Raw genomic sequence first — 56,368 nt, 5'->3', positions numbered from 1 at the left:
ACCGCGTGACACGCTCCACGGCTCCGACTCGCCGCCGCAGGGAAGGGCAGGAAAAGAAAGTGAAGAAGTTCAACATCCAGAAGTTCAACATCGCAGCCGCAGCCGTAGCAGCTCTGTCGGCCGCTGTGGTGGGTCTGGCGGCACCGGCCGCGGCAGCTCCGACGGGTTCGGACGCGCAGGCGACCATCGCTGCGCTGGAGCGCGAAGGTCATCGCGTGATCGTGCACCGGCTGTCGGACACCCCGCTCCGGGAGGCCAGCGTCGTCGGCGTCAACCGGGGGCCGGCGATCCGCGACACCGTGCGGGACTTCCGCAACGACCGCACCTACCAGAACACGATCACCGGCTACGTGTACTACGTCAACGTCCGCTGACCGGCGAGCGTGACGAAAGGGGCGTCCTTCGGGGCGCCCCTTTCTCAGAGGTCCAGATCCACCACGACCGGCGCGTGATCGCTCGGGGTCCCGACCCGGTTCTTGCCCGTCTTGCGCTCGTCGCGGGCGATCTCCGCGTGCGTGACGCGGGACGCGAAGGCCGGGGACCCCAAGATGAAGTCGATGCGCATGCCGCGGTTCTTCGGGAACCGCAACTGTGTGTAGTCCCAATAGGTGAACGTCCCCGGTCCGGGCGTGAAAGGTCTTACCACGTCGGTGAATCCGGCGTCGACGATCGCGTTGAACGCGTCCCGCTCCCGCGGGGTCACATGTGTGCTCTCCTGGAACAGCGAGATGTCCCACACGTCGTCATCGAACGGGGCGATGTTCCAGTCGCCGACGAGTGCGATCGGCGCGGTGGGGTCGGCCGACAGCCATGATGCGGCCGTGTCACGCAGCGCGGCAAGCCATTCCAACTTATAGGCGTAGTGCGGCGCATCCACCGTGCGCCCGTTCGGTACGTAGAGGCTCCACACCCGGACTCCGCCGCACGTGGCGCCCAACGCGCGCGCCTCGGCGGCCGCCTCCACCTCGGGCTTGTCACCCCATGTCGGCTGGCCGTCGAAACCGACCTCGACAGCGTCGATTCCCACCCGAGAGGCGATCGCGACCCCGTTCCACTGGCTGAACCCGCAGTGCACCACCTCGTAGCCCAGCGCCGCGAACGGCATTGTCGGGAACTGGTCGTCGGAACACTTCGTCTCCTGCATCGCCAGCACGTCGACGTCGGCGCGCTCGAGCCAGTCGGTGACGCGGTCGACGCGGGCACGGATCGAGTTGACGTTCCAGGTAGCCAGACGCATGGGCCCTACAGTAGGTCCTCGGCGCGCACGTACCGCGACCGGTGATGGACCACAAAGCCCATCTTCTCGTAAAGCGCACGGGCCCCGGTGTTTTCGTCGACCACCTGGACATAGCAACGTGTCGCACCGCGCTGATGCGCCCATGTCAGCAGGCCGTCGCAGAGCGTTCGTGCCAGCCCTTGTCGCCGTGCGCTCTCGTCCACCCGGACCGCGGACACGCCCGCCCACCTGGTGCCGTCGGGCGCCTCCGTCACCGCCACCCGGCCGACCGCCGCCCCGTCGAGCATGCCGAAGCCGACCTCGCCGTCGACCACCGCGGTCAGGACGTCGACGGGTACGTCGCGTTGATAGATGCCGAGCCACGCGTCGTCGGGGGTCTGCGAAACCGGGATTTCCCCGGACGGTGCGATATCGGCTGTCATGACCAGGTTCTCGGCGTCGGTCGGCGTTGTGTCGGGCAGCCGCAACAGCCGGTCCGGGGCCGAGATCAGCGCAGGCAGACCGCGGGCCCGGTACCAGTCGGCCACCTGCGCGATCTCCGAGAACGACGAATACTGCAGCGGCACCGCGGAATTGGCGCGCCGCGTGACACCGCGTCCGTGCCGCAGCAACCAGCCGCCCAGCCACTGGTGTTCGGTGCCCGGCCACCCCAGCGCCGCGGCGTGTTCCAGGTTGCGGATCTCCCCGGTGCGCACCGGCATCTCCGGGACCACGCGAACCGCCAGCACATCCTCGCGGACGACGTCGACGATGTCACCGCGGCGGGTCTTGATGCGGACCACGTCGCCGGCGTCGTCACTCGGGTCGACGATGTGGCCGACCACGTCGGTCATCGGCCGGTCGGTGTCGGTCGGCAGCCGATACCGCAGGCTGACCCGGGTCCCGACCTCGGGCAGCTCGATCACCGGTCAGTGCCCGAACGGATCGGGATCCTCACCGGGCATCCAGGTCAGCCCGGGGACACCCCAGCCGTTCGACTTGACGGCCTTCTTCGCCGCACGGGCGTTGCGGCCGATCAACCGGTCCAGGTACAGGAAGCCGTCGAGATGGCCGGTCTCGTGCTGCAGCATCCGCGCGAACAGATCGGTGCCCTCGAGGACGATCTCGTTCCCGTCGGCATCCAGCCCCGTCACCCGCGCCCAGTCGGCCCGGCCGGTCGGGAACGATTCGCCGGGCACCGACAGGCAGCCCTCGTCGTCGTCATCGGGGTCGGGCATGGTCTCGGGGATCTCCGAGGTCTCCAGCACCGGGTTGACGACGACGCCGCGGCGGCGGCTTGTCTTCTTGCGCGAGTCGGCGCAGTCGTAGACGAAGAGCCGCTTGTTCACCCCGATCTGGTTGGCGGCCAACCCGACTCCGTTGGCGGCGTCCATCGTGTCGTACATGTCCTGGATCAGGTCTGCGATCTCGGCGGGCAGCGAACCGTCCGGCCCGACGGGCACGGGTTCGGTCGGGGTGTGCAGGACGGGATCTCCGACGATGCAGATCGGTCTGACGGCCATGCCGGAAAGCTTAGGCGGCACCGCTCACGCGGCGCTTTCGGCTGCCGACTCGCGGCGTTTGTGACGATGCGCGTGACCCAACCGTGATTGAATACTCGCCGAAACCACATCTATGTCATTTCGATTTCCGGAAGGGTCCAAGTAGCGATATGGACGGCGCCATCGCGCGGGCTGAGCGTTCTGGGGACGACACCGAGCCCACCGACGGTCTGACCCGTCGCGAGCACGACATCTTGGCGTTCGAGCGCCAGTGGTGGAAGTACGCCGGGTCCAAGGAAGACGCCATCAAGGAGTTGTTCTCCATGTCGGCGACCCGCTACTACCAGGTGCTCAATGCCCTGGTGGACCGGCCCGAGGCGCTGGCCGCGGACCCGATGCTGGTGAAGCGGCTGCGCAGGCTGCGGGCCAGCAGGCAGAAGGCCCGGGCCGCGCGTCGACTCGGCTTCGACGTCACTTAGGTCACCGGGCCGGGCGCCGGCCCGCGATACAGTAGGCGCCGATGAACCAGCGAGAGTCTTCGGGACTGCCCCTACGTGCCATCGTCATGGTGTTGCTGTTCCTCGGCGTGGTGTTCCTGCTCGTCGGGTTCCAGGCGTTGAGCGGTTCCGACGACGACTCGTCGACGGCCGCGACCACCGTCACGACCACGACCACGACGACCCCGTCGGCGCCGCCCGAGCCGGCGCGCCCCGAGGTCCGCGTGTTCAACATCTCCGAGATCCCCGGCGCCGCGGAATCCACCGCCACGCGGCTGCGTGACGACAAGTGGGATGTCACCGAGGTCGGCAACCTTGTGGTGCCGGAAGTCACCGTCACCACGGTGTACTTCGGCGAGACCGAGGGTGAGCAGGAAGCCGCCGAAGAGGTCGGCCGACTGCTGCAGGCACCGGTCGCACCGAGGGTGCCGGAGCTCATAGAGCAGCCACCGGGCGTGGTCGTACTGGTCACCGGTTAGGCTCTTGCACATGCTCAGGTCCGTCGCTGCCGCCACGTTGTTTGCAGTGCCCGCGCTTGTGTTGAGTGCGTGCGCCCCTCCGGGAGAAGTGCCTTCGGATTCTCCGGGCACCACACCCCAGGTGTGGACCGGTTCGCCGTCGCCGTCCGCGGCGCCCGGCGAGCACGGATCCGGGCACGGAGGCGGCTCCGGTCAGACCGGTGGGGAAACCCTGACCGCCGAACTCAACCTGGCTGACGGCACCACGGTCGCCAACGCCGAAATCGTGTTCTCCGACGGTTACGCCACCGTGACCGTCGAGACCACCGGAAGCGGCCAGCTGGAACCGGGATTCCACGGCATGCACATCCACTCGGTGGGCAAGTGCGAGGCCAACTCGGTCGCCCCGACCGGCGGTGCTCCCGCGAACTTCAACTCCGCCGGTGGGCATTTCCAGGTGCCGGGCCACAGCGGCCACCCCGCCAGCGGCGACCTGTCATCGCTGCAGGTGCGTGAGGACGGTTCGGCCATGCTGGTGACGACGACGGATGCGTTCACCGCTGAGGATCTGCTCGACGGTGCGGGCACCGCGATCATCATCCACGAGAAGCCGGACAACTTCGCCAACATCCCGCCGGAGCGCTACCAGCAGGTCGACGGTGCGCCGCCGCCGGATCAGAACACCCTGGCGACCGGCGACGCCGGAGCGCGGGTGGCCTGCGGTGTCATCACCGGTTCCTGACGGAAACGCAAGCAGCCGTATCGATTTCAAAGGGTCGGTACGTCCGACCGTCGGCGTCGAATGGGAGTTCGCTCTCGTCGACGCCGAGACCAGGGACCTCAGCAACGAGGCCGCGTCCGTCATCGCCGAGATCGGCGAGAACCCGCATGTGCACAAGGAATTGCTGCGTAACACCGTCGAGGTGGTGACGGGCATCTGCGAGAACTCGGGTCAGGCGATGGAAGACCTCGCCTCGACCCTGCGCCCGGTGCGCGAGGTCGTGCGCCAGCGCGGCATGGAGTTGTTCTGCGCGGGTACCCATCCGTTCGCGGACTGGTCGGCGCAGAAGCTGACCGATGCGCCGCGCTACGCCGAGCTGATCAAGCGCACCCAGTGGTGGGGCAGGCAGATGACGATCTGGGGCGTGCATGTGCACGTCGGCGTCTCGTCGGCGCACAAGGTCATGCCGATCATCACGTCGCTGCTGCACCAGTACCCGCACCTGCTGGCGCTGTCGGCGTCCTCGCCGTTCTGGGACGGTGAGGACACCGGCTATGCGAGCAACCGCGCCATGATGTTCCAGCAGTTGCCGACGGCCGGATTGCCGTTCCACTTCCAGGAATGGCGGGAATGGGAACGCTTCGTCAGCGATCAGAAGAAGACCGGGATCATCGACCACATGAACGAGATCCGCTGGGACATCAGGCCGTCCCCGCATCTCGGTACCATCGAGGTCCGGATCTTCGACGGCGTCTCCAACCTGCACGAGCTCTCCGCGCTGGTCGCGCTGACCCACTGCCTGATCGTCGACCTGGACCGCCGGATCGAGGCCGGCGATTCGCTGCCGGTGATGCCGCCGTGGCATGTGCAGGAGAACAAGTGGCGCGCAGCACGTTACGGCCTCGACGCGATCATCATCCTCGACGCCGACAGCAACGAGCGGCTCGTCACCGATGACCTCGACGATCTGCTCGAGCGGCTGCAACCCGTCGCCAAGCGGCTGGGCTGCGTCGACGAGCTCGCCCGGGTGCCCGACATCTACCACAACGGGGCGTCGTACCAACGGCAGCGCCGCGTCGCCGAGGAACACGACGGCGACCTGCGCGCCGTCGTCGATGCTCTGGTGAGCGAGTTGGTGCTCTAGCGTGCCGACCCTGCCGATGTTCCCGCTCGAGGTGGCGACGCTGCCCGGTGAGGAACTTCCGCTGCGGATCTTCGAGCCGAGATACACCGCGCTGGTGCGGGCCTGCCTGGCCGGTGACGAGCCGGTGTTCGGCGTGGTGATGATCGCGGCGGGGCGCGAGGTCGGCGGCGGTGACACCCGCAGCGACGTCGGGGTGCTGGCCCGCATCGCCGAGTACGCAGAGACCGGCAGCGGCCGCTACCGGTTGAAATGTCAGCTGGGGGAGCGTATCCGGGTGCTCGAATGGCTGCCGGACGATCCGTATCCCCGGGCGGTGATCGACGTGTGGCCCGACCAGCCCGGGCCCGCCGTCGACGTCGACGCGATCCGCGACATCGAGGAACGGATCGTCGGATTGTTCGAGCGCATCGCCGCCGCCCGCGGCGCGCAGGTCAACGCCCGCGACATCATCCTCGGCGCCGACGCGTCCGGCGACGCCGCACAGTGGTTGTACGCGTTGACGAACCGGCTTCCGATGGGGCAGGCCGACCGGTACGCGATCCTGGCCGCACCGACCGTCGCCGACCGGGTGACGGCGTTGTCCGAGGCGGTCGACACCATCATCGCGATGGTCGAGTTCCAGCTCTCGGAGTGATCAGTCGGTCGTGAACTGTACGGCGGCAAGCCGTTGCATCGCTCGGCCGTCGGCGAGTTCCCCGCGGTCCTGCGGGTGCCGCCAGTAGTGGCGCACCATCCAGTACACCGCCGGACCACCGTCCCCGTAGCGATCGGCGTTCGACACCACGATGGGCTTGGCGTCCCGGACGGCCAGCACGATCGGATTCACGGCGCGATTGCCCGCGGTATCGGCGATGTCGGTGATCTGATCCCAGCGCGCCGAACGGGTTCCGAGGAACGTGGCGTGCTGGACTCCGGTCGCGGTCAGCCGCAGACGTCCGGGTTCGCGGGACCGGACCAGACCGATCAGCCCCAGCAGCGAGAGGCCCAGCAGTGCGGCCATCAGAAAACGGACGACCATGCCGCCGCCGAACAACATCCGGACCGACTCGCGGGCCGAGAAGATCAGGTAGAGCGATGAAGCCGGCACCGCGCCGGCGAGCGCGATGCCGTAGAGGACCGCGATCGCGGGATGGACCCGCAGGGTCGTCGCGGAGCCACCCGACTCGCGGTATCGGACAGCGGAGACGGTGAAGGTCACCGCCAATGCCGCCATCGCGCCCGCGCACGTCACCGCGAGACCCCCCGCGATCAGCGCCCCCAATGCCGAGCCGTGCGCCACCGACGTCGCGGCCTGCACCACGCAGTAGACCGTCCCGACGACGAACACCGCCACGCCCACCCACGTCCACGCGGTGAGGTTCGGGCGCCAGTGCGGCGGCGGTGGAGCGTTGTCTAGCTGCCGCACAGCACCTCCCCGACCTTGGTTCCCGCCTGCGTGAACAATCCGCCGATCACCAGCGCACCGGTGATGGCCCCTGCCGCGGTGGTGCCGGGAAGCGGTATCGGCGCACCGACCGCCGCACCCCCGGCACCGCCGAGAGCGTTGCCGGCAAATCCGAACGTGCCCGCGAACACCGAGACGCATTTGTCCTCGGGTGTCGCCGCCCGAAGGAAGTCGTACATCGCCGACATCGTGCCCAGCGCCGCCCCGCCGTACTTGGCGCCGGCGCCGAGCTTCTCCACGTTGTCCATCGACAGCATCGGGATCCGTCCGCCGTGCGCGATGTGCGCGTCGAGGCCGGTCATGACGTCGCCGATGCGGGCGGGAACAGTGGTCAGCAGCGGACTGTCGGGATCGAGCAGCACCCGGCGGCCATCCGGAAGGTTGAAGTGGCCGGTGACGACACCGTCGGGGGTGCGGTCGACGACGTACTGCGAGCCGTCGGCCCAGTTCATCGTCGTGTTCTCGTATCCGCCCGGGGTGCGGCTGGACGTCGTCCACGACATCAGTTGGCCGTTGGCGTCGAAATGCTCTTCCTTCACCATGTCGGGCACGCCGTGCGCGTAGTCGTACTCGTGCTCCGTCATCCGGATCTTGCTGCCGTCCTGCATGATCATCGTCTTCTCGAAGTGACCGTCGTCGTTGTAGCCGGACTGTGTTTCGCGCACCGTGGTGGCCATGGCCTCGGTGCGCACGGTGTCCTGCTGCAGCAGGCCGAGTGGATCCCGAGGGCTCGGGACGTCGTCGGCCGGCCGCCGGGCGTGCGGTGCCAGCATGCCGGGCAGGCCCTCGGCGGGTGGTGGCGTGAAACCGAAGGCCTCGGCGGCGGCCATGAGGTTGTCGGCCAGTGCGGCGTCGGCGTCACCGACGGCGACCAGAAGATCGTTCACGGCCGCCTGCTCGGTCACGACCAACTCCATCAGCTCGGCGATCTGTTCGCCCGACTGGGCGCCGGGGTCGATCAGCACCGCCCAACCCTCCGACACGTTCAGTGGGCCCGCGTCGATCTGATCCGCTCTGTCGAGCAGGGCGCGCCGTGCGGCCCCGAGAGTGTTCGCGCCTTCGATCAGCGCACCGGCGATCGACGAGAGGTGGTCGCGGAACTTCTCGGCCGATGTGTGCGCGCGACCCAGCATGTCGGTCGCGGCGTCGTGCGCGGTGCCCGCCCAACTCCGTGTCTCCGGCATCTGCCGCAGGTTCACGTCGATGCGCCCGACCGACAGTTCGACGGCGTCGCCGGCCGCCTCGACGGCGGGACCGGTGAAGGACAACGAGTCGGGATTCCACGATTCCAGGCGCGAACGAGAGGGAAGCACGGCGTCAGAAGATGCCCTCGAAGTTCTTCGCCAGATCGGCGTCGGTGACCTCGTAATCACCGGCGGACCCGCGCACCGCGGCACCGATCCTGCCGATGTTCGCCGCGAGCGCGGCCGCCTGCTCGCCGGCATGGATCCCGACCAGGCGCGCGGCCCACTGCGTCGTCGACCCGGGTAACCCGTCGGCCGCCGTCGCCACCTTCGCGCCGGCGTCACCCTCGGCGATCAGCGTCGAGGCGGTGTCCACCTGGCCCGCGAAGGCCCGCAGGATGTCCGGATCCACCGTCAACGTCATGGCATCCGACGTTACCGGTGCCAGGCGGCCCGCTACGCACCAAATTCAGGGCGCGGGTTTCAGTGCTTGCGACCGCCGACGAAGATCCCCGACGTGGCGTGGGTGGGATGGCGGTGGTAGCGCTGCAGCAGATCCGCGGAGGCGACCGAGCCCATCTCCCAGTGCCGCGCGCACAACCAGCAGTCGACGTCGGGATCGCTGTCCGCCTCGGTCTCGATCGCGATCCTGCTGCCGCGTGCGCTGTAGAGGTCGATGCGCTCCAGCAGCTCTTCGCGCGCCCGCGGGTCCAGCGCGGGCATCAGTCCCTCGATACCCCACGCGGTCGGCTCGTCGGGCGCGAACCCGGCGGCCGTCAGCGCCCTCGTCCAGTCGTCGCCGGGGCCCGCGGGCACCTGCACATGGCCGACGGACGGGGCCGCGCCGGCCTGTCGCAGCGTTTCCTGTTTGAACGCAAGCACTTCCGGCCGATCGACCTCGTAGATGACGGTGTCGGACAGCCAGGGCAGGCGCCACGCCCGGGTGTCGAAGCCGGCCTGCAGGATCACCACCTGGACCACGCCGGCCGAGCCGGAGGTGAGGTAGAAGTCGTCGAACCACTTGGTCCGGGCCGCGATGTGGTCGGCGACCGCCAGCGGCGCCGGATCGGGTTCGTGCGAACGCGACGCGTCGACCAGCAGCTGGACATAAGGATCCGTGAAAAGCGGTTGTTTCCTTGCTGTTTCGCGGACCCGCGCGATCGCGCTGGCAAGGGCGATCGCGTCACACCCGGAGTCAGGTACCCCCGGGCTGTCCAGAACCGTCATGACCGCCGGATTCCCGTTCGGCCGCGAAATCATGCATCTCGTCCTTGGTCAGCAAGTCGTCCCGGATGTTCTGCTCGCGGTACGCGAGCTGGCCCACCCGGTTCGCGATCACCGGTGCGGTGATGATCGTGAACAGACCGGTCAGGATCAGCATGCCGATGTCGACGTGGCCGCGCAGGCGCAGTGCCGCGCCGATGAGCACCAGCAGCAGACCGAGCACCTGCGGCTTGGTCGCCGCGTGCATCCGCGACAGGGTGTCGGGGAACCGCACCACGCCGATCGCGGCGGTGAGCGCCAGCGCCGACCCGAGCAGGATCAGCACACCCGCGATGACGTCGGAGATCATCGGGACGGCCCCTTGTCGGCAGGGTCGGCGACGTCCGGAACACGGAACCTCGCCACGCTGACCGATCCGATGAACGTGATCAGCGCCAGCGCCGTCAGGCTGTAGGTGACCGTGGTGTCCAGGCTGAACGCCGCCCAGGTGCCGATCGCGCACATCGTCACCGCGACCAGGGTGTCCAGCGCGACGAGCCGGTCCAGCGTCGTCGGCCCGAGCAGCATGCGGAACATGGTGGCCAGCGCCGCCAGCGACAGCATCGCGCCGGCCGCGATCCAGACGAAAGTCATGCGCGATCCGCCTTCGCTTCTCGCTGGAAAGTCATGCGCGATCCGCCTTCGCTTCTCGCTGGAAAGTCATGCGCGATCCGCCTTCGCTTCTCGCTGGAAAGTCATGCGCGATCCGCCTTCGCTTCTCGCTGGAAAGTCATGCGCGATCCGCCTTCGCTTCTCGCTGGAAAGTCATGCGCGATCCGCCTTCGCTTCTCGCTGGAAAGTCATGCGTCGGCCTCCTTCTCCGCAGGCCTCCAGTCGGCGTCGCGTTCGAACGACGCGACCAGCATCCGCTGCAGTTGCTCGACCTGGCTGTAGAACCGATTCACCGTGCGGTCCGATCCGACGTCGAGGACGTGCACGTACACCATCCTGCGGGTCTGGTCGATCTCCAGCACGATGTTGCCCGGCGTCAGGTTCATGATGTTGACCGCCAGCGCGAGCACCAGGTCGGACTTGACGTTGAGGTGTGCGCGCAGCACCGCGGTCAGCGGCGGTTTGCCCGGCTTGATCGCTAGATAGGCGACCTGCACAGAGGACACCACGAGCCAGTACGCCACGGTCGCGACCAGCCGCAGCGTCGACAGCGGGTGCATACGGCCTTCCACCGGGACCGGCGGCAGCGGGAGCAGCACCGTGATCACCAGGGCGACAGCCAGACCCGACAGCAGGTTGGCGGCAGAGATGTTGCCCCACAACAGAACCCAGACGAACACCAGCCAGCAGACGATCCAGACCCGCAGCGTGTTGTGCCTCACGGAGCACCTCCCAGGACCGCGCTGATGTACTGACCGCGGTCCATCACCTCGTCGGCCGCGCGGTCGCTGAACGCGAAGATCGGGCCCGCGAACACCGTGAGCAGCAACCCGACCACGATCAGCGCGCCGGTCGGGACCAGCATCCCGAGCGGCATCTTGCCGACATCGTCGCGCTCGATGAGTTCGATGTCCATGGTGTCGTCGGTGTTGTCCAGCAGCGCCGACGGGGCCGGCCCGGACAGGTGCCCTTCGGGCGCGTCCTTGCGCAGCCGCCAGAACGCCTTGGTCCACACCCGGGCCACCACGTATAGCGTCAGCAGGCTGGTGATGACGCCGCCGGCCACCAGGATCCAGGCCAGCACCGAGCCGGATTCCGCACCCGCCTCCAGCAGCGCGACCTTGCCGATGAAGCCGGAGAACGGCGGGATACCGCCGAGGTTCAGCGCCGGAATCACCCACAGGAAGGCCAGCAGCGGACTCGCCGCGGCCAGGCCGCCGAGCCGCTCCAGCGTCGATGCGCCCGCCTGCCGCTCGATCAGGCCGACCACCAGGAACAGGGTGGTCTGCACCAGGATGTGGTGCGCGACGTAGTAGATCGCCCCGGACATGCCGAGGTGGTTGGACAGCGCGATGCCGAACACCATGTACCCGATGTGGCTGACCAGGGTGAACGACAGCAGACGTTTGATGTCGCTCTGGGCGATCGCACCGAGGATGCCGATGATCATGGTCAGCACGCCGGCGACCATCAGCACCCCGTCCATCCCGCCGCCGGGGAACAGCAGCGAGTGCGCGCGGATGATGGCGTAGACGCCGACCTTGGTCAGCAGGCCGGCGAACACGGCGGTGACCGGAGCCGGTGCGGTCGGGTAGGAGTCGGGCAACCACGCCGACAGCGGGAACACCGCGGCTTTGATCCCGAACGCGACCAGCAGCACGGCGAACAACGCCATCCGCGTGCCCGACGGCACATCGTCGAGCCGCACCGCGATCTGCGCCAGGTTCAGCGTGCCGGTGGTCGCGTACACGAGCGCGATACCGAACAGGAACACCAGCGACGAGACCATCGACACCATCACGTACGAGATGCCCGCGCGCACCCGCTCCTTGCTGGCCCCGATCGTCAACAGCACGAAGCTCGCCGTCAGCAGCACCTCGAAGCCGACGAACAGGTTGAACAGGTCCCCGGCCAGGAAGGCCATGAACACGCCCGTCGACAGCACCAGGTAGGTGGGCAGGAATATCGACACCGGCTGACGGTCGTCGCCGTCGCGGATGCCCTGACCGATGGCGTAGAAGACCACCGCGAGCAGCACGATCGACGACACCACCAGCATCAGCGCCGACAGCCGGTCCACCACCAGCGTCACACCCAGCGGGCCCATCCCGGGTTCGGTCGCCCCCCAGCCGCCGACCTGCAAAGCGATCGTGCCGTCGCGGTCGGCCAGGTAGAGCAGCACACCCGACACCACGACGACGGTGGACAGCGCGAACACCACCAGGGAGCGCTGCAGCCGCGGGCGCCGGCCGGCGAACAACGTGATCGCCGCGCCGAGCAGCGGCACGAGCACCGGCAACGGCACCAGGACCGGCGCGAGATGGCTGCCGATCATCGGGAGCCCTCGTAACCGGGCAGCGCGTCGAGTTCGTCGGGCAGGTCGGTGTCGCGGGTGACGTCGGGCTGCGGACGGTCGTCGAGCTCGTCGTCCTCCTTGCCCGACAGCTGCGAGACCCTGGTGTCCTCGGGGTCGTTGCTGACTTCTTCGATCGTGTTGATCCGGTAGGAGCGGTAGGCCAGCGACAGCACGAACGCGGCCACGCCCATCGTGATCACGATCGCGGTCAGGATCATCGCCTGCGCCAACGGGTCGGCGATCGTGGTCGAGTCATCGCTGGTGCGCCCGCGCACCGGTGGGTTACCCGAGGGGCCGCCGGTATTGAGGATCAGCAGGTTGATCGCATTGCCGATCAGCAACAACCCCAACAGCATCCGGGTGAGGCTGCGTTCGAGGAGCAGGTAGACGCCGGCGCTGGTGAGCACCCCGATGATCATCAGCGGAACCAGGTAGGCCGTCATCGTCGCTGCACCGCCTGCTTGTTCTGCTCGGCCAGCTCGCTCATCTCGACGTCGATGCGCGCGCCGAGGCTGCGCAGCACGTCGAGCACCAATCCGACGACGATCAGATACACCCCTAAATCGAAGAACAGCGCGGTGACGAACTTGATGCTGCCCAGCACCGGGACGTCGAACTCGATCACCGCCGAGGACAGCGCCGGGGCGCCGAGCAGCAGGGAGGCCGCCGCGGTGCCGGCCGCCAGCGTCAGGCCGGCGCCGAGGATCTTGCCCGCGTCCAGCGGAAGGGTCTCGCCGAGTTCGTAGCGGCCGCCGGCCAGATACCGCAGCACCAGCGCCAGACCGGCCATCAGACCGCCGGCGAAACCGCCGCCCGGCACGTTGTGGCCCGCGAAGAAGAAGTACGCCGACAGCACCATCATCACCGGGAAGATCAGCCGGGTGGCGACCTCGAGCACCAGTGAGCGGTGCCGCGGGTCACGCAGCTCGCTGCCGCGCAGCCACGTGATGTCACCGGCGGCCGGGCTGTGGTACGCCGACGCCGGCAGCTTGCCGATGTCGGGCTGGCCGGCGTCGGAAACCCTGGGCGCCGAACCGAACCGCCGGCTTCGGAACACCATCGACGCGACGCCGGTGGCGGCCACCAGCAGCACCGACACCTCGCCCATGGTGTCCCAGGCGCGGATGTCGACAAGGATCACGTTGACGGTGTTCGAACCCTGGCCGAGCGTGTACGCGGCGTCGGGCAGTAGTTCGGCCAGCGGCCTGCTGTTGCGGGCGGCCATCGCGAACGCGGCCAGCGTGGTGACGGTCGCACCCACCGCGATCGCCAGCGCCGCGCGCGGCCCGCGGTAGCGGGTGGTCTCCTCGCGGCTGGTCTCCGCGGGCAGGGTGCGCAGCACCAGCACGAAGGCGACCAGCGTCAGCGTCTCGACCAGGAACTGCGTCAGCGCCAGGTCCGGGGCGCCGTGGAACGCGAAGATCGCGCCGCAGCCGTACCCGGTGACGCCGACCATCAGCACCGCGGCGAGCCGGTTGCGCAGGACCACCGCGGCGAGCGCCGCCGCGGCCATCAGCAGGCCGACGACCACCTGTGGGGGCGAATCCCAGATCTCGAACCGGGGCTGGGTGCGCGCGCCGAGCCCGAGCACGGCGATCGGCAGCACGGCGAGGGTGACCAGGATGAACGACTGGGTCTGGGGCAGCGAGCCACGCTGGGTGAGCGCGGTGACCCGCACCGACAGGACGTCCGCGCCGCGGATGACGGCGTCGTAGATGCGGTCGGCGTTGCCCAGCGGCACGAAGTCCGCGCGGGCGCGGCGCAGCCGCTTGCGCCCGAAGTAGATCGCGATGCCCGCGGCCAGCACCAGCACCGACAACAGCAGCGGCAGGTTCACCCCGTGCCACAGCGCCAGGTGGTATCCGCTCTGGTAGCCCTGCGGGTCGGGGACCGTGTCGCTGTAGTTGCTCAACACGGTGTCCAGCGGCTTGGGCCACAGGCCGAACAGAAGGCCCGCCGCGGCCAGGATCGCCGGCGGGATCAGGAAGCCGGCGCCGGGCCGGTGCATCTCCTCGACACGGGTGCTCGGGTGCGGCAGGCCCTTGCGGCTGAAGGCGCCGAACACGAACCGCAGGCTGTAGACGGTGGTCAGGACCGAGCCCAGCACGATGCCGGCGAGCACGAACGGCGACGCCGCACCCAGATACGGGCTGTGCAGCACCGTCTCGAAGTCGGCCTCCTTGGCGACGAAGCCGAAGAACGGGGGCAGCGCGGCCATGCTCGCGGCGGCCGCACACCCGATGATCAGCAGCGGCTTGTGCCGGCGGCCCAGCCAGGCCAGCCTGCGGATGTCGCGGGTGCCGGTGGCGTGGTCGATGATGCCGACGACCATGAACAGCGCGGCCTTGAACATCGCGTGCGCGCACAGCATGGCCAGCCCGGCGAGCATCATCTCGCTGCCGCCGACACCCACCATGATCGTGATGAAGCCGAGCTGGCTGACCGTGCCGAACGCGAGGATCAGCTTCAGGTCGTACTCGCGGATCGCGCGCCAGCCGGCCAGCAACATCGTCAGCAGACCGAGGGTCACCACGGTCGGGCGCCACTCGGGGGAGTCGGCGAACCCCGGCGTCATCCGGGCGATCAGGTAGACGCCGGCCTTCACCATCGCCGCGGCGTGCAGGTACGCGCTGACCGGGGTCGGTGCGGCCATCGCACCGGGCAGCCAGAAGTGCAGTGGCACGATCGCCGATTTCGACAGCGCGCCGATCAGGATCAGGACCAGGCCGACCGATGCCGCCAACCCGCTCGGCGGGGCCGCGATCAGCTCGGAGAGCAGGAAGGTGCCCGCGATGTTGCCGAGCACGATGATGCCGACCAGCATCGCCAGGCCGCCGAACGTCGTCACCAGCAGCGCCTGCATCGCGGCCCGCCGGCTGGTCGCGCGTTCGGCGTAGTGGCCGACCAGCAGGAACGACAGGACCGTCGTGATCTCCCAGAAGACGTAGAGCAGCAGCAGGTTGTCGCTGGTCACCAACCCGAACATGGCGCCGGAGAACGCGACCAGCTCGGCGGCGAAGCTGGGCAGCCGCTTCTCGGTGTGGCCGTCGTGGTGGTGGAAGTAGTCGGCGCAGTAGAACAGCACCAGCGCGCCGATCGCGAGCACCAGCACGCTCATCACCGCGGCCAGCGCGTCGAACCTCAGCGTGATGTCCATCGACAGGCTGGGCACCCAGGCGACGTCGACGACGTGCGCCTCGCCCTTGTCAGGCCAGTTCAGCACCACCCAGATCAGCGACAGCAGCGGCACCAGCGCAAGCGGATAGAACGCCGAACGCCCCCAGCGGTACACCAGCAGAGGCGCCAGTAGCGCGGCAGCCGCATGGGCAGCAAGGATGGCGAGCATGGCTCCGTCTCGTCGTGGGCGGCACGCTGTCGGGCGGGCTTTCCGTCGGGCAGGTGGACATGGGTGTCAGCCGTACTGACTTTGGAGTCACTCCAGTCTACGGGTGCCCTTCACCATTGCCTTGATGTGCTCCTCGACGCCGGATGCGGCGACGAACAGCAGCTCGTCACCGGCCTCGAGTACCTCGTCCGGGGTGGGGATGATCAGGTGCTTTCCGCGCATCAGCGTCACCAGCGCACTGTCGGCGGGCATCGCGAGGTCGCGCACGCGGCGCTGCACCAGCGGGCTGTCGTCGGGAAGGGTGAACTTCGCAACATTGGTCGCGCTCTGCCCGAGATCGCCCCGGGAATCGCGGCCCAGCGCCATCAGCCGCACCAACTGACCCTTGTCGATCGCGCCCTCGATGGCGGCGACCAGTGCCAGCGGCGTCGACACCGCGACGTCGACGCCCCATGCCTCGGTGAACAGCCACTCGTTGCGGGCGTCGTTGATCCGAGCGACCACCCGCTCGATGCCGAACTCGGTCTTGGCCAGCAGCGCCATCGCCAGATTCGCCTTGTCGTCGCCGGTGGCCGCGATCGCGACGTCGCAGATCTGCATCTCGGCTTCTTCGAGCGAGCCGACCTCGCAGGCGTCCGCCCACAGCCACTCGGCGCCGGGAACCGAGTTCGGCTCGTAGCGGTGGAATTCCTTCTCGATGATCAGGACCTTGTGGCCGTATTCGACGAGTTCCTGGGCCACCGACCGGCCGACCGCACCCGCGCCTGCTACTGCGATCCGCATGAACCTCCTGTCCCTGATTTACTCATCCGGGTGACCCTGCAGCAGCTCTATGTGGCGCTGTTCATCGGCGGTCTGGTGCTGTTGGCGAGCATCGCCGCGACGAGGCTGGCCACCGGGGTCGGCCTGCCCAGCCTATTGCTGTTCCTCGGGGTCGGCGTGCTGGTCGGGGAGGACGGCCTCGGGCTGCAGTTCGACAACGCGCAGCTCGCGCAGGATCTGGGTACCGCGGCGCTGGCGGTGATCCTGGTCGAGGGCGGTCTGACCACCCGGTTCAACGACATCAGGAAAGTGCTCGCCCCCGCCGCTGTGCTCGCGACGTTCGGCGTCGCGGCGAGCACGGTGATCACGGCCGCGGCCGTGCACTGGGTGTTCGGCATGAACTGGCAGCTGGCGCTGCTGCTCGGTGCGGTCGTGTCCAGTACGGACGCCGCCGCGGTGTTCTCGGTGCTGCGGGTGGTGCCGTTGCCGCGCCGGCTCAGCGGCCTGCTGGAGGCCGAATCCGGCTTCAACGACGCGCCCGCGGTGATCCTGGTGCTGCTGTTCAGCGCGGTGCCGATGGACCTCGACCCGCTCACGATCGCGGGCACGATGTTCTACGAGCTGTTGATGGGCGTCGTGCTCGGGCTCGGGTTCGGTTTCCTCGGCGCGATGACGTTGCGCCGGATCGCGCTGCCCGCGGCGGGCCTGTATCCGCTCGCCGCGTTCGGGCTGTGCATGGTCTCGTTCGCCGCGGCGGGCACCGCGCACGCGAGCGGATTTCTGGCGGCCTATCTGTCGGGTGTGGTGCTCGCGAACTCCGGGCTGCCGCACCGGTCGGCGACGCGGTCGTTCGCCGAGGGGGCCGGCTGGCTTGCCCAGATCGGGGTGTTCGTGATCCTCGGCCTGCTGGTGTCGCCGTCGGAGCTGCTCCGCGAGGTGGTGCCGGCGATCGTCGCGGGGCTGGTGCTGCTGCTGTTGGCGCGGCCGTTGTCGGTGTTCCTGTCGCTCGTCGGCTTCCGGGTCCCGTGGCGCGAGAAGGTGTTCCTGTCGTGGGCCGGTCTGCGCGGGGCGGTGCCGATCGTGCTGTGCACCTATCCGATCGTCGAGGGGGTGCCCGACAGCTGGCGGCTGCTGCACATCGTGTTCATCCTGGTGGTGCTCTACACCGCGATCCAGGGTCCGAGCCTGCGCATCGTCGCCGAATGGCTGCATCTGATCCCGCGGGACACCACCCGCGAAATCCAGGTCGACGCGGCACCGCTGGACGTGCTCGGCGCGGAGCTGCTGACGATGACCGTGTTGCCGGGTTCGCGGTTGCACAACGTCACGGTGGTGGAGCTGCGGCTGCCCGACCCGAGCGTCATCACGCTGATCATCCGGGCGGGCCAGCCGTTCGTGCCGCAGCCGGTCACCCGGCTGGCGATCGGCGATGAACTGCTGATCGTGACGACGTCGGTGACCCGCGAACTCGCCGAGCGGCGGCTGCGCGCGGTCAGCCGCCGCGGCAAGCTCGCGTACTGGTTCGACGAGTACGGCGATCCGAACTAGCGGGCCGTGAGGCCCGGGCACGCCGGGAACGCGAGCCGGATCGGCAGCGCGTGTGCGGCCACCCCGATGCCCGCACCGAGGATCGGCCAGACGGGCCAGAAGTACCAGCTGCCGGTGCCGAGGCCGACCGCGAGCCACACGGTGAGCACGACGACGACCATGGTCGCGTAGGCCGCGAGGTGCAGATGGATGCCGCGCCGGGCGGCGGCGACGCGCGCAGCGGCCCGGCGCGGATCGTTGCGGCGCAGCTCGGCGACGGGCAGGTCGGCGGTGAGGGCCCGCAGGTCCGGATCGGTCTGCGCGCTGTAGACGGTCTGCAGCCGGGATTCGTACTCACCGAGGTCGAGGTATCCCTGCGAGAGTGCCTGTCCGAGCACGTCCGCGGTGGCCTCACGTTCGCGGTCTCCGGCCCTGACTGTGGTGGAGCTCATGGTCCCTCCCGAACTTGACAACGACTAGATCGGACGATTCCACGATAACTAGTCACTGTCAAGATTTCCGCCAGCGAGAGTGCGCTCAGATCGCCGATTCGTGCGAAGTCGCGATCTCACCGCACTTTCGCCGCGTGGCTGTCCGGATCAGCGTGACTCGGCGAACGTGCGCAGCCCCTCGACCTGGACCGGATCCAGCGACGGCCGGACCGTCTGGCGGGCGGTGGCCACGTCCTCGGCGGTGACGTCGGCGGCGTCGATGGAGCGGCGCATCGCGGTCAGCGCGGCCTCCCGCAGCAACGCCACGCAGTCGGCGGCGCTGTACCCCTCGAGCTCGGAGGCCAGCGCGGCCAGGTCGACGTCCGGCGCCAGCGGCACGGATTTCCCCGCCGTCCGCAGGATCTGGGTGCGGGCCTCGGTGTCGGGCGGCTCGACGAACACCAGCTTCTCCAGCCGGCCCGGGCGCAGCAGCGCCGGGTCGATCAGATCGGGCCGGTTGGTCGCACCCAGCACGACCACGTCGCGCAGCGGTTCGATGCCGTCGAGTTCGGTCAGCATCGCCGCGACCACCCGGTCGGTCACCCCGGAGTCGAAGCTCTGCCCGCGCCGCGGGGCGAGCGCGTCGATCTCGTCGAGGAACACCAGCGACGGCGCGGAATCCCGGGCCCGCTGGAACAGCTCGCGCACCGCCTTCTCCGACGAGCCGACCCACTTGTCCATCAACTCGGCGCCCTTGACCGCGTGCACGCTCAGCCGTCCCGAGCTCGCCAGCGCACGCACCACGAACGTCTTGCCGCATCCGGGCGGGCCGTAGAGCAGCACGCCGCGCGGCGGTTCCACACCGAGACGCTGGAACGTCTCCGGATGCTGCAGCGGCCACAGCACCGCCTCGGTCAGGGCCTGTTTGGTGTCGACCATGTCGCCGACGTCGTCGAGGGTCACCGAGCCGACCGACACCTCCTCGGTCGCCGACCGGGACAGCGGCCGGATCACGCCGAGCGCACCGGTGAGGTCCTCCTGGCGCAGCTCCGGTGCGTCGCCGCTCTCGCTCGCGCGCGCGGCGGCCCGCAGCGCGGCCTCACGGACCAGCGCGGCCAGGTCCGCGACCACGAAACCCGGTGTGCGCTCGGAGATCTCGCCCAGATCGAGGTCGCGGGCGGGTGCGTCGCGCAGCAGCACCTCGAGCAGTTGGCGGCGCACCGCGCCGTCGGGCAGGCTCAGGCCGAGTTCGCGGTCGCACAGGTCTGGGGAGCGCAGCCGGGTGTCGACGCTGTCCGGGATCGCCGACGTCGCGACGAACGCGACCCCCTTCGTGGCGACCGCATTGCGCAGTTCGGCGAGGATCAGCGTCGCCACCGGGTCGGGCGGTACCGGCAGCAGCGCGTCGACGTCGGTCACCAGCAGCACTCCCCCGCCGTCGCGCACCACGGCGACGGCGGACGCGACCTTGGCGAGGCGGTCGTCGGCGCGCAGTGAGCCGACCTCCGGCCCGTCGAGCTCCACCAGCCGCCGGTCCGCGCACACGGTGCGCACCAGTGTGGCCTTGCCGACGCCCGCCGGACCCGACACCAGCACACCGAGATTGGCGGTGGCGCCGAGCTTTTCGAGCAGCTCGGGCTGGTCGAGGGCGAGCTTGAGCCATTCGGTGAGCCGGCTCGCCTGGCTGTGCGAACCCTTGAGGTCGTCGAAACCGATTGCCGGGGTATGCGGTTGCTCGGGTTGGACCGGTGGCGGCGCCGATCGCGCGGGCGCGGCCGAGCCCCAGCAGACCAGCGAATTGGGTTGCACACTCACCGGGCCGGCCGGGTCGACGGCGGTGACCGTCAGCAGTTCCGACGTCCAGGTGATGCCGACTGACGACGCCAGCGCCGCGGTGGCCGCCGACGTGGACGTGCCGGGACCCAGGTCGCGGGGAAGCAGGGACACCGTGTCGCCGACCGTCATCACCTTGCCCAGCAGCGCCTGGCGCAGCGTCGCGGGGCTGATCGACTGGCTGGCCAGCCGGGAACCGCTCAGTGTCACCGACCGCGCGCCCTGGACCGCCACCGCCGACACCAGCACCGACGTGTCTTCGCGCAGGCCCGCATTCGACAGCGTCACGTCGTCGAGCAGCGCGGTGCCCGCGGGTGTCCCGGCCGGCGCGATCCCGACCACCGCGGCGGTGGTGCGTGCGCCCGTCAGCGACACGGCGTCCCACTCCCGGATGCCGAGTGCGGCGATCGCCTCGGGATGTAGTCGGACCACCCCGCGGCGGGAGTCCAGCGCGGAGGTGTTCAACCGGGCGGTGAGTGCGAGCTGTGTCAACGCCTCAGCCTTTCGGCGGCCTGCGCAGACCGAGGCGCAGCGAGGAGCGGCGTGGCTGGGCCCGCTGGGTCCGGTGGGTGCGCCGGATCGCGCGCCGCGCGGCCCGCTGCTGGCGCGGCTTGTCGTCCCACACCTCGGGGTGTGCGGCCAGGAACCGCTTGGTGCGCAACGCGAACGGGATGTGCAGGAAGTACGCGACGATGATCACCAGGATCACGATGTAGCCGTACAGGATCGACGCGGCGACACCGATCGCCAGCAGCGCCAGCAGCGGTGCCACCATGTTCGGCGGCACCGAGAACGTGTGGATCTTGCGCATCGGCAGCGTGCTGACCACCAGCAGCGAGACGCCGATCATCCAGATCGCGACGGCCGGCTCGGAGGTCCACCAACCCTCACCGAACTGCATCTTGGCCGCCAGCGGGCCGATCGCGCCGATCGCACCCGCGGGTGCGGGCATACCGGTGAAGTACTTCTTCTCGTAGGCGGGCTGGTCGACCGACAGCATCGCGTTGAAGCGCGCCAGCCGCAGCACGATGCACACCGCGTACAGCAGCACCACGATCCAGCCGATCTGCGACGTCGACAGCAACGTGGCGTAGACGATGAACGCCGGTGCGACACCGAAATTCACCGCGTCGGCCAGCGAGTCGATCTCCTCGCCCATCTTCGAGGTCGCATTCAACGCACGTGCCACCCGGCCGTCGAGGCCGTCGAGGATCGCGGCGATCGCCAGAAACGCCATCGCTTCGGTCGGGCGGCCGTCGAGCGCCATCTTGACCGCGCTCAGACCCAGGCAGATCGCGGCGACGGTCATCGCGCTCGGCAGGATGCGGGCGCTGACCACCGGCGACTTGAGGCGTGGGCGCATCAGGGCAGCTCGGCCAGGACGGTCTCGCCGGCGACGGCGCGCTGCCCGACGCCGACCAGGATCTCGGAGCCTGCGGGCAGGTAGGTGTCCAGCCGGGAGCCGTAGCGGATCAGGCCGTAGGTATCGCCGAGGCCGACCTTGTCGCCGGGCTTGACGTCGCACACGATGCGCCGGGCCAGCAGCCCGGCGATCTGGACCGCGATCACCTCGGCGCCCTCGGGGTTGCGGATCACCACGCTGTTGCGTTCGTTGTCCTCGCTGGCGGCGGCCAGTTCGGCGGACCCGAACAGCCCGGGCCGGTGCGCCACGGCGACCACCTCACCGGCCAGCGGTGCGCGCTGCACATGCGCGTCGAACAGCGACAGGAAGATGCTGATCCTCGGCAAAGGCGTTGCCGGGAGCCCTAATTCGCTGGGCGGCAACTCCTCCTCGATCAGGCAGATCAGCCCGTCGGCCGGGGCGACCACGACGCCGGGCCGGGTCGGTGGCGTGCGCGGCGGGTGCCGGAAGAACGCGGCGTTGGCGGCCGCCGACGCGACGCCGGCGTTGCGCAGCCACCGCGTTCTGCGGCCGGCCAACGCGACCGCCAGGCTGGCGCCGACGAACGGCAACCCCGCCGGGTGCATCGGGGGGACGGTGGTACGAACCAGGGCCGCCAGGCGCGCTGGTCCTGTCTTGAGGTCGGGGCGTCTGGCCATTGTCTCGCCAGGCTATCTCAGGTCCCAGACCTGCACACGCGACCCCGCGGCCACTTCTGCGGTGTCCTCGTCGAGTTCCAGCAGGCAGTTGGCCGAGGCCAGCCACCGCAGATGGTGCGAGGCAGGCGGGCCGTAACCGGTCACGGAGTCGGTGACGGGGTCGAACACGCCGCGCCGGAACTGCCGCTTCCCGCGCGGTGAGGTCAGATCCTCGGTCAGCATCGCCGTGCGGCGGGGCCGCTCGGTGTCGGCGAACCCCATCGCGGCGCGTAGCGCCGGACGCACGAACACCTCGAACGACACCAGTGCCGACACCGGATTGCCCGGCAGCGTCACGATCGGGGTGTCCTCGACCGTGCCGCAGCCCTGAGGCATGCCGGGCTGCATCGCGACCTTCACGAACTCCACACTTCCCGGGCCGAGCGCGTCCTTGACCACCTCGTACGCGCCCGCACTGACCCCGCCGGTGGTCAGGATCAGGTCCGCGTCGGCGGCGTGCCGCCGCAGCGTCTCGCTGAACACCGCGACGTCGTCGCCGGTCATCGGCGACGCGATCACCTCGCCACCGGCGTCGCGCACCGCGGCGGCGAGCATCACGCCGTTGGATTCGTAGATCTGCCCGGGCTGCAGTGGGGTGCCCGCGGAGACCAGTTCGGTGCCCGTCGACACGACGAGCACGCGCTGCCGCGGGGTCACGGTCAGCTCCCCGAGCCCGAGCGCCGCGGCGAGGCCGAGCACGGCGGGGGTGACCACCTGCCCGGCGCGCAGCACGGTGGTGCCCGCCGACACGTCCTCGCCGGCGCGGCGGATGTGCTGGCCTTCCTTCTTGGCTTCCCGGATCGTCACGGTGTGCACGCCGCCGTCGGTGCTCTCGACGGGGACGACGGTCGTCGCGCCGTACGGCAGCGGTGCGCCGGTCATGATGCGATGCGCGGTGCCCGGTGCCAGGGTCGGGATGTCGGTGCGCCCGGCCGGGATGTCCTCGGCGACGGGCAGCCGCACCGGGGTGTCCGCGGTCGCGGCCGCGATGTCCTCGGTCAGCACCGCGTAGCCGTCCATCGCGGAGTTGTCGAAACCCGGCAGGGACAACCGCGCCACCACATCGGCGGCCAGCACCATGCCGAGGGCGTCCGCGATCGGCACGGTCTGGGCGGGGCGAGCGGTGATCAGACCGGCGACCACGCGCCGGTGCTCGTCGACGGAACGCATCAGATCGGGTACTTCACACCGGTCAGGTCCTCCGACACCGTCCACAGCCGCTGCGCGACGGCGACGTCGTGGGACTTGGCGTTGGAGTCCACCAGCACCGGGTGCCCGACCATCTCCCGGAAGCCGGACGGCCCGTAGTACTGGCCGCCACGCACCTCGGGGTCGGTGGCCGCGCGCAGCGTCGCCAGCGCGCCGACGCGCGGGCTGTTGGTGATCAGCCCGGCCAGGGTCATCACTCCGGGCAGGCCGGTGCCGGGGATGTGGCGCATCAGCTCGGTGTTGGAGATGCCGGGGTGCGCCGCGACCGCGACGGTCGGCGCGCCCCGCCCGGCGAGCCTGCGCTGCAGCTCGTAGGTGAACATCAGGTTGGCCAGCTTCGACTGGCCGTACGCCGCGACCCGGTTGTACTTGTGTTCCCAATTCAGGTCGTCGAAGTGGATGTCGGCCATGTTGCGATGCGCCATGCTCGCGACGGTCACCACGCGCGAGCCCGGCACGTCGAGCAGGGTGTCGAGCAGCAGGCCGGTCAGCGCGAAATGCCCGAGGTGGTTGGTGCCGAACTGCAGCTCGAACCCGTCGGCGGTGGTCTGCTTCGGCGGGTACATCACGCCTGCGTTGTTGACCAGGAGATCCAGCCGTGGATGGGCCGCGCGCAATTCCGCGGCCGCGCCCCGGATGCTCGCCAGCGAGGACAGGTCGAGTTCCTGCAGCGACACGTCGGCGCCGGGGTGGAGGGCGGTGATCCGGTCGACGGCGTCCTTGCCCTTGTCCAGGTTGCGCACCGCGATGACGACGCGGGCCCCCTTGCCCGCGAGCACCTGGGCGGCCTCGTAACCGATGCCGGTGTTGGCGCCGGTCACGACGGCGACCCTGCCGGACTGATCGGGGACGTTGGCGGCGGTCCATGTGGAGGTCATGGCATTCAACTTACGGTCCCGCACGGCAACTAGGCTCGATCGCGTGCACCTGGTCGAACCGGCGCACCCGCCGAGCCGGAAAGCGCCGCTGGTGTGGGCCCTCGGCGCCGCCGTCCCGTGGACGGTCGCCGTCATCGCGCAGATCGTGTGGTTCGTCGTCGGGGTCGGGGCATCCGCGGACGGGCAGTGGTTGTGGGTGCACGGGCTCGTCGCCGCGGCCACCGTGCTCGGGGCGGCGGTGTCGATCGTCGTCGCCCCGTTGTGGCGCTACCGGGTGCACCGCTGGGATCTGGACGCCACGGCCGTGTACACCCGCTCGGGCTGGCTGGTGCAGGAACGGCGCATCGCACCGATCTCGCGGATACAGACCGTCGACACCTACCGCGGCCCGCTGGACCGGCTGTTCGGGTTGTCCAACGTGACGGTGACGACCGCGTCGTCGGCCGGGGCGGTGCGCATCGTCGCGCTCGACGTCGAGGTCGCCGACCGGGTGGTCGCGCAGCTGACCGACATCGCCGCGCTGGGCGGCGAGGACGCCACGTGACGCCCGACTGGTCCCGGTTGAGTCCGCGGATGCTTCTCGTGCACCCCGTGCACGAGGTGATCCGCCAGATCCCGGTGTTGGTCGGATCTCTCGTGCTCGGATCGGCCACCGGCAACCCGCTGTGGACGCTCGCCGGGGTCGTCCTGGTCGTCGGCTTCGGGCTGGCGCGCTGGTTCACCACCACCTACCGCATCGGCGCCGACGAGGTGCAGCTGCGCAGCGGGGTCCTGCGGCGGGTGGTGCTGTCGGTGCCGCGCAACCGAATCCGTTCGGTGTCCACCGACGCCCGGCTGCTGCACCGTCTGCTCGGGCTGACGGTGCTGCGGGTCAGCACCGGTCAGGAAGCGGCCGGCGACACGGTTTTCGAGCTCGACGCGGTGCCCGCGGGCGATGTGGCCGGGCTGCGGGCGGTGCTGCTGGCGGACTCGTCCGCGGTGCCCGATCACGAGGCCACCCCAGGTCGGGAACTGGCGCGTTGGCAGCCGTCGTGGCTTCGGTACAGCGCGTTGACCCCGACCGGCCTGGTCACGATCGCGGCGGTGGCCGGCGTGCTGTCGCAGGCGGGAGTGCTTCGGGCGCTGCGGGATTCGGCACTGGTGCGGACCGGGCAGGACGTGGTCGACGAGCTCGGGACCGCCGCCGCGGCGGTGTCCGCCGTGGCGGTGGTGCTGGTCGCGGCGGTCACGTTGTCGGTGACCCAGTCGCTGCTGACCTACGGCAATCTGGTGCTGCGCCGCGACACCGGACGCGACGCCGGTGTGCTGCAGCTGTCGCATGGTCTGGTGCGGGTGCGGGAACGCTCGTTCGACATGCGTCGGCTGCGCGGCGGCACGCTGCGGGAACCGATCCTGGTGCGGTTGTTCGGCGGAGCCCGCCTGGACGCCGTGATGACCGGCGTCACCGGCGCCGGCGAGGCGTCGCAGCTGCTCCCGCCGTGCCCGCGACCCACCGCCGAAGCGGTGCTGACCGATCTGATCGGCCGGCCCGACGCCGTCACCGGAGTACTGACCGGGCACGGGCCCGCCGCGACCCGACGGCGCTGGACCCGCGCGATGCTGCTGCCCGCCGCGGTCGCGGTGGGACTGGCCGTCTGGTCGGTGTCCGGCGGGGTCCCGGTGTGGGCGTGGGCGGCCACGGCGCTGACCGTTGCCGCGTGCGCGGCGCTGGCCGCCGACCGTGCCCGGTCGCTCGGGCACCGGGCCGGCGACGGCTGGCTGGTCGCCCGCGCGGGCAGCCTGCACCGCCGTCGCGACTGCGTGGCGTCCGCGGGCATCGTGGGCTGGACGGTGCGCCAGACGCTGCCGCAGCGCCGCGCCGGGGTCGCGACGCTGATCGCCGCGACCGCCGCGGGCGTCAAACGGTACGAGGTCATCGACGTACCCGCCGAGCAGGCCTGGGCCATCGCCGGGGCCACCTCGCCGTGGTTGTCGGCGACCCGGTGGGCGCAGGGCGGCGGGGGAACCGGCGGCGGCCACTAGCGGGGTACGACTTGCGTGCCGACGCGGGCCGTTTACTGTCGCACCATGGCGATCGGCGGGATCCTCTTCGACATCGACGGCGTGCTCGTGACGTCGTGGAAGCCGATCCCCGGTGCCGCCGAAACCCTGCAGACGTTGGCGGACAACCAGATCGCCTGTACCTACCTGACCAACACCACCACCCGGACCCGCGCCCAGATCGCCGAACTGCTCACCGAAGCCGGCATGGCGGTGCGCGCCGACGAGGTGGTCACCGCGGCGGTGCTGACAGCCGACTACGTGCGGGACCGCTACCCGGACGCGCGATGTTTCCTGGTCAACAGCGGCCAGATCGCCGAGGACATGCCGGGCATCGACATCGTCTACTCCAGCCAGTTCGACGGGCCGCGCGCCCCCGAGCCGCCGGACGTCGTACTGCTCGGCGGCGCGGGACCCGAGTACAGCCACCTGACGCTGTCCTGGGTCTACGACTGGATGGCGCAGGGCGTTCCGGTGGTCGCGATGCACCGCAGCACTGCGTGGACCACCACCGACGGGCTGCGCGTCGACACCGGCATGTACCTGATCGGGATGGAGAAGACGTCGGGCCGCAAGGCCACCGCGGTGGGTAAGCCCGCGCCGGAGGGCTTCTTGTCCGCGGCGACCCGGCTGGGCGTGGACCCCGAGGAGATGTACGTCGTCGGTGACGACCTCAACAACGATGTGCTGGCCGGTCAGGTGGTCGGCATGACCGGGGTGCTGGTGCGCACCGGCAAGTTCCGTCAGGACACGCTGGACCGCTGGGCGGCAGACGAATTCGCGATGCAGCCCAACCACGTCATCGACTCGGTGGCCGACCTGCCCGCGCTGCTCGGCCTGTGACGCGATGAGTTCCGCGCCCGCGGGCGGTCAGTCTGTGCATGACCGAAACCATGACTGTCGAAGCCACCGTCGAGGCTCCCGTGGCGGCGACGTTCGCGCTGCTCGCCGATCCCGCCAACCATGCCGCGATCGACGGCACCGGCTGGGTGCGTGAGGCACTCGACCCGGAACCGTTGGCCCGGGTCGAGCAGATGTTCCGGGTCGCGATGTACCACGACAACCATCCGGACGGACACTACGAGATGGCCAACAAGGTCATCGCGTTCGAGCAGGACCGCATCCTCGGCTGGGAACCCGGCCAGGCGGGTCCGGACGGGGTGGTCGGGTACGGCGGCTGGACGTGGCGCTATGACCTGGAACCGCTCGGCGCGACGCAGACGCGGGTCACCCTGACCTACGACTGGTCGGGTGTGCCCGCCGAACTGCGCGAACACATCGAGTTCCCGCCGTTTCCCGTCACGCATCTGGAGAACTCGCTGGACAACCTCGCGAAGCTCGCGGCCGGGTGATCTCAGCCGTTCGGCTGATGCTCTTCGGGCGACTCTGGTGCCTCATTGAGGGATGCGGAATCGGGGTGGACACGCCGTGGTGCTCGGCGCGAGCATGGCCGGGCTGTTGGCGGCGCGGGTACTGACGGAGTTCTTCGACCGGGTCAGCGTCGTCGACCGTGACGAGCTCGACGACAGCAGCGCACCGCGCCGCGGGGTGCCGCAGGCCCAGCAGCCGCACGTGATGCTGGCCCGGTGCGGGCAGATCATCGAAGAGCTGTTCCCGGGGGTCACCGGTGAGATCGTGGGCGCCGGGGCGCACCTGTGGCGGACCGGGGATCTATCCCAGCTCTACACGCGGTTCAACGGCCACCTCGTCACCCGGACGGGGCGTTTGGAAGACCCCGACATGCTGACCATCCTGTACGCGGGCCGCCCGTTCCTCGAATGTCACGTCCGCCGCCGCGTGCGCGCGCTGCCGACGGTGTCGTTCGTCGACCGGCACGACATCGACGCACTGACGTGGTCGGGGCAGGCCGTGACCGGTGTCCGGGTCACCGGACAGGCCGACCACCGCACCCACGACATCGCCGCCGACCTCGTCGTCGACGCCACCGGCCGGGGTTCGCGGACTCCGAACTTCTTGGAACAGCAGGGCCGTGCGCGGCCGCGTGAGGATCAGCTGACCGTGCACGTGAGTTACGCCAGCATGCGGGTGCGGATCCCCGACGGGCTGCTGCACGAGCTGCTGTTCATCGACATGCCCGAGCCCGGCCGGCCTCGCGGCTTCGCGATGAGCCGCTGCGAGGGCGACGAGTGGCACGTGATGGTCGGCACGCTGGGTCGGGACAACCGGCCGCCGGTCAGTGTGGACGAGTTTCACGCTCGCGCCGAGGAATTGATGCCCGCGCACGCCTACGCCGCGCTGCGGGCAGGGGAGCCGTTGGCCGACCTCGCGGTATACCGGTTCCCGGCGAGCCGGTGGCGGCGTTACGACAAGGTGCGGATGCCCGACGGGCTGTTGGTGACCGGCGACGCCGTCGCCAGCTTCAACCCGATCTACGGCCAGGGGATGACGCTGGCCGCCATCGACGCGGTGGCGCTCCGTGACTGCCTGCGCGGCGGTGATCGCGGGCTGTCCCGGCGTTTTCACCGGCAAACGGCCAAGGGCATCGGGATCGCCTGGCGCACAGCGGTCAACTCGGACCTGCTGTTGCCGGAAGTCGAGGGCCCGCGCCCACTGTCGACCAGGCTGTCGAATGCGTACATCGACCGGATCCTGTTGGCGTGTGAGACCGATGCGTGGGTGGACCAGCAGTTCCAGATGGTTTCCGGAATGTTGCAGCCGCCCAGTCGGTTACTGCGGCCCGCGATGCTGCGCCGGGTGTTCGCCGCGTCACGCGGCCGCCAGAACCTCAGTGCCGTGGAGGTTCCCGCTACGGCATGAGTGACAGCAGTAGCCGGACCAGTTCACCCTGCCGGTGGGTGTCGGTCTTCTGGTAGACGTGCTGCAGATGGGTTTTGACGGTGGCCAGCGACAGGATGAGCTCGTCGGCGACGGCTGCCAGGGCCTGCCCGCGGCCGATGCGCAGTGCCACCTCGGCCTCCGAGTCGGTCAACGAGAACAGCCGGCGCAGAAGCTGTTTGGGTGGTTCGCGGTGTACATCGGGGTCGACGACGATGACCAGTGCTCCCGGCTGAGCTGCGGTCGCCCCAGCAGGCATCACATGCACGATCAACGGTCGTGGTGAGGTCCTGCGGGCCACCCGCAAGGTGTCCGCGATGCGCGGCCCGGTCTCCCGCGCGGCCCGTGACACCGCGCGCCTGAGGTCGGTGTCCGACGCGGGCGACGACAGGTACAGGTGACCGGATCGGGTGAGAACCTCGGCGCTGCAACGTAACAGCGATTCCGCGGCGGTATTGGTATAGGTCAGGGTCATGTCGGCGGCGACGGTCATCGCCGGTGCGCCGACCGCGTCGGCCGGGTGGGTGCGCAGTGCGGCACGGTCTCGAAGCTCGGTCAGAAGATGCTCGGTGCGCAACGCCCGCTGCAGTTGCGGGACAAGGGCGTTGACCAGCCGCATGTTATCGGTGGTCGCGAACGGTTCGGCGCGCTTGCCCGCCACGACGAACGAGACCGTTTTCGGCCCGGCACTGACCCGGACGAACGCCCCGTCGTCGAGCGCGTACGGGCACATCCATTCCCCGTGGAACTCCGACCGAGGGTTGAGCGCGACCAACGTCTTTCCGTTGTGTACCAGCCCGGGCGCACTGCGTTCGACCGCCTCCAGCACGTAGTCGAACCGGCCGTAGTACTCGTCGTACGCCGCCATCGCCTCGCTGTCGGTGAAGCTGCAGCTCCTGACCGCCCGGCGCGGCCCGTCGGTCAGGACGAGGCCGGTCGCGTTGGCGTCCAGCGCGGTACGCACCACTGTCAGCGCATCAACCCACCGGTCCGGCTCGACGGCTGCGCTGTGCATCGCGGTGACCATCTGCGAGAACTGCTCGATCGCGACCATTTCACCCCCTCGCGAAGAGAGCCCTTCGGTGAATATAAGTCTGCGGCCGTCAATTGGCCAGAGATGGCGCAGGTCAGGCGGTCAGTTCACGCTGCAGCACGCGGATGGCGGCGATGCGCTCCTGCAGTTGCTCGCGTGTCGCGGCGGCCACCGGCGGCCCGCCGCAGCGCCTGCGCAACTCGTTGTGGATCCAGCCGTGCGGCCGCCCGGTGCGGTGGTGGGCCAGCGACACCAGCGTGTTGAGCTCGGTGCGCAACTCGCGGAGTTGCCCGTGCGTGGTCTTGGGCGGTTGCACCCCGGCCGCCGTGCGCTTCTGGAGTTGCTCATCCTGCCTGCGGCGCAACAGATCTCGCATTGACTCGGGGTCGAGCAGGCCGGGGATGCCGAGGTAGTCGGCCTCCTCGTCGCTGCCCGCGGGCGTCGCCGTGCCGAATGACGACCCGTCGAAGATCACCTGGTCGAGTTCGGCGTCGGCGCCGAGATACTCGACCTTCTTCTCCTCCTCGCCGGGTTCGTCGCGTTTCTGCTCGCGCAGCTCGGCGTCCAGCGGGTCCTCGAGCGGCTCGCGGTGCGGTTTGCCCAGCACGTGATTGCGCTGCGCCTCCATCTCGCTGGCCAGCATCAGCAGATTCGGCACCGACGGCAGGAAGATGCTGGCGGTCTCGCCGGGGCGCCGCGACCGCACGAAGCGGCCGATCGCCTGGGCGAAGAACAGCGGCGTCGACGCGCTCGTCGCGTACACCCCGACCGACAGCCGCGGCACGTCGACACCCTCGGACACCATGCGCACGGCCACCAGCCACTTCGACGTGTCCGCCGAATACTGGGCGATGCGGTCGGAGGCGCCCTTGTCGTCGGAGAGCACGACGGTCGGGTCTTCCCCGGTGAGTTTGAGCAGCAGCTTGGCGTACGCGCGCGCGGCGGTCTGGTCGGTGGCGATGATCATGCCGCCGGCGTCGGGGATGTGCTGGCGCAGGCCGTCCAGGCGCTTGTCCGCCGCGGCGATCACCGCGGGCATCCACTCGCCCTTCGGGTCGAGCGCCGACTTCCACGCCCGCGCGGTCTGCTCGGCGGTCAGGGGCTCGCCCAGACGGGCCGCGTGCTCCTCGCCGGCGCTGTCGCGCCAGCGCGCCTCGCCGGAGTACGCCATGAACATCACCGGGCGCACCACGCCGTCGGCCAGCGCGTCGGAGTAGCCGTAGGTGTGGTCGGCTTGGGATCGCTGGAACCCGTCGGGTCCGGTCTCGTAGTTGACGAACGGGATCGCGCTGTCGTCGCTGCGGAACGGCGTACCGGTCAGCGCGAGCCGGCGCGTCGCGTCGTCGAACGCCTCCCGGATCGCGTCGCCCCAGCTCTTGGCGTCGCCGCCGTGGTGGATCTCGTCGAACACCACGAGCGTCCTGCGGTTCTCGGTGCGCACCCGGTGCCGGGTCGGGTGGCTCGCGACCTGGGCGTAGGTGACGACGACGCCGTGGTACTCCGAGGACGTCTGCGAGTTCGAGTTGGAGAACTTCGGGTCCAGTGCGATGCCGTGCCGCGCGGCGGCCTGCGCCCACTGGATCTTCAGGTGTTCGGTCGGGACCACGATCGTGACGGCATCGACGGTGCCCTCGGCGAGCAGTTCGGAGACAATGCGCAGCGCGAAGGTGGTCTTACCGGCGCCGGGGGTCGCGACGGCGAGGAAGTCCCGGGGCTTGGCGGTCAGGTACTTGACCAGCGCGCGTCGCTGCCAGCCGCGCAACGCCTGGGTGCCGGGCCCGGAAGTGCCGGACGTGGGTGCTGGATCAGCCCGCACCCATGACTCCTCCCGACGAACTCGCCGCCGTTTCCGGCGGCGACCGGAATGCAGTCTAGGGCAACCGGTTCCGCGACCGCATCTCTGCGGCGTGTCCGGCGCGGCGTGTCCCGCGCGTGCTGCGGGTTTGCGTCCCTTCGGTCACTCGACCCAGTGGTTGTCGTGCTTGGCGAACCACTCGCGGCGTTCCTCGTCGGTGAGCTCACCGATGTGCGGCAGCCCCTCGAAGTAGTGCTCGCGCGGTGCACCGGGGGCGAACAGGATCAGGATGGACGCCGGCTCGTCGGCTTCGTTGCGGAAGCCGTGGATGCCGCCCGGCGGCACGTAGAGGAAGTCGCCGGTGTTCCCGTCCACCCACTCGGTGCCGTTGTACAGCGTCAGCGTTCCGGACAGCACGTAGAACGCCTCGGACATGCCGCGGTGGAAGTGCGGGCCCGGGCCGCCTCCGCGCGGTGCGATCTGCACCCGGTACAGGCCGTAGTCGCCGTCGGTGTCGGATTGGTCGGCCAGATAGTGGTACCGGATGTGTCCGAACGCGTCGTAGTTCGGCGGGGCGTCGGCGCGTTTGAGCCAAGCGCTCACCTCGGGTTCGTCGGCGGTGTAGCGCGGCGGCGGATAGGGCGGGACGACCAGCGACATCCCGCCAGTCTGCCGCGTCAGGCGCTGACCGGGACCGGGAACGTCACCTTCGTCAGCTCCTCGGACACAGCCCACAGCCGGCGCTGCTGAGCGAGGTCGTAGGACAGCGCGTTGGACGCGACGACGACCGGGTTGCCGCGCTGCTGGCCGATGCCGTCGGGACCGTAGTACTGGCCGCCGAGCACGCCGGGGTCGGTGGCCGCGCGCAGCGTCGGCAACGCACCGGCCGCCGCGCTCTGTGCGAGCAGCGCCGCGGCCCGGTTCACCGCGGGTTGCAGGGCCTGGGGCAGGTTGCGACCGAGCTCGGTGCTCGACGTACCGGGATGCGCAGCGACGGCGACCGTCGTCCCCCGGGGCGCCAGCCGGCGCTGCAGCTCGTAGGTGAACATCAGGTTGGCCAGCTTGGACTGCGAGTAGGCGCTCATCCGGTTGTAGCGGCGCTCCCACTGCAGATCGTCCCAGTGGATCGCGCCACCCATCTTGTGGCCGTTGCTGCTGACCGTGACGACCCGTGACCCGGGTACGTCGAGCATGGTCTCCAACAGCTGCCCGGTGAGCGCGAAATGACCGAGGTGGTTGGTGCCGAACTGCAGCTCGAACCCGTCGGCGGTGGTGGCCTTCGGTGTCGTCATCACGCCGGCGTTGTTGATCAGCAGGTCGATGCGCTCGAAGCGGGACTTGAGGTCACCGGCGGCCGCGGCGATCGACGCGAGCGAGGTCAGGTCGAGTTCCTGGACCTCGACGTCGCCGGTCATCCGGGCGGCGGCCTGCGCGCCTTTGCCGGTGTCGCGAACGGCGAGCACGACCCGTGCGCCGCGTGCGGCCAGCGCCTTTGCGGTCTCGAAGCCCAGCCCGGTGTTGGCGCCGGTGATCACCGCGGTGCGTCCGGTCTGGTCGGGGATGTCCGCGGTGGTCCAAGCGGTCCGGTCGGTCATGGTGCCTCCTCGTAGAATCATTGAAGCGGGGCAGCCGCCCCGGTTGATGCCGACTATACGGAACGACGGCCCCGTTTACTGTTCGCCAGGAGGGAAATCGTGACCCGACCCCTACGTGCCGATGCGGCGCGCAACCGGGCGCGGGTCCTCGAGGTCGCCTACGACACGTTCGCCGCCGAGGGGCTCGGCGTGCCGATCGACGAGATCGCCCGTCGCGCCGGCGTCGGCGCCGGGACGGTGTACCGGCATTTCCCGACCAAGGAGGCGCTCGTCGTCGCCGTGGCCGAGGATCGGGTGCGCCGCATCGTCGAGCACGCACAGGCCCTGCTGGCCGGCGAGGAACCCGGTGCCGCACTGTTCGTGTTCCTGCAGGACATGGTGCGCAGCGCGGCCGCCGACCACGGCCTGGTCGACGCACTGGTCGGCTACGGCCTCGACCTCGAGGTCGCCGCGCCGGGTGCCGAAGCGGCATTCCTGGCCGCGATCGGTGAGCTGCTGGACGCGGCGCAACGAGCGGGCACCGTCCGCGCGGACGTCGACGTCGCGGTGATCAAGGCGCTGCTGGTCGTGTGCAAGGTGCCCCAGGTCTACGGTGGCGAGATCTCGGAGCGCGTCGTGCAGGTCATCGAGGACGGCCTGCGGGCGCGATGAGGGCCCGACCCAACCTTGCACTCGCCCTGGTCGAGTGCTAAGAATGCAGTTGGCACTCGCGACCAGTGAGTGCTAGGTCGGGCCGGTGAGGCCGGGGCCGCATCTGCGAGCACAACCCCGGTCGTCCGTCGCGGGCATCGATTCCGACCGACAAGACGTGCATCCCCAATCCGGAGGAAACACTTCGCAATGGCCAAGACAATTGCGTATGACGAAGAGGCCCGCCGGGGCCTCGAGCGGGGCCTCAACGCCCTCGCAGACGCCGTAAAGGTGACGTTGGGCCCGAAGGGTCGCAACGTCGTGCTGGAGAAGAAGTGGGGCGCCCCCACGATCACCAACGATGGCGTGTCCATCGCCAAGGAGATCGAGCTGGAGGACCCGTACGAGAAGATCGGCGCTGAGCTGGTCAAAGAGGTCGCCAAGAAGACCGACGACGTCGCGGGCGACGGCACCACCACCGCCACCGTGCTCGCTCAGGCCCTGGTTCGCGAAGGTCTGCGCAACGTCGCAGCCGGCGCCAACCCGCTCGGCCTCAAGCGTGGCATCGAGAAGGCTGTCGAGGCTGTCACCCAGGGTCTGCTGAAGTCGGCCAAGGAGGTCGAGACCAAGGAGCAGATCGCTGCCACCGCCGCGATCTCCGCCGGCGACACCCAGATCGGCGAGCTCATCGCCGAGGCCATGGACAAGGTCGGCAACGAGGGTGTCATCACCGTCGAGGAGTCGAACACCTTCGGCCTGCAGCTGGAGCTCACCGAAGGCATGCGCTTCGACAAGGGCTACATCTCGGGTTACTTCGTGACCGACGCCGAGCGTCAGGAAGCCGTCCTGGAGGATCCCTACATTCTGCTGGTCAGCTCCAAGATCTCGACGGTCAAGGACCTGCTGCCGCTGCTGGAGAAGGTCATCCAGTCCGGCAAGCCGCTGCTGATCATCGCCGAGGACGTCGAGGGCGAAGCCCTGTCGACCCTGGTGGTCAACAAGATCCGTGGCACCTTCAAGTCCGTCGCCGTCAAGGCCCCGGGCTTCGGTGACCGCCGCAAGGCGATGCTGCAGGACATGGCGATCCTCACCGGTGGCCAGGTCATCAGCGAAGAGGTCGGCCTGTCCCTGGACACCGCTGACGTCAGCCTGCTGGGCACCGCCCGCAAGGTCGTCATCACCAAGGACGAGACCACCATCGTCGAGGGCGCCGGCGATGCCGACGCGATCCAGGGCCGTGTCGCCCAGATCCGTGCCGAGATCGAGAACAGCGACTCCGACTACGACCGCGAGAAGCTGCAGGAGCGCCTGGCCAAGCTGGCCGGCGGCGTTGCAGTCATCAAGGCCGGAGCTGCCACCGAGGTGGAGCTCAAGGAGCGCAAGCACCGCATCGAGGACGCCGTCCGCAACGCGAAGGCTGCTGTCGAAGAGGGCATCGTCGCCGGTGGCGGCGTGGCTCTGCTGCAGTCGGCTCCGGTGCTGGAGGACCTCGGCCTGACCGGTGACGAGGCCACCGGCGCCAACATCGTGCGTGTCGCGCTGTCGGCTCCGCTCAAGCAGATCGCCTTCAACGGTGGTCTGGAGCCCGGTGTCGTCGCCGAGAAGGTGTCCAACCTGCCCGCGGGTCACGGCCTCAACGCCGCGACCGGTGAGTACGAGGACCTGCTCAAGGCCGGCGTCGCTGACCCGGTGAAGGTGACCCGCTCGGCGCTGCAGAACGCAGCCTCGATCGCGGCGCTGTTCCTCACCACCGAGGCCGTCGTTGCCGACAAGCCGGAGAAGGCCGCCGCACCTGCGGGCGACCCGACCGGTGGCATGGGCGGTATGGACTTCTAAGTCCCCTTACGAAGAAGCCCCGGCGTTGCGTCAGCAGCGCCGGGGCTTTTCGTTATCCCCAATGTGGGTCCTGTGCACAGGATTGCGCCGAACAGCGTGCAGGAGGCCCACATTCGTCGGTGCGTGCGGCGACCGTCGCCGCATGGAACCCTTTGTCGGCAGTGCCGCGGTACGCGGTGGACGCATCACCCGTCGAGCGCTCGCACGCGATCATGTCGCCGTCTACCGCGACGTCTACCTCCCGCGGGACGTCGAACTCACCGCCCGGCTGCGCGCGGAGGCGGCCTGGCTGGCGACCGGGGCGACGCTGTGCGGGCTGTCGGCAGCCGCGGTCGTCGGCACGAAGTGGCTCGACGCGTGCCGGCCGGCCGACATCCTGCGCGCCGACCGGCATGCGCCGCGGGGGATCGCGGTGCATTCGTGGGACGTCTCGGCCGACGAGGTGTTCCTGTACGGCGGGGTGGACGCGACGATTCCTGCCCGCACGGCTTTCGATCTGGGCCGGACGCTGCCGGAGAACGACGCGATTCTGGTGCTCGACGCGCTGATGAACGCCACCCGCATATCCGCCGCAGAAGTTCACGCAATCGCCGCCGCGCACCCGAACACGCGTGGGACGACACGGTTACGACGCGTCCTCGACCTGGTCGACGGTGGCGCCGAGTCGCCGCAGGAGAGCCGGCTCCGGCTGATCCTGGTGCGGGCAGGGCTGCCGCGGCCCGAGACACAGATCTCGTTCCGGGACCTTCGGATCCGGGTCGACATGGGTTGGCGCGCCTGGAAAGTCGCCGTGGAGTACGACGGTGCCCACCATTGGATCGACCGACGACAGAGGGCATGGGATATCGACCGCATTGCACTGCTCGACGCGGCCGGCTGGTCGGTCGTCCGGGTCAGCAACGAGATGCTCAACCGGCCGGACGTGATCATCGACCGCGTACGTGCCAAGCTGCGCGTCGCCGGCTGCCCGGTCTGACGCAACTGTGGGTGCTGTGTACGCACATCAGCGGATCCGCGTACACAACCCCCACATTCGCAACGCTCAGAGCGTGTGCAGCGGTGCAGGTTTGAGCGCCAGGGTGGCCAACACGCTGATCACCGCCGTGACGACCAGATAACCGCACGCCCACCATGGCGATCCGCCACCCGCGGCGATCAGCGCGGTCAGGATCATCGGGGTCACGCCGGAGGCGAAGACGCCCGAGAGCTGATAGACCGTCGACAGGCCGGTGTAGCGGATCCGCGCCGGGAACAGCGATGCGTACAGCGTGCCCTGCGCACCGTAGAACAGCGCGTGGATCACGCCGAACACCACCACCATTCCGACCGCGTACAGCGCGAGGTCCTTGGTGCCGAACAACGCGAACACCGGGAACACCGCGACGGCGTAGGCCGCGATGCCGACGGTGTAGATCCGCTTCGGGGTGTACCGGTCGGCCAGCAGACCAGACACCGGCAGCAGCGCCGCCATCAACAGCGCGGCGACGGTGACGATGAGCAGCACGGGCACCTTCGCCAGCCCCAGCGTGCCCGTCGCATACGCGATCGCGAACACGCCCCAGGTGTTGAACGCCGCACCCTCACCCCATCGCGACAGCATCCCCAGCACGGTGGACTTCAGGATCGGCGGCCGGAACACCTCGCGCACCGGCACCGCCGCCCGCTCGCCACTGTCGCGGACCTTCTCGAAAGATGGTGTCTCACTGGCCTTCAGCCGCACGATCACCCCGAAGACGACCAGCACGATGCTCAGCAGGAACGCGATGCGCCAGCCGTAGGTCAGGAAGGCGTCGTCGGGAAGCGCGATCTGCAGGAGCGCGAAAACCCCTGTGCCGAGCGCCAACCCGAGTGCGAGCCCGACCTGGGGGATACTGCCGAACAGGCCGCGCCGGCGGGCGGGACCGTGTTCGACCGCGAGCAGCACCGCGCCGGCCCACTCTCCGCCGAGCGCGAAACCCTGCACGATCCGCAGCAGCAGCAACAGGATCGGGGCCAGCACACCGATCTGCGCGGCGGTCGGCAGCACGCCCATCAGCGCCGTCGCCCCACCCATCAGCAGCATCGTCAGCGCCAGCGTCTTCTTGCGGCCGATCCGGTCACCGATGTGGCCGAACACGAAACCGCCGATCGGGCGCACCACGAAGCCGACCGCGAACGTCGCGAACGACAGCATGGTCCCGACGAACGTCGACTGGTCCGGGAAGAACGCCTGATTGAACACCAGGCTCGCCGCGGTCGCGTACAGGAAGAAGTCGTACCACTCGATGGTGGTGCCGACCAGGCTCGCCCACAGCGCCGTCCGGGCCTGCGGCGTCACGGTCCGGTCGCCGGTCTCGCCGGGCGCGTTGGTCACGGTCACGGGGATCTATCAGTCCAAGTTCACGGTGTCTTGGCCAGACTTTTGCGCGTACTGATCGCAACGCGGGATGAAAACCGGTGCTCGGGTAGTTCAGTGTGTTCATGACCACTCCGCAGATGACGGCGATCGGCGCGTTCGCCGCGGACTCGCTCGAGGACAGCCTGCGCGACGTGACGGTTCCCGTCCCCGAGCTACGGCCGCACGATCTGTTGGTCCGGGTCGCCGCGGTATCGGTGAACCCGGCCGACTGGAAGGTGCGCAACAGCCTGGCACCGTCACCGGAGCCCGCGATCCTGGGTTACGACGCGGCCGGGGTCGTCGAGGCGGTCGGGCCCGAGGTCACGACACTGCGGGTGGGCGACGAGGTCTGGTACGCCGGCGATCTCACCCGGCCGGGCACCAACGCCGAACTGCAGGCCGTCGACGAGCGCATCGTGTCCCGCAAGCCGGCCTCGCTGTCGTTCGCCGACGCCGCGGCGCTGCCGTTGACGACGATCACCGCGTGGGAGTCGCTGTTCGACCGGTTCGGCCTGACCAAGGATTCGACCGGAGACCTGCTGGTGCTCGGCGCCGCCGGCGGGGTGGGTTCGATCATGATCCAGCTCGCGAAGGCGCTGACCGGGGTGCGGGTGATCGCGACCGCCAGTCGAAACGAGTCCCGTGATTGGGCGCTGGCGATGGGCGCCGACCTCGTGGTGAACCACCACCATCTGCGCGACGAGACGCTGGCCGCGGTCCCCGGCGGTGTCGACTACCTGTTCTCGCCGCACTCGAAGGGCAACATCGACGACTACGCCGCGATCGTGAAACCGTTCGGCCACATCACCGCGATCGACGAACCGCCCGGCCTGGATCTGCTTGCGCTGAAGGACAAGAGCATCGCGTGGCACTGGGAGCTGATGTTCACCCGCGCGAAGTATCAGACCCCCGACATGATCGAACAGCAGCGGCTGCTGGCCACGACCGCAGATCTGGTCGATCAGGGCGTGCTGCGCACCACGGTCACCAAGACCATCACCGACTTCTCCGCCGCCGGTCTGCTCGAAGCGCACCGCGACGTGGAATCGGGCCGCACGATCGGCAAGGTCGTCATCACCCGTTGAGCGGCACGCAGTCGTCGCCGCACCCGGACGCGGTCGGGGCGCCCGCAACGGCGGGGCGGTGCAGCACCGCGCCCGTCGGCCGGATCGACAGTCCGTCGCCGGTCACCTCGGCGCTGCCGTCGATGATCAGCGTGTAGCCGCCGGGGTCTCGCGGCGGCCAGACGAGGGTGACGGCCGGGTGTGCCGCCGCGTTGCGGCGGGTGCTGTTGCCGACGGAGCCGATACCGAACGCACCCGAGGCCAGCACCGGGTCGACGGCGACGGTGTGCGCGCGGTAGTCGTCACCGACGGTCACCAGATACGCGAACGAGAAATCGCCGAGTGCCTCGGCCAGCTTGTCCAGGTCGACCTTGACGCTCATGGCCCCATCCTGCCCGTTGGCGGGCGGGGAACAGAACGGTGGCGCGCGTAGTTTGGCACAACATGGCCTTACCGACACCGTCTGCGACCTCCACCGCCGTCGTCACCGGGGCTTCCTCGGGTATCGGTGCCGATCTGGCCCGCGAGCTCGCCGCGCGCGGGCACGGCGTCACCCTGGTGGCACGCCGGGAGGATCGGTTGCGGGCACTCGCCGACGAGCTGTCCTCGTCGGTGCGTGTCGAGGTCATCGCGTGCGATGTCGGTGACGCCGATGCGCGGGCCGGGCTGTTCCCGGAGGTCGAACGCCGCGGACTGACCGTCGACATCCTGGTCAACAACGCCGGCATCGGCACGATCGGTTTCGTCGCGGAGTCCACGCCGGAGGCCGAGATCGCGCAGGTGCGGGTCAACGTCGAGGCGGTGATCGACCTGACCACCCGGGCGGTGATCCAGATGGTGCCGCGCGGGAGCGGGGCGATCCTCAACGTCGGCTCGACGGCCGGGTTCCAGCCGTTCCCCGGTCAGTCCGGGTACGCGGGCACCAAGGCGTTCGTGCGCACCTACACCGACGGGCTGCGCGGCGAACTCGCCGGCACCGGCGTGACGGTGACCGCGCTGCACCCGGGGCCGGTGCGCACCGAGTTCCTGGAGACGGCCGGGATGGACGAGCGCACGTTCGCCGCGGCGTTCCCGAAATTCATGTGGGTCGACTCCCGCGACGTCGCGAAGAAGGCTGTCGACGGTCTGGCCGCCGGCCGCGGCAGCGTGATCCCCGGGGTGCAGAACGAGATCCCGGCACGGATCTTCGAATTCCTCCCCCGCCGTATTCTGTTGCCGCTGTTGAAGAGCCGGCATCCGGCGCTGCGCTGACAGGAGACCACGATGCCGACCTTGCTGCAGCTGCGGGCGCTGGTCGCCGTCGCGGACGAACATGGATTCACCTCAGCCGGTTACCAGTTGGGTATGCCGCAGCCATCGGTCAGCCGCGCGGTCGCCGCGCTCGAGACCGAACTCGGCGCCCGACTGGTGCGGCGCGGTCGCGACGACGCCTCGCTCACCGAAGCCGGGGAGGCGGCGGTGTCACATGCGCGGGAGGCGTTGCGCCACATCGCCGCGATGAGGACCGACGTCGACCGCGCGGCCGGCGGGCTGACCGGCACCCTGTGGGTGGCGAGTCTGCCCAGCGTCACCGCGTCGCTGGTGACGCCGCAGTTGGAGGTCTTCGCCCAGCACCATCCGGCCGTGGCGATACGGCTGCTGGAGGGCAGTGAGGAAGAGGTGCTGAACTGGCTCGACGGCGGCGCCGCGGAGGCCGGCGTGGTGAGCCTGCCCGTCTCCGGGATGGAATCGGCGGTCCTCGGTACCCAGGACATGGTCGCCGTGGTGCCCGCCGATCACCGGTTGGCCGGCTTCGGCGTCGTCGAGTACACCGATCTGGCCAAAGAGCCCTTCGTCCGCTCGACCGGGGGATGCGCCACGGTGTTCACCCCGGTGGCGCAGAGCGTGGGCGTCGAATTCGACGTGGCCTTCGAGGCGCGGTCTGTCTCGGCGGTTCTGGAGATCGTCCGCAGCGGGCTCGGCGTCAGCATCATGCCGAGCGCCGGCCTGCCCGATCTGCCCGACGGTGTCGTGACACGCCCGCTGCTCCCGCGGACCGTTCGTGCGCTGGGGCTGGCGGTGTCGGCGAGTGCCTCCGAACCGGCGCGGGCGCTGCTGCGCCAGCTCGGCGAATCACGCTGAGCTGCAGCGCTGTTCAGGACGCGATACTCCCGCCGCCATCGGCACGGATGATCTGGCCGGTGATGTACCCGGCGTCCTCGTGCAGCAGAGCGCAGATCGCGTGCGCGATCTCCTGCGGGGTACCGACCCTGCGCATCGCGATGGTGTCCAGGAAACGCGCCTCCCGCTCGGAGCCGAGCGGGCTTCTCTCGCGGTACATCTCGGTTTCCGTCGGGCCGGGGGCGACCGCGTTGACCGTGATCCCGGTCGTGGCCAGTTCGTTGGCCCAGATCCGGGTGCAGGCTTCCAGGGCGGCCTTCGCCGCGGCGTAGGGCGTGCGCTCGGGGGTTCCGAGTGTGGTCAGGCTCGTCACGTTGACGATCCGTCCCCAGCCTGCGGCGAGCATGCCCGGCAACACCGCCTGCACCACCTGCACGGCCGTGCGCACGTTCAGGTCGTAGGTGTCGAAGAGGTGGTCGAGGTCGATCGCGCCGATCCGGCCGAAACGCGCGAAGCCGACATTGTTGACCACCGCGTCGACCGGGGCGCCGGCCACGATCTGGTCGAGCACCGCGGCGGTGGCCACCCGATCGGCCAGGTCGATCCGGTGGAATTCACCGGGGAAGTCGGCAGGTGCGGTGCGGGCCAAGCCGATCGGGACATCGCCGGCCGCGGCGAGCCTTTCGGCGGTGGCCAGACCGATGCCCTTCGACGCTCCGGTGATCAGTATTCGCCGTGATGACATCTCATACTCCTGTCGTCGAGTCCGTCACCCGGTGAAACGCGTCGGGTGCCGGTGCGCCATGGCGATTGCGCCATGGCGGGTATGACAGGGTGGTGATGCCGCCTAGCCCGTCGGCGCCGGTTGCCTGCCGCGGACGAGCCGTCCCGGGCGTGCGTCGGTCGGTACCCCGTTCTCGGAGATCACCTCACCGGACACGATCGTCGCGACATAGCCGTCGGCGGTCTGGTCGAGGCGGCGTCCGCCCGCGGGCAGGTCGTTGATCACGACGGGCCGGTGCAGTCGCAGCGCCTCGGCGTCGATGAGGTTCAGGTCCGCCTTGTATCCGACGGCGATGCGACCGCGGTCGGCCAGTCCGGCGACCCGCGCCGGCACCGACGTCAGTTCGCGCACCGCTTCCGCCACCGTGAGCCGCCCCGACGCGCGGTCGCGCACCCAGTGCGTCAGCATGTACGTCGGAAAGCTTGCGTCACAGATCATTCCGTAATGCGCGCCGCCGTCGCCGAGCCCCAGCACGACGTCCTCACGACGGATCAGTTCGGCGACGGTGTCGAGGGAGTTGTCGCGGAAGTTGGCCAGCGTCACGAGCAGCATCGCGTGCCCGTCGTCGTCGAGCAGGCGGTCGTAGGCCTCCTCCAGTGGGCTGACCCCGCGGGCCTGCGCGCGGGCGCCGATCGAATCCGACGGCGACGGTTCGTAGTCCGGCGGATCGCCGAGCGGGAACATGTAGTTCCACGCCTGCGCGGCGAACATCAGCGGGTGGCCGTCGGAGGCCGGGCTGTCGTTCAGGATGCGTTCGCGCACTTTGGGTTTGCGCATCTCGGCGACCTTCTCGGCCAGCGGCAGGCCGGCGATCTCCCGGTAGGACGGGTACATCACGAACGGATTGCCGGACAGCTCGAGGCCGAGCACCAGCCCGATCGGCCGCGGGAAGATCTGCGCGGTGATGGCCGGGCCGTCGGCGCCGGCATTCTGGTTGGCCTTCTCGACCATCCGCAGCGCGTCGAGGAAGAACGGATCCCCGGCGTTGCCCACCGCCAGCGTGAACGTCACCGGCAGGCCGACGTCGGCGGCGGCATCGAACACGGTCTGCAGCACCGGCTCGTAGTCGGCGGCGACCAGGTCCGGCACGAACTGGATCAGGCCGCCGCCGCCGTCGCGGACGCCGCGGGCGATCGCCTCGATCTCGGCGTAGTCGGCGTTGAAGCTCGGGATCGGTTGTCCGCTCTCGGTTTTGTGCAGGGTGAAGCGCGACGACGCGAACCCGAGCGCACCGGCGTGCACGGCTTCGGTGGCCAGTTTGCGCATCATCGCCAGATCCTCGGCGGTCGCGGGTTCGCGGTCGACGCCGCGCCGGCCCATCACGTACACCCGCAGTGGGGAGTGCGGCAGAAACGCCGCCACGTCGATGTCCCGTCGTCCGGCGTCGAGCGCGTCGAGGAACTCCGGGAACGTCTCCCAGTGCCACGGCAGCCCGTCGACCATCACCACGCCGGGGATGTCCTCGACGCCGGCCATCACGTCGACGAGCACGTCGTGGTCGGCGGGGCGGCACGGTGCGAACCCGACGCCGCAGTTGCCCATCACCGCGGTGGTGACGCCGTGCGCCGAGGATGGGGTGAGCCGGTCCGACCAGATGGCCTGTCCGTCGTAGTGGGTGTGCAGATCGACGAATCCGGGCGTGACGAGCAGCCCGGCGGCGTCGATCTCGCGGCTGCCTGCCGCGGCGACGGTGCCCACCTCGCAGATCACGCCGTCGCGCACCGCCACGTCAGCGGTGAACGGTTGCCCACCGAGTCCGTCGACGACAATTCCTCCGCGAATGACGAGGTCGTATGTCATCCCCCGAATGTACGGTGAGATCGTGATCGACCACTTCGGAATCAACTGTGCGGACATGGAGGCGTCGAAGACCTTCTACGACAAGGTCCTCGGCGTGCTCGGCTACACCCGGATGATGGACTTCGGACCCGCCGTCGGCTACGGCGTCGACGGGCATCCGGAGTTCTGGATCGCGGACATGTCGGCCGGGGAGGCCGCCGGTCCCAACCGCGAGGTCCACATCGCGTTCAAGGCCAAGGACCCCGAGTCGGTGCAGGCGTTCTTCCACACCGCGGTCAGTCTCGGTGTCGAGCCGCTGCACGAGCCTCGGCTATGGCCCGAGTACCACGAGAACTACTACGGCGCGTTCGTGCGCGACCCCGACGGGAACAACGTGGAAGCGGTCTTTCACGGCGGCGGGCCGAGCGGCGGGCCGAAGGCGTAGCGGGCGGTGCGGGGCGCGGCGGCGCTGGCTGCCGTAGCGGTGCTCGCCGGCTGCGCGACGTCCGGCGAATCGGCACCCAAAGTGCTGGAGCCGGTGCTCGACCTCGACGGCACGTACATCGTCGAGTACGACGGCACCGGGGTGGCCAACGGTGCGCCGTCGCAGAGTCTGGTCGACGGAAGGGCCGGCTGGGTGTTCCGGTCCTCCTGCGACGAGCACACGTGTGTGGCGGCCGGCGGGGAGATCACCGATCCGAACGATCCCGCCGCGCCGCTGCGTAATCCTCGGGCGGCCGACTACTCCGGCGACCGGTGGACGATGGTGAACTTCACCGAGGGGAGCGCCGTCTGCACCGGACCCAACGGCGAGCGGTTCACCGGGGACGTATGGGCGGTCTGGGACATCGCGATCGCACCGGACATGACGCCGGCCCCGACCGTCACCACGATCGGCACCGGCGACTGCCCGTCGGTCAGCGTGGTCACCCCGACCATGACGCGCGCCGGGGACGCGCTGCCCGAGTTCCCCGCGCCCGACCCGGCCGCGCAGCCACCGCGTGCCGATGCGGCGGCGGCGGTGTTCCGTGGCGGCTACACCGTGACGAGGACCCGGCGCGACCCGGCAGGTGCACCGCAGGTCACCGAACGCGAGGTCGCGACATACTGCCTGCGCACCGGGGACCGGTGCGTGACGACGGCCGCCGTCCCGGGGGCGCCGGGTGCCCCCCACGCGTACCTGGCCGTCTACGAGGTCACCGACGGCACCTTCACCCGCCGTTCGGTCCCGCTGCCCGCGGTGTGCGAGGACGGGTCGGCCGGGGTGGCGACCGAAGTGGAGACGTTGACGTTGCCCACCGATGTCGCGGCCGACGAGCCGCCGGAGCTGCGCGGTGAGGTGGTCACGACGTTCACCGAGGGCTGCCCCGGCACCGCGACGGACGACATCGCCTATCGCCCGCGCCCGGCGTAGCTTGGCGGACATGGCCGATATCGAAGCTGCCCGCGAACTGCTGCGCGACTCGTTCACCCGGCTGGCCGAGCACGTCGCCGATCTGACCGAGAACCTGACCGACGAGGTCGCGTACTACCGGCCGGGCCCCGAGGCCAACACCGTCACGTGGCTGATCTGGCACACCGCGCGGATGCAGGACGCGCAGATCGCCGACATCGCGGGTGTCGAGGAGGTGTGGTTCCGCGACGGCTGGGTGGACCGGTTCGGGCTGGACCTGCCGCGCGACGCGCACGGCTACGGCCAGACGCCCGAGGAGGTCGCCAAGGTGCGCGCCTCGGCGGACCTGCTCGCCGGGTACTACCGCGCCGTCCACAAGCTGTCGCTCGAGTACGTCGCGTCGGTCGACGCCGACGAGCTGGCGCGGATCGTCGACGAACGGTGGACGCCACCTGTGACCGCGAGCGTGCGGCTGGTCAGCGTCATCGACGACGCCGCACAGCACCTCGGCCAGGCGGCCTATATCCGAGGGCTCGTGCGCTGAGCGCGGTCGTCCGGTGGTGGCCGCCGGTCGGCCTGGCCGGTCTCGTGCTGCTCGGGCTGCTGGTCGGCAAGGGCTCGACGCCGGTCGACGACTGGTTCCAGACGCTCGGGGTCACCCACCCCGACCTGGGGCTGCTGCTGTTCTTCACCGACGGCCGCGTGACGCTGACGCTGTGCGGGATCGTCGCCGCGGTCGCGGTGTTCCAACGGCGGTGGCGGCTGGCCGCCGCGACGGTGATCACCCCGTTTCTGGCGGTGATGGCGGCCCGCCTCGCCAAGCGCAGCTTCGGCCGCCTCAAAGAAGGTGCGGTGTGCTACCCGAGCGGGCACACCACGCTCGCGCTGGTCGTGATCGCGATGGCTGTGCTGCTCGTCGGTGCGACGGTGTGGGCGGTCGCCGTGGCGTCGGTGGTGCTGGTGCTTGCCGCGGTCGGGCAGGCGGTGTCCTATCACTACTTCACCGACGTGATCGGCGCGTGGTTCCTCGGCAGCGCCATGGTGTGCCTGGCCATCTGGGTCGCCCGACTTGACAGGTGTCAACCGCGGCGGCGGTCCGCGTCACATTCGTCGCTAGCATGGAATTCATGACAACGACGTCCGATGTGCAACCGAACGCGTTCACCGGCACCGGAACCATCACCAACCCCGCCACCGGCGCCGTCGCCGGCACGGTGCACTGGACCGACCCGGCCGACGTGGCACAGCTGGCAGCCGGTCTGCGCACCGCGCAACGGGAGTGGGAGGCACGCGGAGCCAAAGGCCGCGCCAAGGTGCTGTCGCGCTTCGCGCTCTGGATGGATGCGCACCGCGGCGAGATCGAGGACCTCCTGATCGCCGAAACCGGCAAATCCGCGGTGGACGCCGCGCAGGAGGTGCCGCTGATCCTGATGATCACGTCGTACTACGTGCGCACGATGGAGAAGGCGCTGGCGCCGGACCCACGGCCGGCGGCGCTGCCGTTCCTGTCGATCAAGAAGATCACCGTGCACTACCGGCCCCGCGCGGTCGTCGGGATCATCGCGCCGTGGAACTATCCGGTGGCCAACGCGCTGATGGATGCCATCGGGGCGCTGGCGGCCGGCTGCGCGGTGCTGCTCAAACCGTCCGAGCGCACCCCGCTGACCGCCGAACTGCTGCTGCGCGGCTGGCTGGAGTCCGGCGGGCCCGACGTGCTGGCGCTGGCCCAGGGGGCGCGCGCGGTATCGGAGGCCGTCATCGACAACTCCGACTACATCCAGTTCACCGGGTCGAGCGCGACCGGCGCGAAGGTGGCCGAACGGGCCGCGCGCCGCCTCATCCCGGTGAGCCTGGAGCTCGGCGGCAAGGATCCGATGATCGTGCTCGAAGACGCCGACGTCGAGCTCGCCGCGCACGCCGCGGTGTGGGGCGCGATGTTCAACGCCGGCCAGACCTGTGTGTCGGTGGAACGCGTCTACGTCCTGGAACAGGTGTACGACCAGTTCGTCGAGGCCGTCGTACGCGACGTGCGCAAGCTCGCGGTCGGCGCCGGGGAGGGCACCGCGTTCGGTGCGCTGATCGACGACGGCCAGGTCGCCGTCACCGAACGCCACGTCGCCGATGCGCTGGCCAAGGGTGCGCGCGCGCTCACCGGCGGCAAGCGCGGAACCGGGTCCGGGAGCTTCTACGAACCGACCGTGCTGGTCGACGTCGACCATTCCATGCTGTGCATGACCGAGGAGACGTTCGGCCCGACCCTGCCGATCATGAAGGTCCGCTCGGTCGAGGAAGCGGTGCGGCTGGCCAACGACAGCCCGTACGGGCTGTCGGCCGCCGTCTTCTCCAAAGACATCGAGCGCGCGCAAGCCGTTGCGCTGCAACTGGATTGCGGCGGGGTGAACATCAACGACGTGATCTCGAACCTGATGTGCACCACCGCGCCGATGGGCGGGTGGAAAACCTCGGGCATCGGTGCCCGCTTCGGTGGCCCCGAAGGACTGCGCAAGTATTGTCGGATCGAGACCGTGGTCGCCCCGCGCACCAACGTCGGTGCGGGCGGCAACTACTACAACAACTCGCCGAGGGCGCTGAAGCGGATGAACACCCTGATGACCAAGCTGGCGCTGATCCGCCCCAAACGCGTCGCCAAGTAGCCGGCCCGACAGGAGGACGCGCCCGTGCGGTTTCTCGCCACGCTGCTGCTGTGGCTGGTCACCACCGTTGCGTTGGCTGCCGCGGTGCCTGCCATGTGGGTACAGCAGACGGTGATCAGTGAGGACGGATACGCGTCGCTGGCGGCGTCGGCGGCCACCGACAGCCGCCTCCAGGACGCGATGGCCGGTGAGTTGACCGCCCAGGTGATCGCGCTGGGCGCCGACAACGGGTACCAACTCAACCCGGTGCTGGTCAGCGACGTCGCGAACTCCTACACCCGGAACTCGGGCTTCCCCGGGCAGTTCGCGCAGGCCAACCGCATCGCCCATCGGTGGATGTTCACCGGCGCCGTGCCGAGCGGCAACTCAACCGACGAGTGGCTGATCGATGTCGCGCCGATGCTGTCGGACCCGTCGTTCTCGGCGACGCTGGGCAGCCTGGATCTGCAGGTGCCGCCGACATTGACGGTCCCGATCACCGTCGACACTCCGGAACTCCAGCCGGGCAAGTTGCGCTGGCTGGCCACCTGGGGGCCGTGGGTCAGCATCGGCGCCGCGGCGTTCACCGCGATCGCCGCGTTGCTGACCCTCGCGGCTGCCCGCTCCCGCGGCAAAGCCCTTACCGCGCTGGGTGTTTCGGCGCTACTGGTGGGTGCGGCCGGCTGGGCCGGCATCGAGATCGCGAACCGTTATGTCGAGATGGGGCTGAACCGCACCGCGGGCACCATCAGGGTGGTGGCCGAGACGATGGTCGCGCACGCCGAGGACAGCCTGCACTGGTGGCTCAACTGCACGCTGATCGCCGGCGTCGCGCTGGTGGTGCTCGGTGTGCTCGGGGCGGTCGTGGGCGGTGTCGCCCGGTCCTCTACAGCCGGTACATCTCCCGGGACAGCAATGCGTTCTCGATGAAGAGGTAGTGGTGTGGATGGCCGTGCACATCCCAGTCGGATTTGATGTGTTTGTGGCGAGGATGGTGAGTCCTCCAGTGCACCAAGGAAATCAGTTGTGACGGGTGCGACATGATCGTCATGGCAAACCCTCCTCTTTACCTGGGTTTCCCCACGATCGTCGTTGGTGGCCGCGGGCGTGGACGCAGTAGTTCGGTACTGCGATCGGCGCGCCGGGGTTGAGATTCGCCCCACCGGGAACCCTTGGTGGGCATCGAGAGGGAAAGGCAGATCTTGTCGCTACAGGACACGGCCGATGTCGACGGGCTCGCCGGCTGGACGGTCGACCTGATGGATCGTCTCGGTGGGCCGGGCGCCGGGCTCGCCATTCTTCTGGAGAACATCTTCCCGCCGCTGCCCAGCGAGGTGATCCTGCCGATGGCCGGATTCGCGGCACGGCTCGGAAAGCTCTCCGCGGTGGAGGCGGTCGTGTGGACCACACTGGGATCGGTCGTCGGCGCCTGGATCATCTACTTTCTCGGCGCGCGGCTGGGCCACGAGCGGATGCGCGCACTGGTGACCAAGGTCCCGCTGATCGACTGCGACGACATCGACCGATCGGCGAGATGGTTCGAGCGCCACGGCACCAAAGGGGTGTTCTTCGGCCGGATGCTGCCGTTCTTCCGCAGCTTCATCTCCGTGCCGGCAGGCACCGAGCGCATGAACTTCTTCGTGTTCACGGTGCTGACCACATTCGGCAGCCTGATCTGGAACAGCGTGTTCATCGGCGCCGGATACGCGCTGGGGTCACAGTGGCACCGGGTGGAGCCCTACGCGTCGACGTTCCAGACCGTGGTGATGGTCGCACTGCTCGGCGTCGTCGGCTGGTTCGTTCTCGCGCGGCTGCGCCGCCGCAGAGCGGCGCAGAGCGGCTGAGACGTCACCCCGACGGGGGTGGGTCGGGACGCCGGTGCGGTTCGTAGGCCGAGTAGATGGTTCCGCCGATCTTGATGTGCGGGGTGCGGAAATACGCCATGCCGGTCATCAGGATCGCCGCCGCGGCGGCGGACGCGACGGCACTCTGCACGTCGGGCAGCCCGGACAGGAACAGCAGCACCACCCCGGCCGCGGTGCCGGTCCAGTAGATCCGCCGTTTGACCGCGCGCTTGGGAGCCGTCGGGGTGTCCCGCCCCGGCACGACCGCACCGAGGACCAGGGCGACCACGCCCGCACCCAGCAGCACCCACGACAGCGTCGTCATCAGCCGGGCTCCACCATCTGGAATCCGTCCACGATCTCCAGTGAGTCCTCGATGAACTGCGGATCGTCGGCATTGGTGGTCTGGATCGTCATCGTGGCCAGGTAGGTCGCTCCCGCGGTCTCGGCGACGACGGCGTGCATGATGACGGGCCGCTCCGGCGCGGCGCCCATCGCCGGCGCCATGTAAAACGTTGTCTCCGAGGGGAGTCCGCAGGTGCTGTTGCTGTCGACCTCCAGCCCGTAGGCGCCGAGCCCGGTCACCAGGTTGTCCCGGTTGGACGCGAACACCTCGTCGGCCGGCTGGCTGCCCCGCATGGATTCGAGGGTGACGACGGCGTTGGTCGCGAAGCCGTCGTTGACCAGGTCGGTGGACACGATGGTGTACCGGATCACCGGGCTGTCCATCATCCGGCTGCGCTCCCATCCGTCCGGGACGGGGATGCGCAGCACCGGTTCGGTGGCGCTGCGGGTCGGGATGTCGTCCAACGGCGCATCGACGACGGTGCACTCGTTCTCGTCAACGCCGGTCGCGGGCTGCCCGTCGGCGACGACCGGGCGCCCGGTCACGTCCTGGGCGCACCCGGTCGACAGCAGCGCCACCGAGGCCGCGGCCAGCAGCAGGGATTTCCAGCGTGGGTGCATCGCGGTGTCCATTCAGGGCGTTCCGTCCAGTGTGCGCAGCAGGTATTCGTAGATCAGTGCGGACCGGAACGCGACCTGCGGATTGTCCGACGCACCGGCGTGTCCGCCCTCGATGTTCTCGTAGTAGCGCACCGGATGGCCGGCGTCCTCCAGCGCCGCGGTCATCTTCCTGGCGTGACCGGGATGCACCCGGTCGTCGCGGGTCGACGTGGTGATCAGCACCGGGGGATAGCGCTTGTCCGTCGAGATGTTCTGGTACGGCGAATATTCCGCCATGAACGCCCAGTCGTCGGGATCGTCGGGATCGCCGTACTCGGCCACCCAGGACGCACCGGCCAGCAGCAGGTGGAACCGCTTCATGTCGAGCAGCGGCACGCTGCACACCAGCGCGCCGAACAGTTCCGGATACCGGGTCAGCATCACGCCCATCAGCAGGCCGCCGTTGCTGCCGCCCTGCGCACCGAGCTGCTCCACGGTGGTGATGCCCCGGGCCACCAGATCGCGTGCCACCGCGGCGAAATCCTCGTAGACCAGGTGTCTGCCCTCGCGCATCGCCTGGGTGTGCCACGTGGGTCCGTACTCGCCGCCGCCGCGGATGTTGGCCAGCACGTAGGTGCCGCCGCGCGACAGCCACAGCCGCCCCATCACACCGTCGTACCCGGGTGTGCGGGCCACCTCGAAACCGCCGTACCCGCCGAGCAGCGTCGGTCCGGGGGATTGCCGATGGCGGTGTCCCACCAAGAAATACGGCACCGCGGTACCGTCGTCGGACGTCGCGAAGTACTGCGTGACCTCGAGATCGGCGGCGTCGAAGAACGACGGTGCCCGTTTGATCTCGACCAGCTCCCCGCCGGCGGGGCCGTGCAGCAGCCGCGACGGGGTGTCGAAACCCGAAGAGTCCAGGAAGATCTCGTCGCCGAGGTGATCGGCGGCGGCGATGGTGGTGTTGGTGTTGTCGGGCAGCCCGGTGACCGGTTCCGCGGTCCACGCCCCCGGGGTGTAGACCTCGACGCGGCTGGCCACGTCGGCGAGCGTGACGACGACCAGCCGGTCGCGGGTCCACGCGTAATGGTGCAGGCAGGTGTGCGCGTCGGGGGTGAACACCACCTGCAGTTCGGCGGTACCGCCGAGGAACTGCTCGTAGTCGGCGGCCAGCAGCGCCCCGGCCGGATAGCTTTGGGTGCCGTAGGTCCATTCGGTGCGCAGCTCGATCAGCAGCCACTCCCGGTGGATCGAGATGCTGGCGTCGGTGGGGGTGTCGATGCGGATCAACTCCGGGCCGCGCAGTTCGTAGACCTGCTCGTTGAAGAAGTCGAACGCACGCCCGATCAGGGTGCGTTCGTACCCCGGCGTGTGGTGGTGCGACCCGGCGACCAGCACATCGGATTCGGCTCCGCTGAACAGGGTTTCGGCCTCGGCCAGCGGCTCGCCGCGCCGCCACCGCTTCACCAGGCGTGGATAGCCCGACTCGGTCAGCGATCCGTCGCCGAAGTCGGTGCCGACCAGCACGGTGTTCTCGTCCTCCCAGGACACCTGCGATTTGGCCTCGGGCAACTCGAATCCGCCGTCGACGAACGTCCTTGTCCGCATGTCGAATTCGCGGACCACCGCGGCGTCGGCGCCGCCGCGGGACAGGCTGATCAGCGCCAGGTGGTAGTCCGGCTCCAGCACGTCGGCACCGGCCCACACCCAGTTCTCGCCGTCGCGGCGGGCCAGCTCGTCGACGTCGATCAGGACGTCCCAGTCCGGCTGTTCGTTGCGGTAACTGTCCAGGGTGGTGCGCCGCCACACGCCTTTCTGGTGTTCGGCGTCGCGCCAGAAGTTGTACAGGTACTCGCCGCGCCTGCGCACGTACGGGATGCGGGCATCGGTGTCGAGGACCTCGAGCGCCTCGGCACGCATCTGCTCGAAGCGCTCGCCGCCGAGTTCGGCGATCGTCGGTTCGTTGTGGGCGCGCACCCAGTCGAGTGCGTCGTCGCCGGTGACATCCTCCAGCCAGAGGTACGGGTCGGTCGCGGGGACAGCGGGGCGGGTGTCGGTCACGACCCCCATTGTTCCCTCTGGCCGAAACTGCATTCCAGCAGGTCCGCACTCGGACTTTCCCCGCTGGAATGCAGTTTCGGCGAAAGACGGTCAGGACAGGTGATGGACCTCCTGCAGCCCGTACACCGGTGTCGGCAGCCCCTCGTAGCGGGCCTTCAGTTGCAGCGCCAGATACAGCGAGTAATGCCGCGACTGGTGCAGGTTCCCGCCGTGGAACCACAGGTTCGGCTGCTGCGTGGGCTTCCACATGTTGCGCTGCTCGCCCTCCCACGGTCCCGGGTCCTTCGGGGTGTCGCTGCCCAGGCCCCACACCTTGCCGACCTTGTCGGCGACGTCTTGGCCGATGAGGTCGGCGGCCCAGCCGTTCATCGAGCCGTAGCCGGTCGCGTAGACCACGACGTCGGCGGGCAGCTCGGTGCCGTCGGAGAGCACCACCGAATCCTCGGTCAGATGGTCGACCTGCCCGTGCGCGAGCTTGATCCGGCCGTCGGCGACCATGTCGCACGCGCCGACGTCGATGTAGTAGCCCGAGCCCCGCCGCAGGTACTTCATGAACAGCCCGGAACCGTCGGCGCCCCAGTCCAATTCGAAGCCGGCGGCTGCGAGCCGGTCGTAGAACTCCTTGTCGCGCTCGCGCATCCGGTCATACAGCGGGATCTGGAACTCGTGCATGATCTTGTACGGCAGCGACGCGAACGTCAGGTCCGCCTTCTCGGTCGTCATCCCGGCGGCCAGCGCACGCTCGGAGTACAGGTCACCGAGCCCGATGTCCATCAGGGTGTCGGATTTGACGATGTGCGTGGAGGACCGCTGCACCATCGTCACGTCGACGCCGTTCTCGTAGAGCGCCTTGCAGATGTCGTGCGCGGAGTTGTTCGACCCGATCACCACGGCCTTCTTGCCGACGTAGGCGTCCGGGCCGGGGTGCGCGCTGGAATGGTGCTGATCGCCGCGGAACACGTCCTGGCCGGGCAGCGTGGGAACGTTCGGCTTGCCCGACATCCCGGTGGCCAGCACCAGCTGGGTGGGGTGCAGCGTCAGCCGTTCGCCGTCGCGGTCCACCTCGACGGTCCACCGCTGCGACTGCTCGTCGAAGCTCGCCGACAGGCAGGAGGTCTTCGACCAGTAGGGCACCTCCATCACCCGGGTGTAGAACTCCAGCCAGTCGCCGATCTTGTCCTTCGGCGCGAACACCGGCCAGTTCTGCGGGAACGGCAAGTACGGCAGGTGGTCGTACCAGACCGGATCGTGCAGGCACAGCGACTTGTAGCGCTTGCGCCACTGGTCGCCGGGGCGTTCGTGCTTGTCGACGACGATCGCGGGCACCCCGAGTTGGCGCAGCCGCGCGCCGAGCGCGATACCGCCCTGTCCGCCGCCGATGACCAGCGTGTACGGCTGGGTCGTGCGGCCCAGTTCGGCGTCCTCGGCGGCCTTCTTCTCCGCCCACGACCGCGGATCGGGGTCGTCGCCGTGCACGGCGCCCAGCACGCGGCCGGCGCCCACGCGTTCCTCGTGCCCCTTGAGCTCCTGCAGCGTGGTCAGCAGTGTCCACGCCCGGTCGACACCGCCGTCGTCCTTCAGGCGCAGGTGGCCGTTGCCGCGCCCGACGGCGGTCTCGAACTCGATGAACGCCGACACCACCGCATCGGCCCCGTCGCCGTCCGCGACGGCGGGTTCGCGGGTGTGGAATCCCGACGGGCCGGTCTCGATGAGGCGGGCGTCCAGCATGTCGGCGATCTGGTCGCGGCCTTCCATGGTCTTGAGGTTCCAGGTGAACGCGACCAGGTCGCGCCAGAAGCCGTCGACGGCGAACATGCCGGTGACGCGTTCGATGTCGCGGACGGCCAGCGCGGCCTCGAAGTCGGCGAGCCAGGCCTCGACGCGTTGCTGCGGCGTCAGCTCGGTGGTGGTCTGAGGGTCGAGAGTCGAAGTCATGTGAGCCAGGACACATCGGCATCGGTGCAGCTGACAAGAGTTGCGAAGAGTTGCAACGACCCGCACTTCCCGGGTCCGCAGCCGCACTGCAACCCCCTGCAACTCTTTCGCGCTGTGTCGGCCGTCACATAGGAATGCGGCATGAGAGCAGCTGTGTACTACGGACCGAAGAAGCTCGAGGTCGACGACGTCCCCGAACCCGAGCCCCGACCCGGGACGGTGAAGCTGAAGGTCGGCGTCAACGGCATCTGCGGAACCGACCTGCACGAGTACTACGCCGGTCCGATCTTCGTGCCGACTGCGCCCCATCCGCTCACCGGCGCGCAGCTGCCGCTGACGATGGGGCACGAGTTCTCCGGCACGATCACCGCGCTCGGCGACGGCGTCACCGGTTGGCAGGAGGGCGACCGCGTCGCGGTCGAGCCGATCTACAAGTGCGACCACTGTGGCCCGTGCCGGGCCGGGAACTACAACGTCTGCCGGCAGATCGGCTTTCACGGCCTGATGTCCGACGGCGGCATGGCCGAATACACCGTGGTGCCGACGAGCATGCTGCACCGGCTGCCCGACACCGTGTCGCTGGAGCTCGGCGCGCTGGTCGAGCCGATGTCGGTGGCCTATCACGCCGCCACCCTCGGCGAGGTGAGCGCCGGTGACACCGCGATGGTGTTCGGCGCGGGCCCGATCGGCATCGGCCTGTGGTTCGCACTGCGCGGCAAAGGGCTCGACGACGTGTTCGTCGTGGAGCCGTCACCGACCCGCCGCGCCGCGATCGAGGCGCTCGGCGCCGCCACCCTCGACCCGACCGCCGACGACGTGCCGGCCTTCATCGCCGACCACACGGGCGGCGACGGCGCCGACGCGGTGTTCGACGCGGCCGGCGTGGCGCCGGCCGTCGCCGCCGCGCTGGCCTGCGTCGGGTCCCGGAAGCCGATGATCAGCGTCGCCATCTACGAAAAGCCCTTGGAGACACCGCTTCTGAATCTCGTGATGAACGAGTCGAGGATCCAGGGCTCGCTGTGCTACACGGGCGCCGACTTCGAGGCGGTGATCGCGCTGATGGCCGACGGCCGATACGACACCACCGGCTGGGTCACCCGGATCCCCCTCGACGACGTGGTCGACGAAGGCTTCGAAGCGCTGCACGCCGGCACCAAGATGAAGGTTCTCGTCGATCCGAACGGAGCGGAATAGCCATGGCACTCAACGGAAAAGTCGCGCTCGTCACCGGAGCGGCCCGCG

Annotated in this window: 59 protein-coding genes (1 of these 59 running past the window's edge); 27 read left to right on the top strand and 32 right to left on the bottom strand. The window is 69.4% G+C overall.

The features are described 5' to 3' along the window. Nucleotides 1-59 precede the first annotated feature (59 nt). The gene (locus tag BST38_RS05355; protein WP_420872523.1) at nt 60-374 is read left to right on the top strand and encodes a hypothetical protein; all 315 of its coding nucleotides are present in this window, start codon (nt 60-62) and stop codon (nt 372-374) included. Nucleotides 375-418: 44 nt separating this feature from the next. Here the strand turns inward: BST38_RS05355 and BST38_RS05350 are convergent, their stop codons facing one another. The 3 genes from BST38_RS05350 to BST38_RS05340 are packed head-to-tail and all read right to left on the bottom strand — an operon-like array spanning nt 419 to nt 2,739. After that, nucleotides 419-1,237 carry an exodeoxyribonuclease III gene (locus BST38_RS05350; RefSeq protein WP_083142225.1) on the bottom strand — a complete coding sequence of 273 codons (819 nt, stop codon included), beginning with the start codon at nt 1,235-1,237 and terminating at the stop codon, nt 419-421. 5 nt (nt 1,238-1,242) lie between these two features. Further along, nucleotides 1,243-2,142: an N-acetylglutamate synthase, CG3035 family gene (locus tag BST38_RS05345; RefSeq protein ID WP_083142224.1), complete on the bottom strand. Its 900-nt coding sequence runs from the start codon at nt 2,140-2,142 to the stop codon at nt 1,243-1,245. 3 nt (nt 2,143-2,145) lie between these two features. Next, nucleotides 2,146-2,739 (bottom strand): peptide deformylase, encoded by a 594-nt coding sequence (locus BST38_RS05340; protein ID WP_083142223.1) that lies wholly within the window; start codon nt 2,737-2,739, stop codon nt 2,146-2,148. A gap of 149 nt (nt 2,740-2,888) precedes the next feature. On the opposite strand from BST38_RS05340, the gene napA reads away from it, so the two are divergent. Genes napA through BST38_RS05315 form a run of 5 tightly spaced genes read left to right on the top strand, consistent with a single transcriptional unit; the run spans nt 2,889 to nt 6,172 of the window. Further along, nucleotides 2,889-3,197 carry a nucleoid-associated protein NapA gene (gene napA / locus BST38_RS05335; RefSeq protein WP_011778008.1) on the top strand — a complete coding sequence of 103 codons (309 nt, stop codon included), beginning with the start codon at nt 2,889-2,891 and terminating at the stop codon, nt 3,195-3,197. Nucleotides 3,198-3,238: 41 nt separating this feature from the next. Further along, on the top strand, nt 3,239-3,694 hold the full coding sequence (locus BST38_RS05330) for a LytR C-terminal domain-containing protein (RefSeq protein ID WP_083142222.1): 456 nt from the start codon (nt 3,239-3,241) through the stop codon (nt 3,692-3,694). A gap of 10 nt (nt 3,695-3,704) precedes the next feature. After that, nucleotides 3,705-4,415 (top strand): superoxide dismutase[Cu-Zn], encoded by a 711-nt coding sequence (sodC, locus tag BST38_RS05325; protein ID WP_083142221.1) that lies wholly within the window; start codon nt 3,705-3,707, stop codon nt 4,413-4,415. Next, complete coding sequence (locus BST38_RS05320) at nt 4,396-5,538, top strand: glutamate--cysteine ligase (RefSeq protein ID WP_083142220.1); 1,143 nt, start codon at nt 4,396-4,398, stop codon at nt 5,536-5,538. Before sodC ends, BST38_RS05320 begins: the two co-directional genes overlap by 20 nt. Before the next feature lies 1 nt (nt 5,539). Beyond that, nucleotides 5,540-6,172 carry an LON peptidase substrate-binding domain-containing protein gene (locus BST38_RS05315; RefSeq protein ID WP_083142219.1) on the top strand — a complete coding sequence of 211 codons (633 nt, stop codon included), beginning with the start codon at nt 5,540-5,542 and terminating at the stop codon, nt 6,170-6,172. Here the strand turns inward: BST38_RS05315 and BST38_RS05310 are convergent, their stop codons facing one another. The 11 genes from BST38_RS05310 to BST38_RS05260 form a co-directional block, all read right to left on the bottom strand. Beyond that, complete coding sequence (locus BST38_RS05310) at nt 6,173-6,943, bottom strand: hypothetical protein (RefSeq protein WP_083142218.1); 771 nt, start codon at nt 6,941-6,943, stop codon at nt 6,173-6,175. Beyond that, nucleotides 6,931-8,295, bottom strand: coding sequence for a WXG100 family type VII secretion target (locus BST38_RS05305; RefSeq protein ID WP_083142217.1), 1,365 nt, complete (start codon nt 8,293-8,295; stop codon nt 6,931-6,933). Before BST38_RS05305 ends, BST38_RS05310 begins: the two co-directional genes overlap by 13 nt. A gap of 4 nt (nt 8,296-8,299) precedes the next feature. Next, nucleotides 8,300-8,584 (bottom strand): type VII secretion target, encoded by a 285-nt coding sequence (locus tag BST38_RS05300; protein ID WP_181792098.1) that lies wholly within the window; start codon nt 8,582-8,584, stop codon nt 8,300-8,302. A gap of 65 nt (nt 8,585-8,649) precedes the next feature. Further along, on the bottom strand, nt 8,650-9,393 hold the full coding sequence (locus tag BST38_RS05295) for an SAM-dependent methyltransferase (RefSeq protein ID WP_083142215.1): 744 nt from the start codon (nt 9,391-9,393) through the stop codon (nt 8,650-8,652). Then, entirely contained in the window at nt 9,362-9,739 is a 378-nt protein-coding gene (mnhG, locus tag BST38_RS05290; RefSeq protein WP_083142214.1) for a monovalent cation/H(+) antiporter subunit G, read from the bottom strand. Before mnhG ends, BST38_RS05295 begins: the two co-directional genes overlap by 32 nt. Next, nucleotides 9,736-10,023 carry a monovalent cation/H+ antiporter complex subunit F gene (locus BST38_RS05285; RefSeq protein WP_083142213.1) on the bottom strand — a complete coding sequence of 96 codons (288 nt, stop codon included), beginning with the start codon at nt 10,021-10,023 and terminating at the stop codon, nt 9,736-9,738. Before BST38_RS05285 ends, mnhG begins: the two co-directional genes overlap by 4 nt. Before the next feature lie 206 nt (nt 10,024-10,229). Then, nucleotides 10,230-10,763: a Na+/H+ antiporter subunit E gene (locus BST38_RS05280; RefSeq protein ID WP_083142212.1), complete on the bottom strand. Its 534-nt coding sequence runs from the start codon at nt 10,761-10,763 to the stop codon at nt 10,230-10,232. Beyond that, the gene (locus BST38_RS05275) at nt 10,760-12,376 is read right to left on the bottom strand and encodes a Na+/H+ antiporter subunit D (protein ID WP_083142211.1); all 1,617 of its coding nucleotides are present in this window, start codon (nt 12,374-12,376) and stop codon (nt 10,760-10,762) included. Before BST38_RS05275 ends, BST38_RS05280 begins: the two co-directional genes overlap by 4 nt. After that, on the bottom strand, nt 12,373-12,840 hold the full coding sequence (locus BST38_RS05270; RefSeq protein ID WP_083142210.1) for a Na(+)/H(+) antiporter subunit C: 468 nt from the start codon (nt 12,838-12,840) through the stop codon (nt 12,373-12,375). Before BST38_RS05270 ends, BST38_RS05275 begins: the two co-directional genes overlap by 4 nt. Further along, a complete protein-coding gene (locus BST38_RS05265; RefSeq protein WP_083142209.1) occupies nt 12,837-15,743 on the bottom strand; it encodes a Na+/H+ antiporter subunit A in 2,907 nt (968 codons plus the stop codon). The genes BST38_RS05270 and BST38_RS05265 overlap by 4 nt, the downstream gene beginning before the upstream one ends. An 87-nt stretch (nt 15,744-15,830) precedes the next feature. Beyond that, nucleotides 15,831-16,526, bottom strand: a complete 696-nt coding sequence (locus BST38_RS05260) for a potassium channel family protein (protein ID WP_083142208.1) — start codon at nt 16,524-16,526, stop codon at nt 15,831-15,833. Nucleotides 16,527-16,556: 30 nt separating this feature from the next. Between BST38_RS05260 and BST38_RS05255 the strand changes: the two genes are divergently transcribed. Then, the gene (locus BST38_RS05255; RefSeq protein ID WP_083142431.1) at nt 16,557-18,053 is read left to right on the top strand and encodes a potassium/proton antiporter; all 1,497 of its coding nucleotides are present in this window, start codon (nt 16,557-16,559) and stop codon (nt 18,051-18,053) included. Here BST38_RS05255 and BST38_RS05250 read toward each other — a convergent pair. The 6 genes from BST38_RS05250 to BST38_RS05225 all read right to left on the bottom strand — a co-directional run bounded on the left by BST38_RS05250 (nt 18,050) and on the right by BST38_RS05225 (nt 24,483). After that, nucleotides 18,050-18,484 carry a DUF1707 domain-containing protein gene (locus BST38_RS05250; protein WP_083142207.1) on the bottom strand — a complete coding sequence of 145 codons (435 nt, stop codon included), beginning with the start codon at nt 18,482-18,484 and terminating at the stop codon, nt 18,050-18,052. The genes BST38_RS05255 and BST38_RS05250 overlap by 4 nt on opposite strands. Nucleotides 18,485-18,631: 147 nt before the next feature. After that, entirely contained in the window at nt 18,632-20,788 is a 2,157-nt protein-coding gene (locus BST38_RS05245; RefSeq protein ID WP_083142206.1) for an AAA family ATPase, read from the bottom strand. Between the two features lie 4 nt (nt 20,789-20,792). Next, on the bottom strand, nt 20,793-21,659 hold the full coding sequence (pssA, locus tag BST38_RS05240; protein ID WP_083142205.1) for a CDP-diacylglycerol--serine O-phosphatidyltransferase: 867 nt from the start codon (nt 21,657-21,659) through the stop codon (nt 20,793-20,795). Beyond that, nucleotides 21,659-22,357 (bottom strand): phosphatidylserine decarboxylase, encoded by a 699-nt coding sequence (locus BST38_RS05235; RefSeq protein ID WP_083142204.1) that lies wholly within the window; start codon nt 22,355-22,357, stop codon nt 21,659-21,661. Before BST38_RS05235 ends, pssA begins: the two co-directional genes overlap by 1 nt. 12 nt (nt 22,358-22,369) lie before the next feature. After that, entirely contained in the window at nt 22,370-23,566 is a 1,197-nt protein-coding gene (gene moeA, locus BST38_RS05230; RefSeq protein ID WP_083142203.1) for a molybdopterin molybdotransferase MoeA, read from the bottom strand. Next, a complete protein-coding gene (locus tag BST38_RS05225) occupies nt 23,566-24,483 on the bottom strand; it encodes an SDR family NAD(P)-dependent oxidoreductase (RefSeq protein WP_083142202.1) in 918 nt (305 codons plus the stop codon). The genes moeA and BST38_RS05225 overlap by 1 nt, the downstream gene beginning before the upstream one ends. A 43-nt stretch (nt 24,484-24,526) precedes the next feature. On the opposite strand from BST38_RS05225, the gene BST38_RS05220 reads away from it, so the two are divergent. Genes BST38_RS05220 through BST38_RS05200 form a run of 5 tightly spaced genes read left to right on the top strand, consistent with a single transcriptional unit; the run spans nt 24,527 to nt 29,301 of the window. After that, nucleotides 24,527-25,027, top strand: a complete 501-nt coding sequence (locus BST38_RS05220) for a PH domain-containing protein (protein WP_083142201.1) — start codon at nt 24,527-24,529, stop codon at nt 25,025-25,027. Nucleotides 25,028-25,056: 29 nt separating this feature from the next. After that, complete coding sequence (locus tag BST38_RS05215; protein WP_181792099.1) at nt 25,057-26,505, top strand: PH domain-containing protein; 1,449 nt, start codon at nt 25,057-25,059, stop codon at nt 26,503-26,505. 45 nt (nt 26,506-26,550) lie between these two features. After that, nucleotides 26,551-27,366, top strand: a complete 816-nt coding sequence (locus BST38_RS05210; protein ID WP_083142199.1) for an HAD-IIA family hydrolase — start codon at nt 26,551-26,553, stop codon at nt 27,364-27,366. 38 nt (nt 27,367-27,404) lie between these two features. Beyond that, a complete protein-coding gene (locus BST38_RS05205; protein ID WP_083142198.1) occupies nt 27,405-27,875 on the top strand; it encodes an SRPBCC family protein in 471 nt (156 codons plus the stop codon). A gap of 52 nt (nt 27,876-27,927) precedes the next feature. Continuing rightward, nucleotides 27,928-29,301, top strand: coding sequence for an FAD-dependent oxidoreductase (locus tag BST38_RS05200; protein ID WP_110781512.1), 1,374 nt, complete (start codon nt 27,928-27,930; stop codon nt 29,299-29,301). On the opposite strand, the gene BST38_RS05195 is transcribed toward BST38_RS05200, so the two are convergent. The 4 genes from BST38_RS05195 to BST38_RS05180 form a co-directional block, all read right to left on the bottom strand. Then, nucleotides 29,291-30,373, bottom strand: coding sequence for a helix-turn-helix transcriptional regulator (locus BST38_RS05195; RefSeq protein ID WP_237160673.1), 1,083 nt, complete (start codon nt 30,371-30,373; stop codon nt 29,291-29,293). The genes BST38_RS05200 and BST38_RS05195 overlap by 11 nt on opposite strands. Before the next feature lie 73 nt (nt 30,374-30,446). After that, complete coding sequence (locus BST38_RS05190; RefSeq protein ID WP_083142197.1) at nt 30,447-32,168, bottom strand: DEAD/DEAH box helicase; 1,722 nt, start codon at nt 32,166-32,168, stop codon at nt 30,447-30,449. Between the two features lie 141 nt (nt 32,169-32,309). After that, entirely contained in the window at nt 32,310-32,807 is a 498-nt protein-coding gene (locus tag BST38_RS05185) for a cupin domain-containing protein (protein ID WP_083142196.1), read from the bottom strand. A gap of 17 nt (nt 32,808-32,824) precedes the next feature. Further along, nucleotides 32,825-33,742: an SDR family NAD(P)-dependent oxidoreductase gene (locus BST38_RS05180; RefSeq protein ID WP_083142195.1), complete on the bottom strand. Its 918-nt coding sequence runs from the start codon at nt 33,740-33,742 to the stop codon at nt 32,825-32,827. 99 nt (nt 33,743-33,841) lie between these two features. On the opposite strand from BST38_RS05180, the gene BST38_RS05175 reads away from it, so the two are divergent. The 3 genes from BST38_RS05175 (at nt 33,842) to BST38_RS05165 (ending at nt 37,184) form a co-directional block, all read left to right on the top strand. After that, nucleotides 33,842-34,393, top strand: coding sequence for a TetR/AcrR family transcriptional regulator (locus BST38_RS05175; RefSeq protein ID WP_083142194.1), 552 nt, complete (start codon nt 33,842-33,844; stop codon nt 34,391-34,393). Between the two features lie 189 nt (nt 34,394-34,582). Further along, entirely contained in the window at nt 34,583-36,208 is a 1,626-nt protein-coding gene (gene groL, locus BST38_RS05170; protein WP_083142193.1) for a chaperonin GroEL, read from the top strand. Between the two features lie 142 nt (nt 36,209-36,350). Next, on the top strand, nt 36,351-37,184 hold the full coding sequence (locus BST38_RS05165) for an endonuclease domain-containing protein (RefSeq protein ID WP_083142192.1): 834 nt from the start codon (nt 36,351-36,353) through the stop codon (nt 37,182-37,184). 66 nt (nt 37,185-37,250) lie between these two features. On the opposite strand, the gene BST38_RS05160 is transcribed toward BST38_RS05165, so the two are convergent. Further along, nucleotides 37,251-38,567 (bottom strand): MFS transporter, encoded by a 1,317-nt coding sequence (locus tag BST38_RS05160; protein WP_083142191.1) that lies wholly within the window; start codon nt 38,565-38,567, stop codon nt 37,251-37,253. Nucleotides 38,568-38,668: 101 nt separating this feature from the next. Here BST38_RS05160 and BST38_RS05155 point away from each other — a divergent pair, with 101 nt between their 5' ends. Further along, entirely contained in the window at nt 38,669-39,670 is a 1,002-nt protein-coding gene (locus BST38_RS05155; protein WP_083142428.1) for a zinc-binding alcohol dehydrogenase family protein, read from the top strand. Here the strand turns inward: BST38_RS05155 and BST38_RS05150 are convergent. After that, nucleotides 39,660-40,031, bottom strand: coding sequence for a pyridoxamine 5'-phosphate oxidase family protein (locus BST38_RS05150; RefSeq protein ID WP_083142190.1), 372 nt, complete (start codon nt 40,029-40,031; stop codon nt 39,660-39,662). The two genes, BST38_RS05155 and BST38_RS05150, sit on opposite strands and share 11 nt — an antisense overlap. A 62-nt stretch (nt 40,032-40,093) precedes the next feature. On the opposite strand from BST38_RS05150, the gene BST38_RS05145 reads away from it, so the two are divergent. Both BST38_RS05145 and BST38_RS05140 read left to right on the top strand, forming a co-directional pair. Further along, complete coding sequence (locus tag BST38_RS05145; RefSeq protein WP_083142189.1) at nt 40,094-40,900, top strand: SDR family NAD(P)-dependent oxidoreductase; 807 nt, start codon at nt 40,094-40,096, stop codon at nt 40,898-40,900. Nucleotides 40,901-40,912: 12 nt separating this feature from the next. Continuing rightward, nucleotides 40,913-41,770: a LysR family transcriptional regulator gene (locus tag BST38_RS05140; RefSeq protein WP_083142188.1), complete on the top strand. Its 858-nt coding sequence runs from the start codon at nt 40,913-40,915 to the stop codon at nt 41,768-41,770. A 13-nt stretch (nt 41,771-41,783) separates the two neighbouring features. On the opposite strand, the gene BST38_RS05135 is transcribed toward BST38_RS05140, so the two are convergent. Both BST38_RS05135 and BST38_RS05130 read right to left on the bottom strand, forming a co-directional pair. After that, a complete protein-coding gene (locus tag BST38_RS05135; RefSeq protein WP_083142187.1) occupies nt 41,784-42,494 on the bottom strand; it encodes an SDR family oxidoreductase in 711 nt (236 codons plus the stop codon). Between the two features lie 102 nt (nt 42,495-42,596). After that, nucleotides 42,597-44,333 carry an N-acyl-D-amino-acid deacylase family protein gene (locus tag BST38_RS05130; protein WP_083142186.1) on the bottom strand — a complete coding sequence of 579 codons (1,737 nt, stop codon included), beginning with the start codon at nt 44,331-44,333 and terminating at the stop codon, nt 42,597-42,599. A 22-nt stretch (nt 44,334-44,355) separates the two neighbouring features. Here BST38_RS05130 and BST38_RS05125 point away from each other — a divergent pair, with 22 nt between their 5' ends. The 7 genes from BST38_RS05125 (at nt 44,356) to BST38_RS05095 (ending at nt 50,182) form a co-directional block, all read left to right on the top strand. Next, on the top strand, nt 44,356-44,757 hold the full coding sequence (locus BST38_RS05125) for a VOC family protein (RefSeq protein WP_083142427.1): 402 nt from the start codon (nt 44,356-44,358) through the stop codon (nt 44,755-44,757). Nucleotides 44,758-44,763: 6 nt separating this feature from the next. Next, entirely contained in the window at nt 44,764-45,726 is a 963-nt protein-coding gene (locus BST38_RS05120) for a hypothetical protein (protein WP_083142185.1), read from the top strand. A 10-nt stretch (nt 45,727-45,736) separates the two neighbouring features. Then, nucleotides 45,737-46,249, top strand: a complete 513-nt coding sequence (locus BST38_RS05115; RefSeq protein WP_083142426.1) for a mycothiol transferase — start codon at nt 45,737-45,739, stop codon at nt 46,247-46,249. A gap of 44 nt (nt 46,250-46,293) precedes the next feature. Continuing rightward, nucleotides 46,294-46,836, top strand: coding sequence for a phosphatase PAP2 family protein (locus BST38_RS05110; protein ID WP_237160672.1), 543 nt, complete (start codon nt 46,294-46,296; stop codon nt 46,834-46,836). After that, a complete protein-coding gene (locus BST38_RS05105; protein ID WP_083142184.1) occupies nt 46,833-48,359 on the top strand; it encodes an aldehyde dehydrogenase family protein in 1,527 nt (508 codons plus the stop codon). The genes BST38_RS05110 and BST38_RS05105 overlap by 4 nt, the downstream gene beginning before the upstream one ends. Nucleotides 48,360-48,383: 24 nt before the next feature. Further along, entirely contained in the window at nt 48,384-49,268 is an 885-nt protein-coding gene (locus BST38_RS05100) for a hypothetical protein (protein WP_083142183.1), read from the top strand. A 272-nt stretch (nt 49,269-49,540) separates the two neighbouring features. Further along, the gene (locus tag BST38_RS05095) at nt 49,541-50,182 is read left to right on the top strand and encodes a DedA family protein (RefSeq protein ID WP_083142424.1); all 642 of its coding nucleotides are present in this window, start codon (nt 49,541-49,543) and stop codon (nt 50,180-50,182) included. A gap of 4 nt (nt 50,183-50,186) precedes the next feature. Here the strand turns inward: BST38_RS05095 and BST38_RS05090 are convergent, their stop codons facing one another. The 4 genes from BST38_RS05090 to BST38_RS05075 form a co-directional block, all read right to left on the bottom strand. Beyond that, the gene (locus BST38_RS05090; protein ID WP_083142182.1) at nt 50,187-50,507 is read right to left on the bottom strand and encodes a hypothetical protein; all 321 of its coding nucleotides are present in this window, start codon (nt 50,505-50,507) and stop codon (nt 50,187-50,189) included. Next, nucleotides 50,507-51,160 (bottom strand): hypothetical protein, encoded by a 654-nt coding sequence (locus tag BST38_RS05085; protein WP_083142181.1) that lies wholly within the window; start codon nt 51,158-51,160, stop codon nt 50,507-50,509. Before BST38_RS05085 ends, BST38_RS05090 begins: the two co-directional genes overlap by 1 nt. Then, complete coding sequence (locus BST38_RS05080; protein ID WP_083142180.1) at nt 51,161-53,200, bottom strand: prolyl oligopeptidase family serine peptidase; 2,040 nt, start codon at nt 53,198-53,200, stop codon at nt 51,161-51,163. A gap of 81 nt (nt 53,201-53,281) precedes the next feature. Beyond that, nucleotides 53,282-55,126 carry a flavin-containing monooxygenase gene (locus tag BST38_RS05075; RefSeq protein ID WP_083142179.1) on the bottom strand — a complete coding sequence of 615 codons (1,845 nt, stop codon included), beginning with the start codon at nt 55,124-55,126 and terminating at the stop codon, nt 53,282-53,284. Between the two features lie 141 nt (nt 55,127-55,267). Here BST38_RS05075 and BST38_RS05070 point away from each other — a divergent pair, with 141 nt between their 5' ends. Together BST38_RS05070 and BST38_RS05065 are read left to right on the top strand one after the other, a co-directional pair. Beyond that, nucleotides 55,268-56,320 carry a 2,3-butanediol dehydrogenase gene (locus BST38_RS05070; protein WP_083142178.1) on the top strand — a complete coding sequence of 351 codons (1,053 nt, stop codon included), beginning with the start codon at nt 55,268-55,270 and terminating at the stop codon, nt 56,318-56,320. A 2-nt stretch (nt 56,321-56,322) separates the two neighbouring features. Continuing rightward, a protein-coding gene (locus tag BST38_RS05065; RefSeq protein ID WP_083142177.1) for an acetoin reductase crosses the window boundary here: on the top strand, nt 56,323-56,368 show its 5' end (the start). The gene runs 749 nt beyond the window's last position; the window shows 46 of its 795 coding nt (coding positions 1-46); it begins with the start codon at nt 56,323-56,325; its stop codon lies off the right edge, out of view.

The sequence above is a fragment of the Mycolicibacterium parafortuitum genome, from assembly GCF_002086815.1.
GTDB classification, from domain to species: domain Bacteria; phylum Actinomycetota; class Actinomycetes; order Mycobacteriales; family Mycobacteriaceae; genus Mycobacterium; species Mycobacterium parafortuitum.
The sequence above is the reverse complement of the archived record's forward strand: the minus strand, read 5'-3'. Positions and strand labels throughout refer to the sequence as shown.

Coding starts and splice junctions, on each gene's coding strand:
- BST38_RS05140 (WP_083142188.1), top strand. CDS start 40,913: ATGCCGACCTTGCTGCAGCTGCGGGCGCTGGTCGCCGTCGCGGACGAA.
- BST38_RS05210 (WP_083142199.1), top strand. CDS start 26,551: ATGGCGATCGGCGGGATCCTCTTCGACATCGACGGCGTGCTCGTGACG.
- BST38_RS05205 (WP_083142198.1), top strand. CDS start 27,405: ATGACCGAAACCATGACTGTCGAAGCCACCGTCGAGGCTCCCGTGGCG.
- BST38_RS05250 (WP_083142207.1), bottom strand. CDS start 18,484: ATGAGCTCCACCACAGTCAGGGCCGGAGACCGCGAACGTGAGGCCACC.
- BST38_RS05165 (WP_083142192.1), top strand. CDS start 36,351: ATGGAACCCTTTGTCGGCAGTGCCGCGGTACGCGGTGGACGCATCACC.
- BST38_RS05090 (WP_083142182.1), bottom strand. CDS start 50,507: ATGACGACGCTGTCGTGGGTGCTGCTGGGTGCGGGCGTGGTCGCCCTG.
- BST38_RS05185 (WP_083142196.1), bottom strand. CDS start 32,807: ATGTCGCTGGTCGTCCCGCCCTATCCGCCGCCGCGCTACACCGCCGAC.
- BST38_RS05130 (WP_083142186.1), bottom strand. CDS start 44,333: ATGACATACGACCTCGTCATTCGCGGAGGAATTGTCGTCGACGGACTC.
- BST38_RS05260 (WP_083142208.1), bottom strand. CDS start 16,526: ATGCGGATCGCAGTAGCAGGCGCGGGTGCGGTCGGCCGGTCGGTGGCC.
- groL (WP_083142193.1), top strand. CDS start 34,583: ATGGCCAAGACAATTGCGTATGACGAAGAGGCCCGCCGGGGCCTCGAG.
- BST38_RS05080 (WP_083142180.1), bottom strand. CDS start 53,200: ATGGGGGTCGTGACCGACACCCGCCCCGCTGTCCCCGCGACCGACCCG.
- BST38_RS05150 (WP_083142190.1), bottom strand. CDS start 40,031: ATGAGCGTCAAGGTCGACCTGGACAAGCTGGCCGAGGCACTCGGCGAT.
- BST38_RS05115 (WP_083142426.1), top strand. CDS start 45,737: ATGGCCGATATCGAAGCTGCCCGCGAACTGCTGCGCGACTCGTTCACC.
- BST38_RS05085 (WP_083142181.1), bottom strand. CDS start 51,160: ATGGACACCGCGATGCACCCACGCTGGAAATCCCTGCTGCTGGCCGCG.
- BST38_RS05350 (WP_083142225.1), bottom strand. CDS start 1,237: ATGCGTCTGGCTACCTGGAACGTCAACTCGATCCGTGCCCGCGTCGAC.
- pssA (WP_083142205.1), bottom strand. CDS start 21,659: ATGCGCCCACGCCTCAAGTCGCCGGTGGTCAGCGCCCGCATCCTGCCG.
- napA (WP_011778008.1), top strand. CDS start 2,889: ATGGACGGCGCCATCGCGCGGGCTGAGCGTTCTGGGGACGACACCGAG.
- BST38_RS05270 (WP_083142210.1), bottom strand. CDS start 12,840: ATGACGGCCTACCTGGTTCCGCTGATGATCATCGGGGTGCTCACCAGC.
- BST38_RS05180 (WP_083142195.1), bottom strand. CDS start 33,742: ATGACCGACCGGACCGCTTGGACCACCGCGGACATCCCCGACCAGACC.
- BST38_RS05275 (WP_083142211.1), bottom strand. CDS start 12,376: ATGATCGGCAGCCATCTCGCGCCGGTCCTGGTGCCGTTGCCGGTGCTC.
- BST38_RS05135 (WP_083142187.1), bottom strand. CDS start 42,494: ATGTCATCACGGCGAATACTGATCACCGGAGCGTCGAAGGGCATCGGT.
- BST38_RS05285 (WP_083142213.1), bottom strand. CDS start 10,023: ATGACTTTCGTCTGGATCGCGGCCGGCGCGATGCTGTCGCTGGCGGCG.
- BST38_RS05075 (WP_083142179.1), bottom strand. CDS start 55,126: ATGACTTCGACTCTCGACCCTCAGACCACCACCGAGCTGACGCCGCAG.
- BST38_RS05215 (WP_181792099.1), top strand. CDS start 25,057: ATGCTTCTCGTGCACCCCGTGCACGAGGTGATCCGCCAGATCCCGGTG.
- BST38_RS05105 (WP_083142184.1), top strand. CDS start 46,833: ATGACAACGACGTCCGATGTGCAACCGAACGCGTTCACCGGCACCGGA.
- BST38_RS05330 (WP_083142222.1), top strand. CDS start 3,239: ATGAACCAGCGAGAGTCTTCGGGACTGCCCCTACGTGCCATCGTCATG.
- BST38_RS05070 (WP_083142178.1), top strand. CDS start 55,268: ATGAGAGCAGCTGTGTACTACGGACCGAAGAAGCTCGAGGTCGACGAC.
- sodC (WP_083142221.1), top strand. CDS start 3,705: ATGCTCAGGTCCGTCGCTGCCGCCACGTTGTTTGCAGTGCCCGCGCTT.
- BST38_RS05265 (WP_083142209.1), bottom strand. CDS start 15,743: ATGCTCGCCATCCTTGCTGCCCATGCGGCTGCCGCGCTACTGGCGCCT.
- BST38_RS05195 (WP_237160673.1), bottom strand. CDS start 30,373: ATGGTCGCGATCGAGCAGTTCTCGCAGATGGTCACCGCGATGCACAGC.
- BST38_RS05145 (WP_083142189.1), top strand. CDS start 40,094: ATGGCCTTACCGACACCGTCTGCGACCTCCACCGCCGTCGTCACCGGG.
- BST38_RS05340 (WP_083142223.1), bottom strand. CDS start 2,739: ATGGCCGTCAGACCGATCTGCATCGTCGGAGATCCCGTCCTGCACACC.
- BST38_RS05295 (WP_083142215.1), bottom strand. CDS start 9,393: ATGACGGTTCTGGACAGCCCGGGGGTACCTGACTCCGGGTGTGACGCG.
- BST38_RS05200 (WP_110781512.1), top strand. CDS start 27,928: ATGCGGAATCGGGGTGGACACGCCGTGGTGCTCGGCGCGAGCATGGCC.
- mnhG (WP_083142214.1), bottom strand. CDS start 9,739: ATGATCTCCGACGTCATCGCGGGTGTGCTGATCCTGCTCGGGTCGGCG.
- moeA (WP_083142203.1), bottom strand. CDS start 23,566: ATGCGTTCCGTCGACGAGCACCGGCGCGTGGTCGCCGGTCTGATCACC.
- BST38_RS05235 (WP_083142204.1), bottom strand. CDS start 22,357: ATGGCCAGACGCCCCGACCTCAAGACAGGACCAGCGCGCCTGGCGGCC.
- BST38_RS05155 (WP_083142428.1), top strand. CDS start 38,669: ATGACCACTCCGCAGATGACGGCGATCGGCGCGTTCGCCGCGGACTCG.
- BST38_RS05225 (WP_083142202.1), bottom strand. CDS start 24,483: ATGACCTCCACATGGACCGCCGCCAACGTCCCCGATCAGTCCGGCAGG.